The sequence below is a fragment of the Catellatospora chokoriensis genome (assembly GCF_011297315.1).
Taxonomy (GTDB): domain Bacteria; phylum Actinomycetota; class Actinomycetes; order Mycobacteriales; family Micromonosporaceae; genus Catellatospora; species Catellatospora citrea.
This window is the reverse complement of sequence record NZ_JAAOTI010000040.1, coordinates 1-57,418: the sequence shown is the minus strand read 5'-3', so window position 1 is coordinate 57,418 and position 57,418 is coordinate 1. Positions and strand designations below refer to the sequence as shown.

General features: G+C 68.4%; 52 protein-coding genes and 2 pseudogenes (1 of these 54 cut by a window edge). 11 read left to right on the top strand and 43 right to left on the bottom strand.

Features of this window, described 5'->3' with window-relative positions; genetic code table 11:
- Positions 1 to 76, bottom strand: partial view of a hydroxymethylbilane synthase gene (gene hemC / locus HAV39_RS38185; RefSeq protein WP_191844029.1) — the 5' end (the start) only. Its footprint begins 851 nt before the window's first position; the window shows 76 of its 927 coding nt (coding positions 1–76); the start codon lies at positions 74 to 76; its stop codon lies beyond the left edge, outside the window.
- Between the two features lie 483 nt (positions 77 to 559).
- Here hemC and HAV39_RS38180 point away from each other — a divergent pair, with 483 nt between their 5' ends.
- The 3 genes from HAV39_RS38180 to HAV39_RS38170 all read left to right on the top strand — a co-directional run bounded on the left by HAV39_RS38180 (position 560) and on the right by HAV39_RS38170 (position 3,159).
- On the top strand, positions 560 to 1,822 hold the full coding sequence (locus HAV39_RS38180) for an MFS transporter (RefSeq protein ID WP_342355597.1): 1,263 nt from the start codon (positions 560 to 562) through the stop codon (positions 1,820 to 1,822).
- Positions 1,823 to 2,027: 205 nt separating this feature from the next.
- On the top strand, positions 2,028 to 2,489 hold the full coding sequence (locus tag HAV39_RS38175; protein ID WP_191844027.1) for a hypothetical protein: 462 nt from the start codon (positions 2,028 to 2,030) through the stop codon (positions 2,487 to 2,489).
- 262 nt (positions 2,490 to 2,751) lie between these two features.
- Positions 2,752 to 3,159 (top strand): hypothetical protein, encoded by a 408-nt coding sequence (locus tag HAV39_RS38170; RefSeq protein WP_191844026.1) that lies wholly within the window; start codon positions 2,752 to 2,754, stop codon positions 3,157 to 3,159.
- Between the two features lie 208 nt (positions 3,160 to 3,367).
- Here the strand turns inward: HAV39_RS38170 and HAV39_RS38165 are convergent, their stop codons facing one another.
- Both HAV39_RS38165 and HAV39_RS43115 read right to left on the bottom strand, forming a co-directional pair.
- Positions 3,368 to 3,709 (bottom strand): histone-like nucleoid-structuring protein Lsr2, encoded by a 342-nt coding sequence (locus HAV39_RS38165; protein WP_191844025.1) that lies wholly within the window; start codon positions 3,707 to 3,709, stop codon positions 3,368 to 3,370.
- A gap of 800 nt (positions 3,710 to 4,509) precedes the next feature.
- A pseudogene (locus HAV39_RS43115) lies at positions 4,510 to 4,740 on the bottom strand (transposase); the annotation flags it as partial.
- Positions 4,741 to 5,200: 460 nt separating this feature from the next.
- On the opposite strand from HAV39_RS43115, the gene HAV39_RS38155 reads away from it, so the two are divergent.
- From HAV39_RS38155 to HAV39_RS38145, 3 genes and pseudogenes are all read left to right on the top strand, one after another.
- Positions 5,201 to 6,619, top strand: coding sequence for a lipase/acyltransferase domain-containing protein (locus HAV39_RS38155; RefSeq protein WP_191844024.1), 1,419 nt, complete (start codon positions 5,201 to 5,203; stop codon positions 6,617 to 6,619).
- Positions 6,616 to 12,390: a tetratricopeptide repeat protein gene (locus tag HAV39_RS38150; protein ID WP_191844023.1), complete on the top strand. Its 5,775-nt coding sequence runs from the start codon at positions 6,616 to 6,618 to the stop codon at positions 12,388 to 12,390. The genes HAV39_RS38155 and HAV39_RS38150 overlap by 4 nt, the downstream gene beginning before the upstream one ends.
- 225 nt (positions 12,391 to 12,615) lie before the next feature.
- Positions 12,616 to 12,903, top strand: a pseudogene (locus HAV39_RS38145) (transposase); the annotation flags it as partial.
- Between the two features lie 41 nt (positions 12,904 to 12,944).
- Here HAV39_RS38145 and HAV39_RS38140 read toward each other — a convergent pair.
- The 5 genes from HAV39_RS38140 to HAV39_RS38120 form a co-directional block, all read right to left on the bottom strand.
- Entirely contained in the window at positions 12,945 to 13,832 is an 888-nt protein-coding gene (locus HAV39_RS38140; protein WP_191844022.1) for a hypothetical protein, read from the bottom strand.
- A 217-nt stretch (positions 13,833 to 14,049) separates the two neighbouring features.
- The gene (locus HAV39_RS38135; RefSeq protein ID WP_191844021.1) at positions 14,050 to 14,454 is read right to left on the bottom strand and encodes a hypothetical protein; all 405 of its coding nucleotides are present in this window, start codon (positions 14,452 to 14,454) and stop codon (positions 14,050 to 14,052) included.
- Positions 14,451 to 15,008 carry a hypothetical protein gene (locus HAV39_RS38130; protein WP_191844020.1) on the bottom strand — a complete coding sequence of 186 codons (558 nt, stop codon included), beginning with the start codon at positions 15,006 to 15,008 and terminating at the stop codon, positions 14,451 to 14,453. The genes HAV39_RS38135 and HAV39_RS38130 overlap by 4 nt, the downstream gene beginning before the upstream one ends.
- Before the next feature lie 180 nt (positions 15,009 to 15,188).
- Entirely contained in the window at positions 15,189 to 15,620 is a 432-nt protein-coding gene (locus HAV39_RS42390) for a DUF6283 family protein (protein WP_203736792.1), read from the bottom strand.
- A gap of 93 nt (positions 15,621 to 15,713) precedes the next feature.
- The gene (locus tag HAV39_RS38120) at positions 15,714 to 15,986 is read right to left on the bottom strand and encodes a M23 family metallopeptidase (RefSeq protein ID WP_425321557.1); all 273 of its coding nucleotides are present in this window, start codon (positions 15,984 to 15,986) and stop codon (positions 15,714 to 15,716) included.
- A gap of 326 nt (positions 15,987 to 16,312) precedes the next feature.
- Between HAV39_RS38120 and HAV39_RS38115 the strand changes: the two genes are divergently transcribed.
- Entirely contained in the window at positions 16,313 to 16,966 is a 654-nt protein-coding gene (locus HAV39_RS38115; protein ID WP_191844019.1) for a DUF6518 family protein, read from the top strand.
- A 74-nt stretch (positions 16,967 to 17,040) separates the two neighbouring features.
- On the opposite strand, the gene HAV39_RS38110 is transcribed toward HAV39_RS38115, so the two are convergent.
- The gene (locus HAV39_RS38110) at positions 17,041 to 17,475 is read right to left on the bottom strand and encodes a M23 family metallopeptidase (protein ID WP_191844018.1); all 435 of its coding nucleotides are present in this window, start codon (positions 17,473 to 17,475) and stop codon (positions 17,041 to 17,043) included.
- Positions 17,476 to 17,787: 312 nt separating this feature from the next.
- Between HAV39_RS38110 and HAV39_RS38105 the strand changes: the two genes are divergently transcribed.
- From HAV39_RS38105 to HAV39_RS38095, 3 genes are all read left to right on the top strand, one after another.
- Entirely contained in the window at positions 17,788 to 18,258 is a 471-nt protein-coding gene (locus tag HAV39_RS38105; RefSeq protein WP_191844017.1) for an NUDIX hydrolase, read from the top strand.
- Between the two features lie 265 nt (positions 18,259 to 18,523).
- Positions 18,524 to 19,573, top strand: a complete 1,050-nt coding sequence (locus tag HAV39_RS38100; RefSeq protein ID WP_191844016.1) for a hypothetical protein — start codon at positions 18,524 to 18,526, stop codon at positions 19,571 to 19,573.
- 504 nt (positions 19,574 to 20,077) lie between these two features.
- Entirely contained in the window at positions 20,078 to 20,665 is a 588-nt protein-coding gene (locus HAV39_RS38095) for a hypothetical protein (RefSeq protein ID WP_191844015.1), read from the top strand.
- 181 nt (positions 20,666 to 20,846) lie between these two features.
- Here HAV39_RS38095 and HAV39_RS43110 read toward each other — a convergent pair whose 3' ends face one another.
- Positions 20,847 to 21,089, bottom strand: a complete 243-nt coding sequence (locus HAV39_RS43110; protein ID WP_239121091.1) for a M23 family metallopeptidase — start codon at positions 21,087 to 21,089, stop codon at positions 20,847 to 20,849.
- A 226-nt stretch (positions 21,090 to 21,315) separates the two neighbouring features.
- On the opposite strand from HAV39_RS43110, the gene uppS reads away from it, so the two are divergent.
- Entirely contained in the window at positions 21,316 to 22,098 is a 783-nt protein-coding gene (gene uppS, locus HAV39_RS38085) for a polyprenyl diphosphate synthase (protein ID WP_191844013.1), read from the top strand.
- 95 nt (positions 22,099 to 22,193) lie between these two features.
- Here the strand turns inward: uppS and HAV39_RS38080 are convergent, their stop codons facing one another.
- From HAV39_RS38080 to HAV39_RS37920, 33 genes are all read right to left on the bottom strand, one after another.
- Complete coding sequence (locus HAV39_RS38080; RefSeq protein WP_191844012.1) at positions 22,194 to 22,694, bottom strand: M23 family metallopeptidase; 501 nt, start codon at positions 22,692 to 22,694, stop codon at positions 22,194 to 22,196.
- A gap of 96 nt (positions 22,695 to 22,790) precedes the next feature.
- Entirely contained in the window at positions 22,791 to 25,376 is a 2,586-nt protein-coding gene (locus HAV39_RS38075; protein WP_191844011.1) for a TniQ family protein, read from the bottom strand.
- The gene (locus tag HAV39_RS38070; RefSeq protein WP_191844010.1) at positions 25,373 to 26,479 is read right to left on the bottom strand and encodes an ATP-binding protein; all 1,107 of its coding nucleotides are present in this window, start codon (positions 26,477 to 26,479) and stop codon (positions 25,373 to 25,375) included. Before HAV39_RS38070 ends, HAV39_RS38075 begins: the two co-directional genes overlap by 4 nt.
- Entirely contained in the window at positions 26,476 to 28,575 is a 2,100-nt protein-coding gene (locus HAV39_RS38065; protein ID WP_191844009.1) for a DDE-type integrase/transposase/recombinase, read from the bottom strand. Before HAV39_RS38065 ends, HAV39_RS38070 begins: the two co-directional genes overlap by 4 nt.
- A complete protein-coding gene (locus HAV39_RS38060; protein ID WP_203736696.1) occupies positions 28,572 to 29,384 on the bottom strand; it encodes a TnsA-like heteromeric transposase endonuclease subunit in 813 nt (270 codons plus the stop codon). Before HAV39_RS38060 ends, HAV39_RS38065 begins: the two co-directional genes overlap by 4 nt.
- 170 nt (positions 29,385 to 29,554) lie before the next feature.
- Positions 29,555 to 30,082, bottom strand: a complete 528-nt coding sequence (locus HAV39_RS38055) for a hypothetical protein (RefSeq protein ID WP_191844008.1) — start codon at positions 30,080 to 30,082, stop codon at positions 29,555 to 29,557.
- Between the two features lie 151 nt (positions 30,083 to 30,233).
- Positions 30,234 to 30,803 (bottom strand): hypothetical protein, encoded by a 570-nt coding sequence (locus tag HAV39_RS38050; RefSeq protein WP_191844007.1) that lies wholly within the window; start codon positions 30,801 to 30,803, stop codon positions 30,234 to 30,236.
- 1,304 nt (positions 30,804 to 32,107) lie between these two features.
- Positions 32,108 to 33,157: a M23 family metallopeptidase gene (locus HAV39_RS38045; RefSeq protein WP_191844006.1), complete on the bottom strand. Its 1,050-nt coding sequence runs from the start codon at positions 33,155 to 33,157 to the stop codon at positions 32,108 to 32,110.
- A gap of 159 nt (positions 33,158 to 33,316) precedes the next feature.
- Positions 33,317 to 33,832 (bottom strand): hypothetical protein, encoded by a 516-nt coding sequence (locus HAV39_RS38040; protein ID WP_191844005.1) that lies wholly within the window; start codon positions 33,830 to 33,832, stop codon positions 33,317 to 33,319.
- A 4-nt stretch (positions 33,833 to 33,836) separates the two neighbouring features.
- Positions 33,837 to 34,022 (bottom strand): hypothetical protein, encoded by a 186-nt coding sequence (locus HAV39_RS38035; protein ID WP_191844004.1) that lies wholly within the window; start codon positions 34,020 to 34,022, stop codon positions 33,837 to 33,839.
- The gene (locus HAV39_RS38030; RefSeq protein WP_191844003.1) at positions 34,022 to 34,858 is read right to left on the bottom strand and encodes a GGDEF domain-containing protein; all 837 of its coding nucleotides are present in this window, start codon (positions 34,856 to 34,858) and stop codon (positions 34,022 to 34,024) included. The genes HAV39_RS38035 and HAV39_RS38030 overlap by 1 nt, the downstream gene beginning before the upstream one ends.
- Before the next feature lie 319 nt (positions 34,859 to 35,177).
- The gene (locus tag HAV39_RS38025) at positions 35,178 to 35,885 is read right to left on the bottom strand and encodes a hypothetical protein (RefSeq protein ID WP_191844002.1); all 708 of its coding nucleotides are present in this window, start codon (positions 35,883 to 35,885) and stop codon (positions 35,178 to 35,180) included.
- Entirely contained in the window at positions 35,882 to 37,192 is a 1,311-nt protein-coding gene (locus HAV39_RS38020; protein ID WP_191844001.1) for a hypothetical protein, read from the bottom strand. The genes HAV39_RS38025 and HAV39_RS38020 overlap by 4 nt, the downstream gene beginning before the upstream one ends.
- An 84-nt stretch (positions 37,193 to 37,276) precedes the next feature.
- On the bottom strand, positions 37,277 to 37,615 hold the full coding sequence (locus HAV39_RS38015; RefSeq protein WP_191844000.1) for a hypothetical protein: 339 nt from the start codon (positions 37,613 to 37,615) through the stop codon (positions 37,277 to 37,279).
- Complete coding sequence (locus HAV39_RS38010; protein ID WP_191843999.1) at positions 37,612 to 38,250, bottom strand: hypothetical protein; 639 nt, start codon at positions 38,248 to 38,250, stop codon at positions 37,612 to 37,614. The genes HAV39_RS38015 and HAV39_RS38010 overlap by 4 nt, the downstream gene beginning before the upstream one ends.
- Positions 38,247 to 39,113 carry a hypothetical protein gene (locus tag HAV39_RS38005; RefSeq protein ID WP_191843998.1) on the bottom strand — a complete coding sequence of 289 codons (867 nt, stop codon included), beginning with the start codon at positions 39,111 to 39,113 and terminating at the stop codon, positions 38,247 to 38,249. The genes HAV39_RS38010 and HAV39_RS38005 overlap by 4 nt, the downstream gene beginning before the upstream one ends.
- A gap of 68 nt (positions 39,114 to 39,181) precedes the next feature.
- Entirely contained in the window at positions 39,182 to 40,189 is a 1,008-nt protein-coding gene (locus HAV39_RS38000) for an ATP-binding protein (protein ID WP_191843997.1), read from the bottom strand.
- Between the two features lie 108 nt (positions 40,190 to 40,297).
- Positions 40,298 to 41,104 carry a hypothetical protein gene (locus HAV39_RS37995; protein WP_191843996.1) on the bottom strand — a complete coding sequence of 269 codons (807 nt, stop codon included), beginning with the start codon at positions 41,102 to 41,104 and terminating at the stop codon, positions 40,298 to 40,300.
- Positions 41,105 to 41,253: 149 nt separating this feature from the next.
- Positions 41,254 to 41,700 (bottom strand): hypothetical protein, encoded by a 447-nt coding sequence (locus HAV39_RS37990; RefSeq protein ID WP_191843995.1) that lies wholly within the window; start codon positions 41,698 to 41,700, stop codon positions 41,254 to 41,256.
- A gap of 183 nt (positions 41,701 to 41,883) precedes the next feature.
- The gene (locus HAV39_RS37985) at positions 41,884 to 42,177 is read right to left on the bottom strand and encodes a hypothetical protein (RefSeq protein WP_191843994.1); all 294 of its coding nucleotides are present in this window, start codon (positions 42,175 to 42,177) and stop codon (positions 41,884 to 41,886) included.
- Positions 42,177 to 42,824 (bottom strand): hypothetical protein, encoded by a 648-nt coding sequence (locus HAV39_RS37980; protein ID WP_191843993.1) that lies wholly within the window; start codon positions 42,822 to 42,824, stop codon positions 42,177 to 42,179. Before HAV39_RS37980 ends, HAV39_RS37985 begins: the two co-directional genes overlap by 1 nt.
- A gap of 140 nt (positions 42,825 to 42,964) precedes the next feature.
- On the bottom strand, positions 42,965 to 44,182 hold the full coding sequence (locus tag HAV39_RS37975) for a DUF932 domain-containing protein (protein WP_191843992.1): 1,218 nt from the start codon (positions 44,180 to 44,182) through the stop codon (positions 42,965 to 42,967).
- A 178-nt stretch (positions 44,183 to 44,360) separates the two neighbouring features.
- Entirely contained in the window at positions 44,361 to 44,840 is a 480-nt protein-coding gene (locus HAV39_RS37970) for a hypothetical protein (protein ID WP_191843991.1), read from the bottom strand.
- Positions 44,837 to 45,289, bottom strand: a complete 453-nt coding sequence (locus HAV39_RS37965) for a hypothetical protein (protein WP_191843990.1) — start codon at positions 45,287 to 45,289, stop codon at positions 44,837 to 44,839. The genes HAV39_RS37970 and HAV39_RS37965 overlap by 4 nt, the downstream gene beginning before the upstream one ends.
- 182 nt (positions 45,290 to 45,471) lie before the next feature.
- A complete protein-coding gene (locus tag HAV39_RS37960) occupies positions 45,472 to 46,074 on the bottom strand; it encodes a hypothetical protein (protein ID WP_191843989.1) in 603 nt (200 codons plus the stop codon).
- 132 nt (positions 46,075 to 46,206) lie between these two features.
- Positions 46,207 to 46,902, bottom strand: a complete 696-nt coding sequence (locus tag HAV39_RS37955) for a hypothetical protein (protein WP_191843988.1) — start codon at positions 46,900 to 46,902, stop codon at positions 46,207 to 46,209.
- Positions 46,903 to 47,384: 482 nt separating this feature from the next.
- Positions 47,385 to 48,239 carry a replication-relaxation family protein gene (locus HAV39_RS37950; protein ID WP_191843987.1) on the bottom strand — a complete coding sequence of 285 codons (855 nt, stop codon included), beginning with the start codon at positions 48,237 to 48,239 and terminating at the stop codon, positions 47,385 to 47,387.
- A 502-nt stretch (positions 48,240 to 48,741) separates the two neighbouring features.
- A complete protein-coding gene (locus HAV39_RS37945; protein WP_191843986.1) occupies positions 48,742 to 51,234 on the bottom strand; it encodes a type IV secretion system DNA-binding domain-containing protein in 2,493 nt (830 codons plus the stop codon).
- The gene (locus HAV39_RS37940; RefSeq protein ID WP_191843985.1) at positions 51,231 to 53,033 is read right to left on the bottom strand and encodes a VirB4 family type IV secretion system protein; all 1,803 of its coding nucleotides are present in this window, start codon (positions 53,031 to 53,033) and stop codon (positions 51,231 to 51,233) included. The genes HAV39_RS37945 and HAV39_RS37940 overlap by 4 nt, the downstream gene beginning before the upstream one ends.
- Entirely contained in the window at positions 53,030 to 53,965 is a 936-nt protein-coding gene (locus tag HAV39_RS37935) for a PrgI family protein (protein ID WP_191843984.1), read from the bottom strand. The genes HAV39_RS37940 and HAV39_RS37935 overlap by 4 nt, the downstream gene beginning before the upstream one ends.
- 9 nt (positions 53,966 to 53,974) lie before the next feature.
- The gene (locus tag HAV39_RS37930) at positions 53,975 to 55,198 is read right to left on the bottom strand and encodes a conjugal transfer protein TrbL family protein (protein ID WP_191843983.1); all 1,224 of its coding nucleotides are present in this window, start codon (positions 55,196 to 55,198) and stop codon (positions 53,975 to 53,977) included.
- 23 nt (positions 55,199 to 55,221) lie between these two features.
- On the bottom strand, positions 55,222 to 55,560 hold the full coding sequence (locus HAV39_RS37925) for a pilin (RefSeq protein WP_191843982.1): 339 nt from the start codon (positions 55,558 to 55,560) through the stop codon (positions 55,222 to 55,224).
- Between the two features lie 257 nt (positions 55,561 to 55,817).
- Positions 55,818 to 56,597, bottom strand: coding sequence for a helix-turn-helix domain-containing protein (locus HAV39_RS37920; RefSeq protein ID WP_191843981.1), 780 nt, complete (start codon positions 56,595 to 56,597; stop codon positions 55,818 to 55,820).
- Positions 56,598 to 57,418 lie beyond the last annotated feature (821 nt).

Below are 57,418 nucleotides of genomic sequence, written 5' to 3'. Positions count from 1 at the left end.
GCAAGGCGTCGGCGACGTGGGTGGCCTGCGCCAGGGCGAGGATGGTGCCGCGGGTGCCGAGTCGGAGCGTGGTCACTTGCTCCACCCTAGATCGCGCTCCGGCCCTGGCTGTTTCTGTGGAATGCGTGTCGCCCGATCGGGTGGCAATTGTTAGCGGCAGGGACCCGCAAGCATTGCGCCGTCGGGTGTTCAGACGCCTCGCTGAGCGGTGCGGCCGCCGCGCTCGGGCGCTCTTTTGGTGCGGTTAAAGGGTGTGTCGCCGCCGCGGTTCGGCGATCTTGGTGAGGAAGCGGTGCATGTGCGGGTCGAGATCGTCGATCGGCATCTGGGACCATGTAGGAGACCAGGTGCATGGGCGGGTTGTCGGGCTTGCTCACCCGGTAGAGCGGGGCATCGCTGCTGATCCAGGCCAGGACCGTGTCGCGGTGCTCGGCTTCCACAGCGTCCACGGGACTGATCTCGGCGACCAGGGCGTGCACGGCCTCGCGCGTACTGACGGGGGAGCGCATCTGCTGATTCTCGCCTGCCGACCGGGACCCCGGGGAGTCGGCTGGCGACAATGTCGGCCATGACGTCGACTGCCGGGCTCGGTCGGGACTTTCGCCGGTTGTGGGCCGGCTACGCGATCAGTGAGTTCGGCAGCGCCGTCGGGGCCGGCACGTTGCCGCTGGTCGCGATCATCGTGCTCGACTCGCCTGCGTGGCAGGTGTCGATGCTCGCGGCGCTGTCAGCGGCCGTCGCCGCGGCCATCGCCGCGGCCATCGCCCTGCCGGTCGGCAGCCGCATCGATCTCAGCCGTAAACGCCCTTACATGATCGGCGCCGATCTGGTGCGGTTCGCGGCGTTGGCGAGCCTGCCCGCCGCCGCCGCGCTCGGAGCCCTGACGATCACTCAGCTGTGCCTGGTCGGCGTCGTCAACACCGCCGCGGCGATGACGTTCGCCGCCGCAAGCGGAGCCCATCTGAAGAACCTGGTTCCTGCGCAGCTGCGGACGCGGGCCAACAGCCGGATGGAGGCCACGTTCTGGACCGCGATCAGCGTCGGGCCGCCGCTGGGAGGGCTGATCGTGTCGGCGGTCGGGCCGCTGGCCACGGCCGCGGTCGACGCGGTCAGCTACCTCGGATCCGCCGCGTGGATCCGCCGCATCCGCACCCCTGAACCGCCACCGGCAGCGCGCCACGACGAGCCGTGGACTGCGCAGCTCACCGCCGGATGGCGCTACATCTACGCCCGCGCTGATCTAGGCGCTCTGTTCGTCAATTCGCAGATCTTCGGTGGGGCGATCATGCTTGCGTCGCCGATCCTGCCGGTGTTGATGCTGGGTGAGCTGGGCTTGGCACCTTGGCAGTACGGCCTGGCGGTCGGCGTACCGGCGTTAGGTGGAATCGTCGGGTCGCTGCTGACCGGCCCGCTGGTGCGCCGGTACGGGTCACGGCGGGTCCTGCTGGGCGCGGGCGCGGCCCGGACCGTGTGGATGGTGCTGGTGCCGTTCGCGCCGCCGGACACGGCTGGCCTGGTTCTGATCATCGTGGCGGACACGATGCTGCTCTTGTGCGCAGGGGTGTTCGGGCCCCTGTTCGTGACCTACCGGATGGATGCGGTCGGCGACGGCCATCTGGGCAGGGTGCTGACCACCTGGTCGGCGGGCACCAGGTGTGTGCAGCCGCTGTTCATCGCAGCCGGCGGTGTCTTGGCGTGGCTACTCGGCCCTGCTGCGGCGATCGGTGTCGCAGCGTTGTTGCTGCTGGCCAGCAGCGTTCTGCTGCCATGGAACGCGGTCGAGCCCGACCGTCCGGCGCGGGCACTACGCACCGCCGACTAGCCCGCAGGTGCCCGCCGGCCGCGCAGCCGCGAGGCAGTGGGCGCCGGACGGCGTCCGTCATGCCATACGCAGGCTGGCCCGCACGCCATTGACCAGATCGCGACAGCACGGCAGCCACCTCAGACAGAGGCGCACGGCAACACAGGGACGTTGTACGTGATGAGGCCGCGCCGAGGTGGCCGCTCGCTGCGAGTGGGGGATACACGTGAGCAGGCGCCGACTGGCCACGCTCATCAGCGCACCCGCGCTGCTGGTCGCAATCGTGGTGGCCGTTAGCGGTGCCGTAGGGGACCTGCCGGCCGGGTCCGGTGCGGTCGCGGAGGTTGGCGACAAGTTGCGACCCGACTCCGAGCTTCTGTCCTGCGATCCCGGCAACGGCGTGGTCTCAAGCACCCTCGACTACGCCGTCGGGGGCTCCGAGACTCCCGACTTGCGCACGCCCGAAGAGATTGTGTCGGATGTGCTGACCTTCGAGGGCCAGCCGGAGCTTGCCGCCCTGGAACTGGTGACGGTGTATGCCCGGCGCGACTACCGGCAGGTCACAGTGAACGGTCCGCAGGGCGTCTATGCAGCGTTCACCTTCGAGTCCGTACCTGGCGTACAGCAGGGCCGGCCCATTCTGACCCAGTTCAGCAGGTGCAACGGCCCCATGCCCAACCACCGCTGAGCGCATGATGCGTCGTCAAGATCCTTGCGCGTAGCAGCCTTGCGTGACTGCGGTGCCACGGTCATGTCCCGGCGCCCCCAGCGCACCGGGCCTGCGCTTTGGCGGGTTGTCCGTACCGATGATTCGAACTGATGTACGATCAAGCTGACCTTGATCGTTACGGCAGCTGGGCAGGTCATGAACCGTCAGGCGAGCACGCGCCGACACTGCGGCCCGGCGCGCGGGTATGGCTGAAATGCCGGGACAGTCCGCCTACGGTCCGATGCCCACCACCGCTCAGTTGGCAGACCTCGCACGGCCGGTCCCACCGCTGGTGACGGTGTCCGGCGTCGGCGAAGGCATCGTCCCGGCGGCGCTGCTGTTCTGGGGGCAAGGCGACGACGGATGGCACGCCGGCATCGCCTGGATCTATCGCATCTTCCGGGGCCAGCCGCTGCGCGCGCTGCTGACGACGTGGGTGCCGGCGGGGCAGGTCCGCGAGCGCGCCGGTGAGAGCTACGAGCGGGTGCCGCGGATCGTACTGCGCGGACCTGCTTCGACCTGGCCGGTGCTGCCACCCGCGTACCCGAAGATCGGGCCGGAGTGGGTCGAACGGCACCACCACACGGTGCGGGCGGACCCGACGGGGGAGTACGCCGACCTGCGCGACGACATCCGCGCCGGACCTTAGTGGAAGTGGACAACCCGTCGCAGGTCCCTGCCGTGGACAGGACTGGCTGTAACCGCGTCCGTCGCGACACGTCGAAGGGTGGCTGCGTGCGTGGTGGGAGCGCCATCAGACTGCCACTCCCACCACGCCGGGCTCGCACCCTGCTCAACTACATCGATTATGCCTGTGGGCGTGCGGAGATGGCAAGAGGTCGCCATGGATGGCTGGCTCAGCGCAGCCCGGCGGCGAGGTAGGCGTCGACCGTCTTCTGCGGAATGCGCCCGCGCTCGGCGACCGGCTCACCCCGGGTCGCCGACCAGTCACGAACCCGCCGATTGAATGCGGCCTGTCCGTCGGCCGTGGGCCGCGCGCCGCGGCCCTTGCCGTTCCCGTCGAGGCTTCTGCGGCCGGCGGCGATGAACGGCGCGAGCGCTGCGGCGAGCAAGGCACGGTTGGGGGCGCTGAGGTCGATCTCGTAGGCGACGCCCTCGTAGCTGAAGCGGGTGCTTTCGACGCTGGCATCGGAGCCGTCGAGGTCGTCGGTGGAGACGACGATGGTGCGACGTGCCACAAGGATCTCCTTCGTGTGTGCTCGCGCCGCTGCCGGCGACCAACGGGGATCAGCGGGCCAGGTCCACCGTCAGCACGCCAGAGCCTACGCAGAAACACTGGTACGCCTGGCGGACAGAATGGTGCCACAGATCCTCACTGCCGACTAATGAACGTGATCAATCGGGCAATGGCAGACTCACCTGAGATCCTGCCGGTATAGCCACTCTCGCGAACTTTGATCGACCCGCATTTGACGGACGTACGCTCCAGTTTGGCGGGTCTCGACCTGCCATGCCTGCAGCTATGCGGGCCGATCGCGACGCGGACTTATACGATCGGCTGGCATCGCGCCGAGTCCTCGCAAGTCGATCTGGGCGAGTCCGGCCGGCCCGATGGACCACACCGAAGCCGGCCGCCCACGCCAGCAGCGTGCGGTAACCAACAGCGGTAGCCGGGAACGACCCGGTCGCCAGCACCTCACCCAACACTGTGGTCACGGCTGCGACATGGACGTCCTTATGCGTATCGACTCCCAGAACGACTTCGTCCTGGCTTGCGGCGGCCGGCGCCGGAATGATGGGGGTGGTCATACGGCTCCTCGATTCGACGTCAGGGGCGATGGCCGACGCCGGACCGGGGGCCGCGGTCAGAACCGTGGTGGTGCCTGGTGCAAGGCTCCTATCGGGACACGCGGCACCGGGCCGACGTCGTCAAGCACCACTTCGACCGCCATGGACGACAGTTCGGGACCAGGGCATCTACGCCAGTTGCGGGACGGGTCAGTCCACGGAACCGCAGCGGCACACCCACATACTCACAGTTGCGGGAGTTGCCGCCGTTGTTGCCAACCGGATCGCCGCGCTCGTAGCCGAGATGGTCGGTGATCTCGCCTTCGAGCGCGGCTTCCAGAACGCGTTTGGTGAGCTGGGCCAGCAGGCCGCCCTCACCGGTCAGCTGCAGCCCGGCCGCACGGGCCTGCTCCACTAGTTGCCCGATCAGCTGGGCGTCGACTCCGTCGCTGTCCGGCCCGGTCGGCCTGCTCTTCGCCATGTCGTCATCAACGACGGCGGGGAGTGCATCGATCATTCGGTGCTCCCTTTGGAGGGGCTTACACCGTTTGTCTCGCCCTGCTGGAGATCCCAGGCATCGACTGGGTGGCCGCACCCTAGGACAAGAACCTCTGGCTGTCTCATGTGCCATTTGCGGCGACACCGGCTGTACCGATCGCTCTTCAAGAGATCCGACCGCGCCGCGCGCCACGGACGGGCGTCGGTGCCGGAGGCAGTGCGACCGTTGGTGCTTGACGCCTCCCTCCGCCGGGTACGGCCGCGTCAGCGCCGTGCTGTCCTCTGCCGCGTCTGCAGAAACCGCGCGAGTCGAGAGGTTCAAAAAGGCTGATATTTGCCGGCACTCCCGCCATCTACCTTTACTGTTAAAAGAGGCGGCTTGGTGTGGACTGGTGGATGCGGCCCAGGCGGGGGAGGCTGGGGAAATGGGACGCAGGCATCTGGTGTACGTGCTGCCCGGGATCGGTGGCAGCGTGCTGGAGCGGCGGCCCGAGGACGGCCTCAAACAGCCGGAGACTGTGTGGGACGCGGGCTTCTGCGACATCGCCGACCTGCTGTCGCGGCCGCGCCGACTGTCGATGGATGAGCCGCTGCGGGCGGTGGGTCTGATTGGCTCCAAGCGGCTGCTGCCGGGCTGGACTGTTGTCCGTGGCTACGAACGGCTTGTGGCGAACCTCCAGGCCCTGCCCGGTACGGTCATCGACGTTGGGCACCCAGACCGGCGGAACCCAGACGCGAACGTGGTGCTGTTCCCGTACGACTTCCGCCTCAGCGTCAGGCACGCCGCGAAGCTGCTCGCCGCCGACGTCCACGACCGGCTGCAGGATGTCGCCCCGTCCGAGCGGGCGGGGCGGGTCGTCGTGGTCGCCCATTCGATGGGCGGTCTGGTCGCCCGGTACTGGCTGGGCCCGTTGGAAGGCTGGTCGCTGTGCCGGGCTCTGATCACACTGGGCACGCCTCACCGGGGCGCCCCGAAGGCATTGCAGCTGCTGGCCAACGGTGTACGGGTGGCGGGGATCCGGCTTGATGGGGTGAGCGAGCTGCTGGGCCAGTGGCCGTCGATGGCCGAGTTGCTGCCCCGCTACCCGATGGTCTGGGACACCGCCGCCGCGGCTCCCCTCTACCCCCATGATGTGCCCCTGGACAGCCTGCGCTTGCTGGCGAAGCAGGGCTTCGCGCTGCATGAGGAGATCGAGCAGGCGTGGCAGGCGATGCCGCGCAGCGGCGCCGAGCCACAGGTGGTGCCCCGGCTGGGCTGGAGCCACCGCACTGCGGCCTCGGCGGTCTGGGATGGCCACGCGCTGAAGGTCAGCAAGTCGCTGCCGGGCTGGCTGGAGCTGGCGGGCTGGGAGGAAGATGATGGCGACGGCACCGTACCGGCGATCTCGGCCGTGCCGGTGGAGATGGACGGCCACGACACCTCCGGCTGGCGGGCCCGCGACCGCCACGGCCCCATTGTCGCCGCCGACTGGATCGCCGGCCTCGTCCAGGTCTACGAGGAACGGCAGAGGCTGACCGCGGCTCGCGGCGAGGAACGCGAGGCCGCCCTCGGCCTGGATGTGGACGAACTCCACGCCCAGGGCGCCACGATCCCGCTTCGGGTGTGGTTGTGCGGGGGCAGCCTGCCGCCGGAGGCCACCGGCGCGGCCGGGCTCGCGGTCTGGGCCACCGTGCGCCCGGTGCGCGGCCCACGGTCTGCGGTCGCGGAAGTTCGGCTCGAGTGGGACTGTGACGGAGGTAGCTACGTCACGGAACTGCCCGGCCAGGAGCCCGGTCTGTATGACGTGCGGGTGAGTGTTCGGGCCGTGCCCGGCGTCGGTGACCTGTCCACGTCCGACACCCTCGCGGTGGTGGTTCCATGAGTTCTGCCGGTTCGTGGCCCCGCTGGTCCCTCGATGGGGAACCGGCTGCGCTGGCCAAGTACGTGCTGCCCGACGAGGTGGCAGCCCTGCTCCACCTGCCCGGACCCCCGGCCGACAGCCGGCTTGGGCAGGCCCAGGCGGTGTACGAGGCACTGAGCGGTGCCGGTATCACCTACGCCCACGAGGAGCCCTCCGACGATCCCGACCGCCAGGTCATCCGTCAGCCCGGCGAGGTGCTGTGGTGCCCCAAGCACGCCACCTGTCTGGACCTCGCCCTGATCCTGGCTGGCGCCTGCCTCCACTCTGGCCTGCATCCCCTCGTCCTTATCCTCGACCCGCCCGAGCCCGGAGGCGCAGCCCACGCCCTGCTCGGCGTGTGGATCGACGACCTCGGCTCCGACGACTCCGACGGCATCCAGATCCCGGACATGGACGTATGGGCCAACCGCCCCGGAGGCTTCGACGAGCTGGTCCAGACCGACCCTACGGGGCCATGGAGGCCGCTGCTGCTGCTGGACCCGATCGGCGTTGCGCAGGCCCTGCCCTCCTCACCGATCCTCGGCACAAGCGCCGCCTTCACCGATGCTGCGCGTGCTGGGGCCCGCTACGCCCGAGAGTGGACCTGGCGTCTGGCTGTCGACATCGGCCGTGCCTGGCATGCCCGCGACACCCATGCTCCGGCTGACCGCCCTGACGACCAGCCGCTGCGCCCGCCGTATGTGGCGCTGGACCCGCTTGTGCACCGGCCCCTGCAGGTGCTGCAAGCCGAGCACGCGGTGGTGCCCTTCCAGGCCCGGGACGAGCTGACCATCCTCACCGACTGGTGCCGCACCGCCGCCGCCGGACCCTACACCGGCATCGCCGTTATCCATGGCGTCGGGGGCGCGGGCAAGTCCCGACTCGCTCTGGAACTCGCCCACCAACTAGCCACTCGCGACGGCTGGTACACCGGCTACTTGCGCGAAGGCGCCACCGGGCGGGACTGGTTGGGCACTGTCGTCTCCCCCACCCTCATCGTCCTTGACTACGCCGACGCCCGCACCGCCGACGCCGAACACCTATTGACCATCCTCAAACGCCGGGTCGACCGCGGCGCCGCGCCCGCTATCGTCATCATGACCGCCCGCGCCATCAACGGCCAATGGCTCACCACTCTACGCAGGACATGGAACCGCGACGGCCACCTCGTCCGCGAACGCGACCCCCTGCACCTCCCGCCTGAACACCCCGCCGGCGCCGCAATCTTCCGTCGCGCCGCCCGTATCTTCCACCAGAGGCCCGACACCGACCTTGATCTTGAGGCCGCCGACCAGGCCGCACCGGCCGATTGGACCACCCTGGATTACATCCTGCTGGCCCTCCTCGCCGCCCGCAGCCCCGACCAGCTCCCCACCACACGCGAGGAGCTTTACGAAGAAGTCCTTGCCCACGAACGCACCTACTGGACCCAGACCTACAACCGATTCGCCGGCCTGCCTAAAGACGCCGACGCTCCCCTCGACGTCCTCAACCGATCCGTCGCAAGCCTCACCTTGCGTGCGCCCACCACCCGCAAAGAAGTCCACGCCGCGCTACGCGCCGTGGAAGAGCTCCGCGACGACACACAATGGCGCGAGACAGTCCGCACCACACTGACCACCTGCCTGCAACCCGGGCCTGGCGAGCCCCTCGTCCTACGCCCGGACCCCATCGCTGACCACCTCACCCTCCACGAACTCCACGACGACGGAGCTCTGCTCACCAGCATTTTGGACGGTCTTGAGGGCTACCATCTTCTGTCCGCCCTGCGCCAGCTCAACCGCGCTGCCGCAGCTGCACCCGACAGCACCACAGACATGGTGACGGCGTGGGTCAGTGCCAGAACAGACCGCTGGAAGTCCCTCCTCCCTATCGCTATGGAGCAAGGCGGCACCGCACTATCCGCGCTCCACCGACTTATCGACGAAGACCCGGCGGTGCCCTGGCTCGGTGAACTCTCCAGCGCCATCCCGCTCACTTCGATCGGCCTGCCCGAACTCGGCCTGCATGCCGATCTGCGACGGCTCTCGATCCTGCGGGCCGATGACACCTCTCAACCCGCCAACATTGCTGCCCAGCTTCAACGCGTCGGCCTCCGCCAATACAACGTCGGCGATCGGCGGGCGGCTCTGGCCTCGATCACCGAGGCCATCGACTACTACCGCACCCTGGCGAAGACAGACCGGAACACCAACCTCCCCGACCTCGCCGACGGTCTCTGCAACCTCGCCGTCCAGCAGAGCGAGGCCGGCGATCGGCGGGCGGCTGTGGCCTCGATCACCGAGGCCATCAGCTACTACCGCACCCTGGCGAAGACAGACCCCACCACCCACCTTCCCGACCTCGCGATATCCCTGAACAACCTCGCCGTTCAGCAGGGGGAGGCTGGCGATCGGCGGGCGGCTGTGGCCTCGATCACCGAGGCCATCGAATATTGCCGCACCCTGGCAAAGACAGCCCCCACCACCCACCTCCCCATCCTCGCCTCGTCCCTGTACAACCTCGCTATCCAGCAGCGTGCGGATGGGGATCGGGAAGGGGCCCTGGCCTCGAACGCTGAGGCCGTCGGCTACTACCGCACCCTCGTGAAGACAGACCCGGCTACCCACCTTCCCAACCTCACCAAGAGCCTGTACAACCTCGCCAACCGGCAGGGTGATATCGGAGATCGGGAAGGGGCTCTGGCCTCGATCACCAAGGCCGTCAACTACTACCGCGCTTTGGCGAAGGCAAACCCGGCCGTCCATCTCCCCAACTTGGCGATGTCCCTGAATAACCTCGCCGTTCGGCAGAGCAAGGTCGGTGATCAGCGGGCGGCTGTTGCCTCGATCACCGAGGCCGTCGGCTACTACCGCACTCTGGTGAAGACAGACCCGGACACCCACCTTCCCAACCTCGCCAACAGCTTGTACGACCTCGCCGCTCGGCAGAGCAAGGTCGGTGATCAGCGGGCGGCTGTTGCCTCGATCACCGAGGCCGTCGAGTACTACCGCACCCTGGCGAAGACCGACCCGGACACCCACCTCCCCAACCTTGGCGACTACCTGAACAAGCTCGCCATCCTGCAGAGCAAGGTCGGTGATCAGCGGGCGGCTCTGGCCTCGATCACCGAGGCCGTCGACTACTACCGCACCCTGGCGAAGACCGACCCGGACACCCACCTCCCCGACCTCGCCGACAGCCTGAATAGGCTCGCCAGGCGGCAGACCAAGGTCGGCGACCATGAAGCGGCTCTGACCTCGAACGCCGAGGCCGTCGGCTATTACCGTGCTCTCGCCCAAGCAGACCGGGCCACCTATCTTCCCAACCTCGCCGACAGTCTGAACATACTCGCCGCTCGGCAGAGCGAGGTCGGTGATCAGCGGGCGGCTCTGGCCTCGATCACCGAGGCCGTCGGCTACTACCGCACCCTGGCGAAGACAGACCCGGACACCCACCTCCCCGACCTCGCCGACGGTCTGAACGACCTCGCCGTCCAGCAGAGCGAGGTCGGTGATCAGCGGGCGGCTCTGGCCTCGATCACCGAGGCCGTCGGCTACTACCGCACCCTGGCGAAGACAGACCCGGACACCCACCTCCCCGACCTCGCCGACGGTCTGAACAACCTCGCCATCCGTCAGAGCGAGGTCGGTGATCAGCGGGCGTCACTGGTCTCGCACACCGAGGCCGTCGGCTACTACCGCACCCTGGCGAAGACCGACCCGGACACCCACCTCCCCAAATTCGCGATGTGCCTGAAGAACCTCGCCAGGCGGCAGAGCAAGGCGGGTGATCAGCGGGCGGCTGTTGCCTCGATCACCGAGGCCGTCGGCTCCTACCGCACCCTGGCGAAGACCGACCCGGACACCCACCTCCCTGACCTTGCCGATAGCCTGAACGACCTCGCCATCCGGCAGAGCGAGGTCGGCGATCAGCGGGCGTCACTGGTCTCGCACACCGAGGCCGTCGCCTACCAGCGCACCCTCACCCAAACGAACCCGGCCGTCCATCTGCCCAACTTCGCGATGTACCTCAAGGGCCTCGCCATCCAGCAGAGCGAGGTCGGCGATCAGCGGGCGGCTCTGGCCTCGATCACCGAGGCCGTCGACTACTACCACGCCCTCGCCCAAGTGGACCTGGCCACCTATCTCCCCAAACTCGCCGACAGCCTGAACGACCTCGCCGTCCAGCAGGGCGAGGTCGGCGACCATGAAGCGGCTCTGGCCTCGCAAACCAAGGCCATCGACTACTACCACGCCCTCGCCCAAGTGGACCTGGCCACCTATCTCCCCAAACTCGCCGACAGCCTCAACAACCTCGCCGTCCAGCAGGGCGAGGTCGGCGACCATGAAGCGGCTCTGGCCTCGCAAACCAAGGCCGTCGACTACTGCCGCACCCTGGCGGACGCGGACCGGGCCACCCATCTCCCCAACCTCGCGATGTACCTGAATAACCTCGCCATCCGGCAGAGCGAGGTCGGTGATCAGCGGGCGGCTCTGGCCTCGATCACCGAGGCCGTCGACTACTACCGCACCCTGACGAAGGCAAATTCGGCTGTCTATTTTCCGAACCTCGCTGGCAGCCTGTACAACCTCGCCATCCGGCAGAGCGGGGTCGGCGATCAGGCGGCGGCTCTGACCTCGATCACCGAGGCCGTCGACTACTACTGCACCCTAGCGGAGACAGACTCGGATACCCACCTCCCCAACCTGGCGATATGCCTGAACAAGCTCGCCGACCTGCAGAACGGGGCCAAAGTCCCGTCTGCCGCCTGGGAGGAGGCCATCATTGACTTGGAACTCAGCCCGCTCGCCCAAGCGGAACTTCGTGTCCACTACTCCGACTATCTCGTTGCACATGCTGACGTCGCTCTTGCCGTAGAACAGCTCGTACGGGCGGCGCTGGCTTGCGCTGTCGGCGATCCATCATCCCTGAGCCGGGCACGGCAACAGGTACGGAGTACCGTAACGAGCCTCGGCATCCAAGATCCGCGGCTGCCCAACTGGGCTCGTGACCCCCTACCCGACGACGTTGTCGAACTTCTCAACCAATGGGCCAAGGTGGCCGGCTGGTCCGCCACCGAAGCATTCCTACGCGCGCACGCCGAGCGGCTCCTACAACCGGACTTCCGCCATCACTTGGAACTGGCTGCGGCTCTCTTCCCCCACAACCCGGCCATCGACAACCTCACTGTCTTCCTTGGCCAGGCCGATACGGAAGGCTTTGACATCGTCCTGGACCGTGGAAGGGCCCATTACGAAGTACCCCAGCTACTACGCGAGTGGGTCGCAACTCCCAGTTGGGCCGAGTCCAGAGACTTCCTCGAGGAACACGGCAGCAAACTACGCACGCGAGAAGTCCAGGCATTGCTCGCCGGGACAGACGCACCCAGCGCGCGTCTGCACCTCGCCATTCTCCAACTCACCGAAACTCTCACCTACGACGAGATCTACGAGATCGTCACCGACCGGGACGTCGCAATCGATCAGGCATTCACCGCCGTAGACCAGGCAGATGTCCCATTCATGCATCGCGTCCTAGACGCCCGCCCGGACGTACTTACTGGCATCACCGGAGCATTTTTCGCCACAGTATCCGCTGCGGCCCACAGCGATTCCGACCAGGCCCGCCAGCATGCCGAGGCCATCGCCGAGCACGGCACGGACATCCAACGCCGCGCCTACGCAATCCGGCTCCGTACCCTCGCCCGCCTCGCCCCCACGCTCAGCAACCTAGGAGAACTTGCAGAGTTAATCCAGCCTGACGAGCACTGACCAACTGCACGACAGGAGCCGGAACAACCAACGCAACGATTGAGGGCCAACGGAAGACGCGCCGCTGACAACCACGGAACCCCATCGTGGAACAGTAAATCTTTGAGACACGTGATCTCGTGTCACGACAGTGGGGACTGTTGAACGAACAGCTTTGGCTCACATTCGGTGGTATGAACCGCACCGGGTTTGGTAGCGGCCCGACCTCTTGTGGAGGATCGAGCCGTGTCACGTTCGAGTGTGTACCCGGCTGAGCTTCGTCAGCGCGCGGTGCGGATGGTCGCCGAGGTGCGGCCGAACTACGACTCCGACTACGCCGCGATCACCGCGGTAGCTCAGAAGCTGGGCATCGGCACTGCCGAGACGCTGCGCAAATGGGTGCGGCAAGCTCAAGTCGACACAGGCGCGAGGCCGGGTGTGACCAGCGAGGAGTCCGCGGAGATCAAGCGGTTGCGGCGAGAGGTCGCCGAGTTGCGCCGCGCCAACGAGATCTTGAAAGCGGCTTCGGTTTTCTTCGCGGCTGAGCTGACGGATATCGGGCCCGACTTGGCGGCTCATCGCGAGGTGCCCGCGGGCTGCGACTGGGCGCGACGTCCGGGTGCCGCAAGCAGGCGGTGAGCGCCTTCGGCCAGCAGCCGCGGCGTGGGCCGAGACCCTGCGGCCGCCAACGGCCGCGATTCCGGCACGGTAACCGCAGCTGCCGGGACTCCGCCGTCCTGCGTACGACGACGGCGGCGGCGAACGCCGCGCGGCCGGCCGGGTGTGGCGGCTGGCGCGTCGGCGAACATGGCGAAGATGGCGTCGACGTCTTCGGCCGCGGCGATGAGCGCGGTGTTGAGCCGGTTGAGGTGGCCGGCACCGTCGAGGACTGCCGGGACGGTGATCAGCCGCCGCAGCGTTCTGGCCTGCTTGGCGAGGCTGGCCGCGTCAGCGACGATTCGCGGTTGAGTCGTCAGCGAGGACTGCGGCTCAGGGTCCGTGGGCTTGGCCTGCTGGGCTGTGGCCGTCGGCGACCGTTGCGGGCTCGGTTCTTCGCTCCTGGCGGGCTCGCAGGCAGCGGCCGGGGTCTGCCGATCGCCGGTGTCCGGCGTGCAGGTATCGGGTTCGTCGCCGGCGGTCGGCTGTGCTGCGACGATGATGTCCTGCTCGACAGGTGTGCTTCGCAGCCGGTCTGCGGCGAACGCGATGTCGGCGATCGCGGTCTTCAGCATGAGCAGGACCTGCTCGAGTTCGGTTTCGCTGAGCTTGTCGGCGCCCTCGGCCAGGCTCTGGCGCAGCTGCGCAGCGATGCCCGCCAGCCGCTGCGCGGATACCACCGCGTCAGACAGATCAGCTGCGGGGACCGAAGGATTGGCGCGTAGGTACGCGGTGGTGCAGGAGTGGATCTTTCGCACTGTTGTTCTCCCTGTACTCGGACAGGGTGAGCGGCCTCGGCCGCTCACCCTGATGGGTGTCAGCGGCCGTGATGCGGCGGCTCAGACCGGCTTATGCCAGCTGGTATGGGAACAGGTTTTGCATGGCGGGCCGCGTTGTCAGGTGCGGCGCTTGCGTGCGGCGGGGGTCAGCGGGCGGGCAACGGTGATGAACGGCTTGAGCGCTTCGTTCAGCCGGCCGACGTTATCGGGGTGCAGGTCGATGCTGTAGGAGCGGTGAGGCGTTCTAGCCGATGGCGGTGCTGGTGGTGGCGGTGGATCCAGGGCAGCGGTTCGGGCAGCCCGGGTGCTGCCACGGCGGCGAACTCGCGTCGACCAGCGCCTGCGACCATGGGCATCGCTGCCCGTCGGGTCCGGCGTGCTCGTCGATCGTGAAGGTGGTTGCGGAGGTGAACAGATGCACGACGTCACCGGCGAGGTGTTCGGCGGCGGCGGCCATCGCCGACCACGCCGAGGCGGGCATCTCGCCGTCGGCCTCCTCCCGGGCGTAGGCGCTGGTGTGCTCGCTGTCGAACGCCGCCGCGGATGCGATGTAGGCCGTGGCCCGTTCGGCGGCGATGACGATGACCATCGGTGTGGCGGTGCCTGCTGCGGCCTGGGCCGGCAGCGGGGTTGGCGTGGGGCCGGTCACGGCTGCGGCAGGATCTGTGTTGACGCCAGTCGCGGGTCGACCCATCCCTGCAGGGTGATGGCCATGCCTTCGGTCGTGTCGACGAGCAGGTCCTGTGCGAGTTCGGCGCGGTCGGTGCCGAAGATCCGCCAGTTGAGCGTTCGGGCGGGGGCCCAGTCTTGATGCCAGGTGCCGTTGCTGCCGATCGCGCAGGCGTTGGGCATGAGCTGCCGCATCCGTAGAAGGGCTGCGGTGACCGCGAGGTCGTAGGGGAGCTGTTCGGTTTTGACGAAGCGCCATACGGCGCAGTCGTCGGGTGTCTGGCTGTGCACTCGCCCCGGCGGGTTGATCGTCAAGGTGTCCAGGTGCAGGTTGTTGGCGATGTCGCCGTTGAAGCAGATGCCCTTGGCCACGTCGATTCGCGGCGGTGCGGCCGCCGATGGGCCGGTGATGACGATGCCGTGGCTTTCGGTCACGGCGGAGATGATGCGAGCGGTGTCGCTGACCAGGTGCGGCCAGGCGTCGGCGTATTCGGGGCTGCCTGGCTGGATCCGGAAGGTGTGGGTGTAGCCCATGTTTTGTCCTTCGGAGGCGGACCGTTGGATGATCATCCCGGCGCCCAAGGTGATCCCGGCCACCGCGGCGGCCGGGTGCGCAGCATCGGCACCGGGGTTTGCACGTCGTAGCGACGGCGTGGAATCGGAGCGGGTTCGCTGCCCACTGGTGCGGTATCGCCGGCGGTGGGCCGGGTGAGGTCAGGCGTTCAGGTCGCTGCGCGTCCGGGTGATCTTCTGGATGGCGCGGCGGGCGCGTTCGTCTGGGGCGTCGATCGAGGCGCGGCCGTGGGCGGCGGCCTCGTGCCCAGACGCGAATAGGGGCACAGAGCAGACGTAGGCCCTGGCCGTGCGGACGTCGTGGGCGGTCATCTGGCCGACCAGCGGCGCCACGCGCAGGGCCAGCAGGTTGTCGGCGCCGTGGCAGCCGACCCACCCGGCGCAGACCTTCACCTGCGGGCTGTCGCGTTCGGTCTGGTGGCAGACGAACACCTGTTGTGGCTGGTGGGCGATGTCGTTGTCGTAGGGCTCGAGCTTGTCGTACTCGTGGCCGGCCCAGATCCCGGACGCGACGCCGCGTGCGTACGGGCACGACTCGCACGGCCGCGGAGCTGGCGGACCGATCGGGTTCACGGTGTCTCCTGCGAAGGTGAGGCGCCGCAGGGGCCGCTGACGGCATCCTCCGGGTTGGCGCGCCCGGGCGCCAACCCGTGAGGAACGCCCTGCTCAGCGCGTATCTTGGGTCAGGTCGACCCCACGGGCGGCGAAGTAGCCGACCGGATCGAGAGCGTTGGCCTCGATGGCGGGTTGTCCGGAATGTGCTTCCAGGTGCAGGTGTGGGCCGGAGGAGTGGCCGCTATTGCCGACCAGGCCGATGATCTGCCCGGTGATGACATCGTCGCCGACTTCGACAGATGGGCGGCGCAGCATGTGGCAGTACCGCGTGACGGTCCGGTCGAGGTGCAAGATCTCGGCATACCAACCTTCTCTGCACCTGATCTTGCCGCTTGTGATCCCTGATCCGGCCGTGTTGGTGAGGCTGGGGGCTAGGTGGGCTGACGCATGGCTGGGCTTCGCGGCTCGGCGGCGCTGCCGGTGACACGTTTTGACCGAGTTTGGTCAGCGGTCGGTCGTGTTCCTCGGCTGATGGGGAGGTCGCGCCCCCTGGTTGGCGGCTCGGGGTGGTAGAACGACAGGTTGTGGCGTTCATTCAGCGGCCTGGGTCGGAACCGAAGGCCGGAGCGGAGACGCCTGCCGCGCCCGCGCCGGGTGTTGTAATCGACGGACCACTTGACTGGTCACTTGTCTGGTCGGCGGGAGTGCCTTTGGGTGCTTTCGCGTTTCTCGGCGACGTACTGCCGGAAGCAGCAGGCCGTGTCGTGCTGACGTTGACTAGCAATGGATTCGCCTGGGGCGCAGCGGCGCTAGTGGCGGGATACTTTGTGCGCGCCGCTCGCCGGGCTCCAGTGGTGGCAACCGCGTTGCTGGCGGTCGCGACGGCCGTGTACTACGGCCTCGTCCTGGTCGTGTCGCAGCGGTGGAGTTGGGCGACCCTGAACGACGACTCGTCGGGAGACGTTGTTTGGCTGCTTTCAGTTGCCCGGGCAGCGGGTTTCTGGATGCTGATCGCCGTCGGAGCGGGACCCGTCCTCGGTCGCCTCGGCCACGCCATCAGGAACGGATCGCGTTATCGTTCCTCCTTCGCCGCAGGTCTGGCCTTCGGCCTGCTGGCCGCTGAAGGATTGTTCCAACTCGGCCGATTTCGCTGGCCGATCCTCGACGACTTCGTCCGTGTGATCGTGGTGTCCAGTGCGGCGACCGTGGCGCTATCTCTGATAGTCACCGTGATTCTCCTGATGCGTCGGCCAGCGTGCGCGTCCTGGTGGGCATACCTGGCCTCTGCGGTGGTCGCAGGTGGGCTCAGTTCGATGTTGTGGGGCCTGATCGACATATTCAGAAGCTCCGGATTCCGCTTGTAGGCGAGGGCGCCGATGTGAGTCGAGGCGCCATGCCGATCCCCCAGCCGCACGATCTTCGATGCTGAGGCTGTGTGTTAGGGCTTTGGCGCATCCAGGGAGACGCCTACTTCGTGAAGGAACGCCTCAGGATCTTGGGCGTTCTGGCTGGTCGCGGGGTTGCCGGTGTGGATCTCCCAGTGGAGGTGTGGGCCGCTGGAGTGTCCGGAGGTGCCGACGATGCCGATGGTCTGTCCGGCGGTGACGGTTTGCCCGACGTGGACGTAGGGCTGGACGAGCATGTGGCAGTAGCGGTGCACGAGTGTGCCGGTGAGGATTTCGGTGTACCAGCCGCAGCCTGCGTGGGACGGTGATCCGTCCTGGTCGCACGATGTTGGGCGACCGTCGAGGCTGGCGTTGCAGCGGACCTTGATGACGGTTCCCGCGGCGGCGGCGCGGATCGGGGTTCCCTTCGGTGCTGAGATGTCGATACCGTTGTGGGTGGGACGTTCGGCGGTGCGGAATCCGGACACGAGCGGGTGGCCGGGCAGTGGGTGGGTCCATCCGGCTGGGGAGATCGTCGAGCCGTCGCATGCGATGAGCGCACCGCCGAGGGCGGATGTAGGGTCCGCCGCCGAGTGAGCAATCCTGCGCGGTGGCGCTCAGCCGATCCGGGCGATCTGAGCAGTTACCGTTCTGCTGATCTTGAGCACTGTCGCGCGCTTGTCTAGCCGACAGAGGGCTTGGCGGCGTGGTGCAGAAATTCGCGCCAGCGATCGACCTCCGCCGACGGTTGCGATGCGCGGATCTTGGCATTGGCATAGGGTCCGGAGGGAGGTGCGGTGATGAGTTTCCGGCTGGCGGTGTATGCCGTGTGCATCGAGGACGGGCGGGTGCTGCTTGCCCGTTACGTGTCACCGAAGGGTGACACTCACTGGACTCTTCCGGGCGGCAAGGTCGAGCACGCGGAGGATCCGTTCGATGCGGTGATCCGGGAGGTCGCCGAGGAGACTGGCTGCGACGCGATGGTCGAATGCCTGCTGGGTGTGGACTCGCGGGTGACACCTGCGGCCGAACGCTTGCTCGGCGGCCCGGAGCACCAGAATGTCGGCATCTTCTATCGCGTCCGTATCACCGGCGGCCGGCTCCGGCCCGAGCCGAACGGCGACACCGCTGAGTCGGTCTGGACTCCGATACCCGACGTCAGTTGCCTGCGCCGGTCATCGCTGGTCGACATTGGCCTTACGCTGGCTCAGACCGCTCCGGCAACCGGCCACGTCGCTCCCGTCCCGGTCGGCGGCCTGATCCAGCACTGAGACCACCCCGCCCGGGTTCTCCTGGAAGTGGCGCAAGCGCCATCTCGGGCGCCATTTCCGCGAGAAGGTGCCATCCTCGATGAGTATCTACAAGTCATTTAGGTTCTCGTGGCGCTTCTCGCCTGACGCGCTCACTATCAGCAAGCGCACGTGGTTACGGAGCTTGAGGTCGCCGCGCCTTTCTCAAGATCATATCGTTTCACCGGCGAGGCGATCAGACGACCAGCCAATGGCTGAGATCCGCGCCAGCTGATCTAATCGTGGCATGCTGGCCAACCTCCTACCTGGCTTCCGCGAGGTTCGCACGCCGCTTGCCGCCGGATATTTATGGCTTTCTTGCGGGTGGATGGTTTTCGGTAACACGACATCCTTTGCCACGTCGACCGCCGGAAGGAGCTTGAGTGATTTTCTCGGCGCGATTGGACCGTGGGCGGCGGCTGGAGCAACAGCCCTCGCCGCGTACCTTATCGGCGTGCTGTCGGTCGCTGCGACGACTTCTGCAACCGACCTCGTAGCTCGATGGCGGAACCGGCGAATGCAGGGTTGGATTGGCGGCTCCCGGTCAGATCACTTCGGGCTTCTCGGTCGAGTGGCCGCATCACGATCTCACATCGTCGACGGCGAAGCTGTGCTCAGTCAAAGCTTTGACGATCGTGTGCTTCTGGATGTCCGCCGCGCCGACGGCAGCGGTTTTCATAGGACGATATTGCGAAATGAGGAGGCCGACCTCGCCTCACTTCTCGACAATGCGAACAACCGGCTGGACCGGTGGCTCGCGAACCAGCCAGATGCCATCGACCTGTCGGCTGTGCTCGCAAGTTCGGAGTACAGGGAATTCACGGAAGGGTACCGGCAGATTGCCCAGCAGCTTGACGAGGAAGTCGACGCCGAACAGGTTGAAAGGGACGCAAACCAGCTAGCGCGATTCAGCACGGCCTCCGAGATCTCGCACCGCCTCCGAGGCGATCTCCCGTTCGTTCTCACGCGTCTCATCGGTGCTGAGCCCGACCTTTACAGTGCCGTCGACAGGCGGAACACAGAAGGCGAATTCCGCGCTGCCGTCAGCCTGCCGCTCGCCACACTTGTTTGCATCGTTGCAGCCTTGTACCAGCCGCTGGTGCTGCTTGGCCTGGCTCTTCCATGCGTCCTGTTCTGGCTTGGGCTGCAGCGACGCCGGGACGCGCTGCTTACACTCGCCCAAGCGTTGTATTCCGGCCGCGTTTGGTCGCCTGTGCTGGGTGGCCCTTTCTCCGGCGTGAGCAAAGGCAAAGTCGACATGCCTCGGGCCGAACCTGTCGTTGATCACGAATTGTGATGACAGCTCCCGGGCCGCGACCTGTTGGCGAGATTGCAGCCTGGGAACGACTCGGGCCGCCATGCCGAGATGTTATCCATCCATGCCGCAAGCGGCATCGATGGTGACACGATCTTGAGAAGGTCACCGAGATTGAGAACCTACAAGTTATGCGGGTTTGCGCCGGAAATGTCGGATCTGACAGTGCTGACCAGGGGTTGTCCTCGGATTTCTCACCGATCTGTCCGCGGCTTTTCTCGCCGATCTGTCGGAATCTTCAGGATCTTGCTGGTGGCGGCGTGGTCTTCGGTGCCTTCTTGCCGCGTTTCGGGATGACGTTGGCGTTGCAGTAGCGCTCCATCAGCTCGCGGCCGGCCGGCTGTTGGAGGTGCTGGAGCAGGCGCTGGCCCCGAGAGGCCGAAGGGTCTAATGAGAACCTACGGACCGATCAAGTATGAGCTCTGGTTCGTCGGGTGGTCTTGACTCGGGTGCCTGAGAGTGAGTCGACGTCGATACGGTGGCTCCATGCGCAGTTCCGTCGATGAGCCTCAACTTGATGGTGGAATTGATCTAGGCGTCGTTTCTGATCAGCCAGCCAAGCCGGATTCGCTCGTCCGCAGCGCCTGGCGTGCTCGGCTTTCCATCCGGGTGCCTGTGTACATGTTGGTGGCCGCGGTTCTTGCTGGCTTCTTGGTCGGTGCCATCGGAATGCGTCAGTGGGATGCATGGCGGAACCAGACCCGGCAGGCTTCAGAGGTTACGCTGCTTGTCGCTGTTGCTGGGCTGGACTCTGGAGGGGGCGGAGCTGGCCACGTGACGATCGAAGGCAGTATCGCGGTGCTGAACGCTGGTCCTATGCAGGTCACTGTAGCCAGCGACGCGACCTCCGGAGTCGTGACGCTATCGGGGGAGCGGCTGATTCCACCAGGCGGGACCCGCCGAATCGAGGCGACTGCGGTACTTGAGTGTTCGGAGGGCGTCGCCCCCGTGGTGTTGCCGGTCGATCTTGCCGTGACAACTGTCGATGGTCAACGTAGGGTTGTGACAACGAACCTGCAGCTGATGGGCACCACTTGGTTTGACACCGCTATGCGTGCCTGCTCATTCGCATAGTGTTCCCCACGAGCGGATGCGGGAATGCTCAACCACTTGAGCCCGAATGAGGGCAATCTTCCGACCGAGGGCTTCTCGGCGGGAGTCGGCGGTGTGTCGATGCCTCTCAATGAAATGTCGGAACCGACATCTGCAGTGACAGAACCGTGAGAAACCGAAAGATCTAATGAGAACCTACAAGTCAGCGACCTGCAAGTTCAACACCTCTTTGCCGGAAGTAGATGACCGGGTCCAGAGCATTGGCCTCGACGGCGGGCTGTCCGGAGTGCGCCTCAAGGTGGAGGTGTGGCCCGGACGAATGGCCGCTGCTGCCGACAAGGCCGATCACCTGCCCCACCACGACCTGCTGCCCAATGTCGACGAACGGGCGGCGCAACATGTGACAGTAGCGGGTCACCGTCCGATCGACGTGCAGCAGGTCCATGTACCAACCTTCTCTGCACCTGATCTTGGCCGGTTCGGGACACCACTGCCTGCTGGGTATGGCAAGCGTTGCGGTCATGACTTGTCCAGGCATCAAGCGCGTTCGCCGTGATCGGTGTTGCTGATTCCACGTTCTGTGCCAGCACCGACTCCAAGTGTGTGGAGCTTTCGTGAACGTTGGCCCGAGGGGGCGGTGAGGACCTCGGTTGGATGCTTGGATTTGGATCATGCTGCAGTCCCTACGGCGCGCTGCCTACCGCGTCTACGCCCATCGCCTCCGTACCCAGCTCTCTGATGCCGGCCTGCCGCAGCACGTGGCGATGGTGATGGACGGCAACCGGCGGTGGGCACGGCAGATGGGCTTCGACGATCCCAAGATCGGTCACCGTTTCGGCGCCGAGCACCTCGATGAGGTCCTCGGCTGGTGCGCTGAAGTCGACATCCGCCATGTCACGGTGTTCGTCGCCTCGGTTGACAACATGCGCAAACGGGACTCCGACGAGGTCGACAACCTGATGCAGATGATCGAGAACGTCGTCGCGGAGCGCTTGTCACGCCCAGCCAACCATTGGCAGCTGCATCTCGCCGGACGCCTGGAAGTGTTGCCCGACTCGACGAGAAATGCCTTAAAGCTTGCGGAGGAGGTGACACGGGAGCGGGCCTGCAAGTTTCATCTCAACGTGGCCATCGGCTATGACGGCCGCGAGGAGATCGTCAACGCGGTCCGTTCGCTGCTGGAGGACGAGGCGCGCGCGGGCGCGACGCTCGATGACGTCGGCCAGCGCCTGAACGCCGACCACATCGCCGCGCGTCTGTATACCGGCGGGCAGCCGGATCCGGATTTGGTGATCCGAACCAGTGGTGAACGGCGTATGTCGGGGTTCCTACTGTGGCAGGCGGCGTACTCGGAGTTGTACTTCTGCGACGTGTACTGGCCGGGGTTCCGGAAGATCGATTTCCTTCGAGCCTTGCGTTCGTACTCTGCCCGCCACCGGAGATTCGGCGCATGATCAACATCCCCGGGCGAGCGAAGGCTACCCGGGCGATCGGGGCCCACGCCGATCATCGGTACGCGACCTTGATCATGTCGTCGAAGCAAACCGCATCACAAGTCGGGGTTCTCGAGAGCGACACCGACACTGCGAAGGAAGATCTCCGGATCTTGGGCGTTGTCACTGGTGGCTGGGTTGCCCGTGTGGATTTCCCAGTGGAGGTGCGGGCCGCTGGAGTGTCCGGAGGTGCCGACGATGCCGATGGTCTGTCCGGCGGTGACGGTTTGCCCGACGTGGACGTAGGGCTGGACGAGCATGTGGCAGTAGCGGTGCACGAGTGTGCCGGTGAGGATTTCGGTGTACCAGCCGCAGCCTGCGTGGGACGGTGATCCGTCCTGGTCGCACGATGTTGGGCGACCGTCGAGGCTGGCGTTGCAGCGGACCTTGATGACGGTTCCCGCGGCGGCGGCACGGATCGGGGTTCCCTTCGGTGCCGAAATGTCGATACCGTTGTGGCTTGGCCGTTCGGCGGTGCGGAACCTGGACACGAGCGGGTGGCCGGGCAGCGGGTGGGTCCATCCGGCTGCGGAGATCGTCGAGCCGTCGCATGCCATGAGCACCCCGCCGAGGGCGGTTGTAGGGTCCGGTGCCGAGTGAGCAATCCTGCGCAGTGGGGTGCAGCCGATCCGGGTGATATGAGCTGACGCTGTTCAGCTGATCTTGAGCACTGTTGCGCGCTTGTCCAGCCGGCGGAGGGCTTTGGCGGCGTGGTGCAGAAACTCGCGGCCTTCTGGTGTGGGTGTCATCCGCAGCCAAGGGTGGAAGATCTGGATTCCGGCGGTGCGTTCGATGTATTGGCGGTGCCGGCCGAGTAGTTGCTCGGTGATGCCGAGCGTGGCCGCTGCGGCGCGTTGGGTGGGGTGTTCGGCCATGGCGAGGATCTGGCGGATCCGGGTGGTGCCGTGTGGGCCGGCGAACGCGGCGGCGACGTGGGGTGGCGGCTTGTGGTAGTCGGACCAGTCTGCGAAGGGGTCGTGGGGTGGGGCTGTGACGCCGAAGGGGATGTCGAAGCGGCGGGCGTAGAGCCGCAGCGTGGTGATGGAGCATCCGGCTTCTCGCGCCGTGGCCCGGACGGTTTTGCCGGTGTTGATGTAGTTCTGTTCGAACCATTCGCGGGTGAGGTTCACGCGTCGTGGCCGGGTGCGTGGGAGTGTGGTGCCCTGGGCGGTCAGTTCCTGACGGACCTGGTGCGGGGTGCGCAGGGATCGGTGGGCTATCTGCTGGATCGGCAGGCGCTGGTCGTGGTAGAGCTGGTGAAGGATCTGCTGGTCGCTGTTGCTGGGCGGGGTGTCGGCGATGCTTCGCCAGTGTGGTTCGGGCATGTCGATGGGCTGGTGCTGGGCGTAGAGCTGCAGGTGGGTGTGGTGCAGGCCGGTGGCTTCGGCCAGGCGCGCGATCGGGCGGCGTGACATGGCGTGCTGGGCGAACGCGTGCGCGAACTGGTCCGGGTCGATCTGTGAGAGGTCCAGTCCGGGCCATGGCACCGCGGCTGACGGGGGTGGCAGTGGCTGCCAGGTGACGGGCTCGTCGATGGCGTGAGTCTGCAGAAGCTTTCGGGCTTGGTCGTGGACGAAGTCGCGGACGGCGGTGGGCAGGCTCAGCAGCAGCGGGTTCCAGGCGCTGGCCACGTGGCGGTCAAGCCGTCGGGAAGGTGCGCCGGTGAGCAGGACGGATAGGTGGTGGTCGAGGATCTGCAGGTGCAGCGGGTGCGGGTGGCCGCCGCGGGTGATGCGGCACCAGTCGTTTGCTCTGGCCAGCGTTGCGTAGGCGCGTCGACTGATAGTCGTGGCGGCGGGTGTGAAGATCTTGCGCCGTCGGGTGTAGTCGATGGGGCCTGGGTCGGTGTCGAGGATGTCGGCCAGTTGGTGCAGGAGCAGGATCGTCGGTTCGAGGTGCTCGGGTGGCGTCAGGGTGAGCAGGGACCGTGCCGAGCCGGTGGTGGTGTAGTCGCCGAGGAGGGCGACGGCTTTGCGGTAGCTGAGCCGGGTGCCTGGGATCAGTGTCATCACGGCGAGGGCGGCGCGCATGGCGGCGAGCCGGTTGGTGCCGGTGGTGGTGGCGGGGATGAGCCGCATGGCCCAGGCGGGCCACATCAGTGAGGGTAGTGCTGCCGCGCGGCGGGCGGCGTGTTCGGCTGTCCGGGTCGGGCGTGCCGGTGCGGCGGTGGTGGTGCCGTAGATGAGACGGCTGTGTATGCGAAGTTGCGTGTCCAGCGTTGCCAGTACCCGGCTGAGCAGCTCCGGGTGGCATTCACGCCACCGGTCGATGAGCATGAAGGTTGTGATCTCGTTTACGGCGTGGCCGTGCTGCACGATCCATGCCAGTACGGTGTCGCCGGTGTCGCCGGGAGTGTGCGCCGCGACGGCCAGGGCGGTGGCGACCGCCACGGCGTGGGCGTGGGTCTGCCCGAGGGGGACGAACACCGGTGGTAGCCGTCCGCCACCCTCGTCGATAATCTGCCGCACGACTGCGGGCGCGTGGTCGAGTCCGCGGTGCAGCCCGACGAGAGCGCGGTGTGACAGCAGGAACAGTTCGTCGAGGGTTCGGCGGATGCTGGCGCGCTGGTCGGGGTTGGCGGCGGCGGTGTCGATGAGGTGGTGCAGGTGTCGGCCGGCGGCCAGGACGCGGCCGCCGACGGGTAGCGTGTCTGTCTCGGTGAGCGGGTGGCCGCAGGACGGCTTGTGTTTCCCGCCGCCGAGGCGTTCGCCGATGACGGGCAGCGGGCAGGCGCCGGGTTTGGTCGCGCCGCCGCGGTCACCGGCGCGGTGGGCGCTGGTGCGCCGGCGGCAGCGTGGGCAGGTGTCGGCCAGCAGCCGGTGGTGGCGCTGGCAGACCGAGGTCCAGGACAGTCGCCAATGCAGCTGCCATCGTCCGGGTTCGTCGCGCAGGCAGTCGGGGCAGAAGCGGCTGCCTGTCTGCCTGCGCCAGGCCGGTGGGTGTTCGGCGACGCGCCGCTGGTGGTCGATGGTGAGCGCGATGGTGTCGAATCGGCGCAGGGTCATGGCGTCCAGCTCTGCGGCGCTCAGGCCGGTTGCGGTGGTGAGGATTTCGGTCTCGTCGGGGTGGAGGGTGAGGACCATCCGGGCGAGGGCGGATTGGTGCAGGCCGAGGTGGTTGAGCAGGTCGCGGGAGACGGTGTGCAGCCGGCGGGCGTAGCCCTCTACCCAGCTGTCGATCGCCTCGCCCGCGGCCGGGGCGAAGGCGATCGGGATGCGCTGCGCAGTCCAGTCGCTCACGCCGTAGTTGCCCGCGGACGCGTGGTGAACAGGCCCGCGTCGATGGCAGCGGAAAGTTCGAGGCGGGCGTTCTCGGCCGCGGCGTCGTTGCGGACGCGGTCCATGAGTTCGGCGGTGAGGCGTTCGGCACCGCTGCGTACCGCGCGCAGGCAGCCGCGGCTGATCAGGGTCATCAGGGACGCGAAGTGGCCGGTGCTGCGCGCGAACAGGTAGTCGGACAGCTCATCGGCCAGCATCCCGAGGTGCTTGTCGGCCAGGACGAGTTTCTGTTCGATGGTCAGCAGCAGGCGCCGCCACTGGTGGCGGGCCTGGTCGGTGTCGGCCAGGAACGGTGCCAGGCCCAACACGGTGGTGCGACGGCTGATCTGCGCGAAGTGGGCCTCGGCCGGGGACAGGCCCTCGTGCAGGATGCCGCGGGCGGCGACGCCGACCCCGATGTAGATCAGCGTGACCGGGAAGACGTTGGACAGGAACTTCAGGTGGTTGGTCATGGCCCGGGCGTCGCTGCGCCGAACGTCCAGGAAGTGCACATCATCGATGATCATGGCGGTGGTGTGCATGCTGAGCACGGCGTCGACGGCGCGGGCCGCCAGCTGGTCGGCGGTGCCATTGGCGGGCAAGCCGTAGAAGCGGCAGATCGTCTCGTTGAGGCCCTTGATCTGGGTGTTGCCCGACAACGCCACGTAGATGATCGGGACACGCCGGTGACCGTGGGCGGTGGTCTGGCCCAGAGCGGTGATCTGCTGGCGGTGGAACAATTTGGCGTAGTCCAGGACCGCGGTGGTCTTGCCCAACCCCGGATAGGCGTCGATCAGTGCCGCGGGTCTGGTCAGGTCGCCGTCCTGCTGGTTGGCCTCGACGATCTCGGCCAGGTTCTCGTGCAGGGCCAGCAGTTGCGGGGTGCGGATCGGTCCGAGGTTGGCGTGCCAGACGGCGCGGGCGTTGTTGTAGGCGCTGCGCTGCGCCGCGGTCAACGCGGCCAACTGCGTCCGGTCGCGCGGCTCGGGCTGGCGCCGGACCGGTGAATCGACCATGGTCAGCCAGCCCAGCAGCCGGGTCAGGGAGTAGTGCCGCGCCGCGATGCCGTCGACGTCGAGGCTCATGCGCTGTCCATGACGTCGGCGTAGAAGTCGGCTCCCGCGTCGGCGGCGCTGCGCGGCGGTGTCGTCGCCGCGGCAGGCCCGTCCGCGTCGACGGCGGTGACTGCTTTGCCGTCGCGCTGGCGGGGCGCTTGCGGCGCCGGATCGGCCTCAGGCTCCTCGGGCGGTGCGGTGGCGTCCTGCCCGGCGACCAGTTGCAGCCGCTGCGCCGACAGCCTCAGCGACATGCGCCGTTCGGAGGCGTTGGCCGTCAGTCCGACGCCCCAGCGTTCCAGCAGGTCGGCGACGGCGCGTTTGGTGTCAGGGAACCGGTGCGTGGCCGCGGCGAGCCTGCGGGCGTAGGCCAAGGCCTCGGACGACATTGGTCGGCCGAGGTCGGCGGCGTGTTCCCACCACAGCGTGTGCCAGCTGTTGTCGGCCGGGTCCTGGAAGAAGATTCGGGTGACGTCGCCGGGATCGACGGCGAACGGCCACCTGCCGGCGTGGACTCCGGTGAACGGGCTGGTGGCGTTGCGGTACTTGACCAGCACACGCGCGTCGTAGCGCAGGGTGTCGATCTCCACGCCGTAGTGCTGGATGCGCGTCCACCGCACCTTGAGGAAGTCGTAGGCCAGGTCCGGGCGGTCCAGGATCGTCAGGTGCCCGGCGCGGTTGACACCGTGTTCGAACATCTCCAGCGGGCTCAGCTCCAGCCCGGGGATCTCCGCGACGGACAGGCCCTCGTGCGGGCGTTGGTGGTAAACGTTGATCCACTCCCGGATCACCGCTTCGAGTTCGTCGAGGAAGAAGAACGCCTGTTCCTCCACGTCCAGGCCGCGGCTGTGCACGTCGGAGCCCTTGTAGCCGGGCAGCGCGACCAGCAGCCCCTCGGCCAGGGTCTTGAACCAGCGCTCCAAAGGCGACTTGTCCGTAGGCCTCCGGGGCCGGGCCGGCTGCAGCGATATGCCGAAGCGGGCGCAGACGCTGTGCATGTGCTCGGACAGGTAGATCGCGCCGCGGTCGAACACAACGGTCTCGGCGGCCACTGACGGCAGCAGCGGCTGCCCGTGGGCGTCGACCAGCCGGCGCGCGTCCACCACGACCGTACCCGGGACCCCGCACGCCAGCTGCGCGTGCCCGTCGCGCGGCGCGGGACGCAGCGTCTCGTAGAGGACCCCGGCGACGTCGGCGGCCTTGGTCGACACCGGGGTGACCCGCAGCCCGCATATCGTCCTGGAGTACAAGTCCATCGCGGCGGTGAGCTCCACCTGCACCCATCGGCACGTCATCGGCTCCATCGCGTAGACGTCCAGCCTGGTGGTGTCCAGCAGCACGTACTCGCCCGGCCGGGTCGCACGCAGGCGGCCGTAGACGCCCGGCGGGCGGCCGGCGATGGAACGCTTGCCCTTGGCACTGCCGGTGAACGCATTCGTCCCCCGGGTCAGCTCCCGTAGCAGCTCATAGCCCGTCGTCCGCGACGGGACCGGCACGACACCGGGTCCGTGCTGTTCCTCCAGCAGCGCCTGTACCTGCGCCAGAACCAGCGCCCTCGTCGGACGGCTGGCGTTGACGTGCCCGGCCAGGACCGTCTGACAGGCCTCGACCCAGCGTGGGTCGGTGCGGCCCCACGGTCCCTCGCCGCGGCCGGTGCCGGCGGGCACCAGCCCCTGCGGGCCGAAGTCCGTGAACGCCTGCACCCACCGGCGTACCGTGCTCACCCCGACACCCAGCTCCGCGGCCTTGGCTTGGTAGCGGCCCATCTTCGCCGTGCCCGGCGCGTACTCGGCACGAGGCTCGTCGGGGCCGGCCAGCTCCTTGGCACCCAGCCGGTAGCCGGTCAGCACCTCCTGCACGTGGCCGACCTGCTCCCGCAGCTGTCGAGTCTGGCCGTCGTCGAGACTGTCGAGCACCACCGCCGCCGACACCGGCGTCACGCCCTCCGGCGCCGACACGCTCGTGGTGGGATGCGCCAGCAGCCACGCCACGTCCACCTGCCGCAACTGCCCGCTGCCATTGGCGCGCATCAGCAGACGGCGGCCGGCGAACTCCACGACCGTGAACCGGCCACCGTCGTGGTGGATTAGCGACCCGACCCGCAGCACCGCCGTGACCGCGCTCATCGCTCACCCCGTCGCAGGACCGACTTCCCGGACAGCGGCCGCGTCAGATCGGTGACCAGCAGCCCGTCCCACAACGCCGCCAGCAGACCCGGCCGGGCCGTATACGCTGGCTCACCCACCGCCAGTCGACGCTCGACCGCGGCCAACTGCACACCGTCGTGTACCGCATCGGCAGCGACCCGCACCTGCTGCGGGCTGACCACGCTGCGCCGCCGGTAACCGGCCAGGAACCGCACGTTGTCCAGCACCGCCGGGTCCGCCCCGGACCAGACCTCGTAGGCCCAACCCCGCGTTCGCGCCAGCACAGCGGGCCATGCAAGCTGATCGGCAATCTTCGGGTCGGCGACCCGACGAGCCGGTTTCACGTTGACCAGGGTCACCTGTGCGGTCGGCGACACGAGCAGGAAGTCCGGAACATGGGAGCGGGTCCGGCCGGCCACCTTGGCGGTTAGCCGTAGCGGCTGCGCCCAGATCCCGCATACGTCGGGGTCGAAGTCGGCCAGCAGCAGGCGCGCCAGCTCCAACTGGCTTTCGTAGACGACGTGCGAGCCGGTGGTGGCCGACCAGTAGCTGCCGGGCAGATGCCGCTGATCCCGCCGGGACCGAAACCGCCGCCACGGCACCGAGCCGGCAAGGTGAGTGGCGCTGAGCTGGGCCAACGGCACCGTCGCCAACGATCCGTCCGGCTGCCGCATGGATATCGTCGCCGCTGATACGTCAACGACCGGCGCGAAACTGCCGACGGCCCCCACGCGGACTGCCTCGGCCGGCGCGCTGTCGGCGGCCGTAGCCCGTGCCGAGACGACCATGGCAACATTCGACCAGCACCGATACTGCCAGGCCAGCCCGGCAGGCCGGATATTACACCGAATTAACATATGGCGGTCGATGTGTCGTGCGGGCAACCCTGGGCGGCGTCATGCCGCACCTTGACCCGCCCATCGTGAAGTCACGTGGACGCGAACCTATGTGGCAGCAACTACTTGGACATTCTGGCCTGCTCCTTCGAGGGCCACATCCTCACGGCAACATCGGCCATGCCTGCCGGGCCGCACACGGCGACCAGCGACCCGCCGATCCGGGCGCCACACGCACTGACGAGCTCTCCCGTGGCCATGTCCGGGCAGACGATCCGGCGCCACTCCGTCCTGACGCCGTCGGCGGCTACTGCACAACTGTCGAGCGTTTCCGGCGGGTTATTGGCGTCAATCAGGTGCTCGAAAGCGGGCGGAGGCGGACCGCTTCCCCACGGAACCCCGCCGTTGCGACCCGCCGACGACAGCTGGTAGTTGATCAGCGACGACCACATGTGATGCAGCACCGAACCCTCACCGGTCAGGTCCCGGGCTGTGGCCACATCGACAATCGCACCGCCAACGTCGTGCCTGATACAAAGCTCGACTGCGACACTCGGTCCCATGACCTGGCCAGATTCGGCGTCGATCGTGCTCCTCGCCTCGGACTGGCGCCCAGCCGACAGGACGCGGCAGCCGGGAGTCTCCAACATCGCGAAACGTGTACCGAACCATCGGTGCAGCTCGTCCAGATCGGGTGTAGGTGGACGCGGTGGACCACTGTGCCCATCAGGTGTACCCGGAACGTGAAACATGTCGAAGACTCCCAACTGCCGCTCTTATGCCGCTAACGGCACTGACTTGTTACAGGTACGCCTCGGCCTGGGGGCCGTACGACCAGCAGATCGTGCCGTCCCACAGCGTGACGATGCTGGTGTTCAGAACCTTGGCGTACGCCCAGCCCGGACCGCTGGAGGTGAAAGGCTTGGTCTTCCTCCAGTCATGCACCGAGGCCTCGGGCTGGTCCCATGTCTTGACGCTGGCGCCGTAGTTGTCGATCATGGACACGTTCCAGTCGACCCAGACGGCACCTGCGCGGCCTGCCGCGAGAGTGAACCCCGTGTAGATCGAGGTGTAGTGCTTCTTGGTGTCCACCGCGGTGAGGTAGACGAAGGAACTGCCGCACTCGCCCCAGACCTCGTTGAAGGGCGTGATCGCGCCCTTCTTGACCGAGTACTCGACGCCGTTACTGTCCACGCGCACCACGTAGCCGTTGGCCTCGGCGATCTTGTGGTCGACGCCGATGCGCACCATCGGCGCCTCCATGCGCACCTCGCCGCCCACGGGCTCGGCCAGCGCCGGCGAAGCCGGCACCAGCACGCCGCCCAACACCGCGACGAGTAAGGGCACGAGTACGCTTGTTCTGATCCGCACGGGATCCTCCTTTTGACTGGGCTGGAACCGACGTGGACAAGGCGGCTGTGGTGTGCGACCACCGCAGCCGCCAACTGCATCCACATCGAAGTTCGTACCAGAACACGCTGACAGGCAGGATCTGCTTTCCATATAGGATGTTGATGCGGGCAGATGTTGCACGCACACACAGCCCACAGAGTGTGATCAGATTCCGGACAAGGGTTACGTCTGGCCGCCGGTCGCACACGCAACGTAGCGGCATTGAGCTGGGTCGCTGAATGTGTGATCTAGCGCACAGCCTTGATGGCAACGTGCGCCCGTACGGGCTTTGGCGTCACCCGCAGCCAGCGCCGCAGATCTGCAGGTTCCCGTTGGAGAATTCGGCGTCGACAACGCTGAGCTGGGATTCTCTCCGCGCTTCTCGCCGGTTCGTCGGTGGCGATTCTCCCGATCAGTCGTAATCTTCGGGATCTTTCTGGTGGCGGCTGGCAGCGGCATGGTCGGGTGGTCTTGACAAGGGTGCCTGAGACTGAGCCGACGTCGATACGGTGGCTCCATGCGCACTCCCGTGGATGAGCCCCAACTTGATGGCGCAATTGATCTGGGCGTCGTTTCTGATCGGCCGACTAAGCCGGCCTTGCTCGTCCGCAGCTCGTGGCGTGCTTGGCTTTCCAACCGGGTGCCTGTGTACGTGTTGGTGGCGACGGTTCTTGCTGGCTTCTTGGTCGGCGCCATCGGTATGCGCCAGTGGGATGCATGGCGCCACCAGGCTCGGCAGGCTTCCGAGGTTACGCTGCTTGTCGCTGTCGCTGGGCTGGACTCCGGAGGGGGCGGAGCTGGCCGCGTGACGATCGAGGGCAGTGTCGCAGTGGTGAACGCTGGGCCTATGCGGGTCACCGTAGCCGGCGACGCGGCCTCTGGCGTCTTTTCGCTATCGGGGGAGCGGCCGATTCCGTCAGGCGGGACTCGCCGATTCAAGGCGACTGCGGTACTTGATTGTTCGGAGGGCGTCGCCCCAGCGGTGTTGCCGGTCGATCTTTCCGTGACAACTGCCGATGGCCAACGCAGGGTTGTGACAACGAAGCTACAACTGGTGGGCAGCACTTGGTTTGACACTGCTATGCGCGCCTGCTCATTCGCATAGGGTGTCCACGAGCGGATGCGGGAATGCTCAACCGCTCGAGCTCGAACGTGGGCAATCTTCCAGCCGAGGACTTCTCAGCGGGAGTCGACGTGTCGGCGCCTCTCAAAAAAGTGTCGGAACCGACATCTGCACCGACAGAATCTTGAGAAACCGAGAAACCCAATGAGAATCTACAAGATCAAGGAACCTCAAGATTAACGCCTCTCTGCCGGAAGTAGATGACCGGGTCCAGGGCATTGGCCTCGACTACGGGCTGTCCGGCGTGCGCCTCCAGGTGGAGGTGTGGTCCGGACGAATGGCCGCTACTGCCGACAAGGCCGATCACCTGGCCCGCCACGACCTGCTGGCCAACCTCGACGTAGGGGCGGCGCAGCATGTGACAGTAGCGGGTCACCGTCCGATCGACGTGCAGGAGTTCCATGTACCAGCCACAACCGGGCGTGCTGAGGTTTCCATCGAGGTCACACGAGTAAGGCCGTCCGTCAGCGGTGCTGGCATTGCACCTCACCCGGATCACCCTGCCAGCCGCCGCGGCGCGGATCGGCGTGCCCTTTGGTGCGGCGAGATCAACCCCGTCATGTCCGGGCCGCGATTCGGTGCGGAAGCCGGACGTCAGCCGGGCATCCACGGGCTTCACCCAGCCGCCAGTGCTCACGCACTGCTCAAGGGCATCTGGAATTGCTAATCCCATTTCGGAACCTACAGCGGCGACCAGCGCGGTCGCATCCGGCTCCCATTTCGCGTAGGCATCCGGATAGGCGCTGATCTGCACTGCCTGCGCCGCCTGCGTGAGCGGCATCTGCTCCCAGCCAGGCACGCGCAGCAGCTTGTCGAAGAACTTCCCCGCGGCGTATACGGGGTCCATGACTTGCTCCGCGGTGCCCCAGCCCTGGCTCGGCCGCTGCTGGAACAGGCCCAGCGAGTCGTGGTCGTTGTTGTCGCCCTGGTGTCCGAGGTTGCGAAGTCCCGACTCCTGGATCGCGGTCGCGACCGCGATCACCATCCCGCGGACCGGTACTTTCTTGGCCGCGCCGACCCTGACGATCGTGGCCACGTGTCCGGTCTGTTCGCTGTCGTAGCCGCCGGTGCCGGGCGAGCCTGAGACGGTGGCGGTGGTGATCGGGACGCAGGCCGATGCGGCGCCGGTCAGGCCGAGTAGCCCGCCGACGCAGCAGACGGTGACGCCGATGATCACGGTGATGATGGCGCTGACGGCGCGGGCGGTCATATCGCCACAGCCAGGTGTCGGGGGTGCATGGGTTCCTCCTCAATGTCTGCCGCGTCGCCGGCGGCGTGGTCCTCCAACAGGGGTGTGGTGCGCACCCGTCGCAGCGGGTGCGCACGGGCGGACCCGTGCCTGCCCGCCGGACGGGGCAGGCACGGGAGATCAGGTGTAGGTGCGGGTCGCGGTGGCCGCGGCGCGCATCTCGGCCGTGACCGGGCGGTTGTGGACCAGCCGGTCGGCGTAGGCGGCGTCGACGTAGTCCAGGACGCGGCGTGCCTTGCCTGCTGCCTGCCAGCGCAGGTGATCTGTCAGCGCCTCGGCAACCACGACCCGGCGGCGGGCCAGATCCAGGTGGGCATAGACAGAGGCCATCCGGCTGCCGATGGTGTCGTCGTGGCAGTGCATTAGCAGCTGCACCTGGTCGAACCCGGCGGGACTGGCAAGCACGTAGTGCACATGCCAGGCCGAATATGCGACGTCCGGCGACAGCCGCACGGCGGCGGGTCTGCCGTTGCGGTAGAACGGCCACCGTCCCGGTCCGTAGACGATCCCGTCGCCCTCGAGGCCGGTGTCGATCTGGTAGCCCCACTGCCCGCCCAGTTCCATGGCGATCATGAACGGGTGCCTGATCAGCGGCATGTACGGCATCGGCGTGGCATGGCCGTGTGGTGTCTGCATCGGTTCAGCCACCGTGCACCCGCCGGAGGCGTGCGATCAGGTCATCGACCAACGGGCCGGTGGCGACGTCGACCTGCTGCAGGCACCCACCGATGTAGCCGAACGGCTCGGCGTGCCCATACGGGACCGGCAGTCCGCGGCGGGCGTCGACCGGCCGTGCGGCCAGCCGCCGCGGGACGTCGGGGCGCATCACGCGGCCCTGCGGCGGCCAGGGGAGCCGGACCCGACCTGCCGCGGTGGCCGTGCCACCTGCACGGGGCGGGGCAGTGGTCGGCGGTCGGCGTCGTGGACGTCGTCGGCGGCCACCGACAGGTAGGAGCCCGACGCCCGGGCAAGGGTGCGGCGAAGCCACCAACCGGTGTCGGCGCCGCCGGCTGGTTTGGGATCCTGGCCGATCACCACGGCTAAGGTGCTGCGGCCGTGAGGGCCGGGCTGGCCGTCGGTGGTGTCGGTGACGACCTGAGCGGCGAGTTCATCGACGGCTCGGGGGCTGCGGCCGCTGACCAGCGTCGGACGCATACCCGGGTCGGGCCAGCAGATCAGGGCGTAGCTGCGCTCGTCGTCTCGCGCCCGGGACCGGGGCGGCAGGCCGGTCGTCCACTGCTTGACGGTGCCGGGTCCGAGGTCTTTAGCGTGCTGCAGCGCGGTGTTGGCCCGGCGAAGCATTGTGGCTGACTCGACCAGCTCCCCGGGCGTGCACAGCCCGGCACAGGCGCTCACCTCGACCGTCACGGTCCGGCCGAGCAGGTGCAGTTCGGCTGGCCGGCTCAGGCGGCGCAGCAGCGCGGCGACATCGTCCATCAGGCTGTCTCGGGCACCAGGCCACAGCACCGCGAACTCGTCACGGCCCAGCAGGTAGACGGCCGCGCCGCGGCGTGCTGCGGCTGCCTGCAGCCTGCCGCCGAGCAGTACCAGCAGCTGGTCACCCGCGCGGTGGCCGAGGTCGGTGTTGATCGCGGCGAACCGGTCGAGGTTGACGATCGCCAGCGTCGAGCCGGTGCGGCCGACGGCTGTCAGCGTGGCCATCAGCGCAGCCCGGCCGGGCAGCCCGACCTGGGGGCCAGGGGCGGCTACGCCAAAGGGAGGTGGTGTGCGGCGGCGGCCGCAGACGGTGAACAGGCACAGTATGAAACCGGTCAGGTTACCGGCCGCGAACCCAAGGGCCACCAGCAGAACAACCAGACCGGGAGTGGAAGATGGCATCCACATCTCCTTCCAAAGGGGGCAGATGTGCGAGGGCAGCCGGCAGCCACCGGCTGCCCTCACCTGCTGATACGGGGATGGCAGCAGTCGTGCCGATCGCGGAGGACTGCTGAAGACCTGCGGTCGCCGCAGGTCAGCGGTGTCAGAAAGCGGCGACGGGACGGTCGGGCAGGTCGACGTGGACCGCGCACACGACAGCGTCGCCAAGGCCAGCCAGGTACTGCTCGGCGGCGTGGGCGTAGGTGATGCGCTGCCCGAGGGTGTCGCGCCAAGGCCGCCCGGGACCGCTGCGCAGCATGACGCCGTCGACGGTGATCAGGCCGTGGCCGAACAGCAAGGTGACGGTCACGTACCTGCGGAAGGTGCCGGAGCCGGTCTGCAGCGCCACCAACCCGATCCCGAACAGTTCTGTTGCTGCTTCGGCCAGGTCAGGTTCGGCGGCCAGCAGCTGCCGGATCCGTGGGTGGTTGCTCAGCTGCGCGCTCGGCCCGCCGTACAGCAGCACCTGCGGGATCGGCCCGGTGCCTTTGGCGCTTCTCCGGAATCTGTGCAGGGCCTGTTCGGCTATGACCGTGCACTGGTCTCGGCCGCTGCGAAGGTCGAGTTCGCGCAGGTGCACGGCGGCGCTGGCGGCCGGGCCGTGGTCGCTGAGGCGCATCATGTGCTGCGAGCACATCGCGTCGGTGACCACGGTCGTGACCCCCGTGGCCGCAAGCTGCGTCTCGACGGCGTTGAGCAGCAACGGCCCGAACCGGTACCGGTCGGGCACACACACCAGCACGGTGTGCGCACCGCGCGGATTCCGGTGCGCGACGTCGAACCGGCTGCCCGATCTGGTGGTGTTGTTCATGCGGCCCGCACCGCCTGCCTTGCGTCCGCCTGGCCCGACGGCCTGCCTGCGGGTGCCGGAGGTGGTGCGGTGACGGCGCCGAGGGTCGGTCGTGGCTGGCCGGCGAGCGCAGCCCAGTCAGGGTCGGTGGCGGATTTGGCTACGTGCAGCAGTCGTGCGACGGGCGGCAGGTGGGAGTCCAGCAGGCGCAGGCCGCCGACCTTGCGGATCCAGTACGCCTGCCGGGGTGAGAGGTTGTGCTCGCGGGCGAAGTCCTCGACCTTGACGGCAGGGTCGGTTTTCATCTTGGCCCACAGCCACCGCCATTGGTCGTAGTCCTCGGCCTGGCTCGGGATCCGCCGCAGCAGGTCCCCGGGTGCCGAGGCCAGCAGCGCCGACAGGTCGGCGTCGTCATCGCCGGTGTGCTCGGGGCTGTCGCTGTCTGCGGGCGGGCGCATCTGCGTGCCGATGTAGGCCGCCCATCCGCCCAGGTCGAACTGGGCCATGACCTGGTCAGCGAGCAGGTCGAAGCGGGTCGCGCCGACGACGATCCCGGCCAGGGCGCCGTCGCCTGCGTGCATGCGCGTCAGTTCGCTCTTGAGGTATGCGGCCAGCGCGTCGCGGTGCGCGACCGTCTTGACCCGCTCCCTGGCCAGGTCCAGGGCCGGCCACTGGTCGTAGCCTTCCTCGACGACCAGGTGCTCTGCCAGCCGGACGACGTCGGGTTCCTTCTTGCGGACGTCGTCGTCATAGCGGGGCTTGGGGCGGGGCAGCAGCCCTTTGGCCTTCAGGGCGTCGCGGCGGCGTGCTTCGGTGTGTCCGAGAGCCATGGCGAACGCCAGAACTCCGAAGATGCCGAACAAGACGCTCAGCAGCAGTTGGTGTCTATGACCCAGCACGTTGACGCCGACGGCGAGCGTGACCCAGATGGCCGACAGTGTCCGCCAGTACCAGGCTGTCTCGCCTTCTGAGCGCCGCCAGTCGGCGATGGCCATCGTCGCGACGCCGCCGAGGTCGAGTACGGCGGCGGGCAGCGCGACGATGATGATCTGTGCCCAGATCGGGATGAAGTAGGGCCAGGGCACCTGGTCGACGCCGACCCAGATCTGGCCGATCCAGGATGCGGCTGCGGCGACGAGGTACAGCCCGAACGCGAGCCGTTGAGCGTTGTCGCCGCTGCGCAGCAGCGGGGCAGGTGCCGCCGGCGGAGGTACGGGCGCAGATGCGGGCGGGGTCGGATCGGTCGCTGAGCCCTCGGCCCGCGGTAGCGTGACCGCGGCCGCAGGATGACCAGGTGGTATGTAGGGCGCCGGTGGTGCAGATGTCATCAGAGTTGCTCCCGTGGTCGTGGCCGCGCCATCGAGGGAACGGCAGGGATTGGGTGGATTTAGTTGGCCGCCGACGGCGGCGGACTATGCAGCCGATGCCGCGACAACCGGATGGGTGTTCACAGGCGCGCTGGTGCGCTCGGTGCGGTCGAGGACCAGCAGCGGCTCAGGTCCAGCGCAGACGGGGCGGATCACGGTCCGCTGCCCGTACCTGGCGACGTGTTCGACCAGCGCGGCGGCGGGGAAGAACCGCTGGCCGATGTGCTGTCCGCCCAGGCGCTCGCAGCAGGCGATCCCTGCCGGGACGGGGCCGTCGACGACGGCGGTGACGATGTGTCCGCAGGTCAGGGACAGTTGAAGGACTGCCACCGGCCGCGCAGACATCAGGCGTGGGCCGACGGTGTGGCTCGCTGTGGTGTTCATGAGCGGCTCCCGTTGGTGCCGGCCAGCCCCTGGTAGAAGGCGTCGCACTCCCGGTTGACGGCTGAGGCGATCGCAGCCACTGCTTGGACTGCGGCGCTGATCCCGGCGTTGTCGGCGGTGATCAGGTCGTCGGGGTCCAGCCGCAGCGGGCATATCCGGGCCGCGGCGTCGCCGATGCGGACATCGACAGCCAGCAGCACTCCGCCGTCGGCGCCGTCGTTGTCGGCGGTGCGCCAGATCCGTACGTGCCGCAGTCCGCCTTGCGGCCGCCACAGGTGCGGGGCCTCGCCGTCGTTGAGCGCGGCCAGCAGATCCTCCAGCAGCCCGGCGGTGCCGGTGAGGCTGTCGCGGCGCAGGCCGTCGTCGATGCCGTAGCGGGCGGCTGCCCCGTGGTCCAGCCAAGCCCGGCAGGCGTCGGCGTCGAAGTACAGCTGCGGGGCCTGCAGGACCGGCACCGCAGACAGGCGGGCGGCCAGCGCGGCCGCGGTGGCACGGCCGCCCGACAGCGGCCGCTCGGCCGCCCGCTGCAGCACGTACAGCAACCGCTGCCGTTCTTGCGGGCTCAGCGACCACAGCACGACGTCGCCGGATAGCGGCGGCCGCGTCTGGGCCGGTGGTGGAGGCATCGGATTCATCCGCGCACCTCCTGCAAGCGGGAGGCGCACAAGCGACACGCCCAGCCCTGCGGCCGCAGCACCGACTGCGCGACGACGGTCCGCTGAGCGCACAGCGTGCACACCACCGAGCCGTCGATGATCTCGTAACGCTGCCGGACGTCGACGGCGGCCGTGTCGAGCTGCTGCGCGACCGGGCCGCGCAGCTGCCAGGGCTGCATCGTGACGGCGTGCAGCAGCGCGTAGGCGATCTCGCTTTCGCCGATGGCGCACAGGTGCCGGGCGGTGCGGGCCAGGACCAGGCCGACGGCGTCGATGACACCGCGGGCGGCCAGGTGCGGCCGGATCTCGGCCAGGACTTCGGCGAGGACCTCTCCGACGGCTGCCAGCGCCTGCCCGGCCAGCGGGTCGACACCGGAGCTCGGGTTGGGATGGCGCTGCGCGGTGCTTACCGCCAGCCGGCCGTAGGCACGTTCGAGGACCCTCAGCCCGGTGAACGCGTCGTCGGCGAACGCCCACGTCACCGCGTCGAGGTCGACCGGGTACAGGCCGCGTTCGTCGGCGTCGACCTGCACGACCCGCTCGGCGGCAGTCCCGGCTCGGTTCACGATGACCAGGTGGGTGTTGTCGTCGGCCCACTGCAGGCAGGCGATGTCGGAGTGCCGGTTTCCGGCACTGTGCCCGGTGCCGGCGAGCCGGGCGATCAGGTCGTCGACGTGCTCACGGGACAGCTGCGGCACGATACGCCCGTCAACGTCGCCGTCGACGAGCTCGACGAGGGCGAAGATCTCCAGCCGGCGGCCGGACGCCGGGCCGGCCTCATGGAGGTTCACCCACGCCTGGCCCTGGTACGGCCGCTGGCAGGGTGCGAACAGGTGGTCCATGGAACTCCTCTCACGAAAACGGGCGCCGCGCACGCACGAGGCGTGGGCGGCGCCCGCGGGCGGCGATGTCACAGGTGAAGGCCGTGCAGCAGCGCGGCGGTATGCACGTCGGTGTGGTCGGGGCCGGGCCGGCCGGCCAGGTCGGCCAGCGTCAACGCGACCCTGGCGACGGCGGTGTGCTGACCGGCGCTCAGCCGCCTGTGTGCGTGGCGGCGCAGCCGCACCAGTGCGGGGGTGTCCCACCGGGGATGGGCCAGCAGCTCGGGGGTCAGGTCCGCGGTGCGGCGCACGAGCAGGTCCCGCATCCGGGCCCGCGCCCGCCGGGCGGCGGTGTCGGCCAGGCGTGCCAGACCCTGGAGGTCTTTGCCTGCCAGGTCGTAATGCGGGCACGCAATGTTGGTGTCGAGGTCGATGTGCAGGTCGGCGTGGCGGGTCAGTGTCGCCAGCCGCTCGGTGTAGGCGGGGTCGTCGCTGCCGGCCGGGCAGTTGAACAGCACGCCGTGCTGGTGCTGCTGAGGCAGGCAGTGGCAGCGGGTGCTGGTGAACACGGCCTGAAACCCGGCCCGGTATGTGCGGGTGCCGACTTCGTCGGTGCAGGTGGCGCGTTTGTGGGCCAGCGCGTCGTCGAGGCCTGCGACGGTGCGGGATGGCAGTGCGCCGGCCTGGTCGAGGATCAGGACCCCGCGGTGGGCCAGCGACACCGCTCCGGGCTGCAGGTGCGGGCCGCCGCCGAGCAGGTCGAGGTCGCTGCTGAGGTGGCCTCGCCACAGCGACGGCGGCCGGCGGCGCAGCCCGAGCCGCAGCGCGTCGGGGCGCAGGCGCCATATCGCCTCGACGATTCCGGTGTCGCGGCGGGCCAGGTCCGGCATGAGCCTGCTGACGGCCTTGGCCAGGTGGGCGCGTGGGGTGCCGACCGGGCCGGTCAGGCTCAGGTGGTGCCCGCCGGCTGCGGCGACCACCACGGACAGCCATGCGTGAGCCGGGGCGGTGATCTGCGTCGAGGCGGGGGGGGTGGGGCGGCCGGATACGGTGACCGTCAGCTGGTCGGTCGAATCGGCTGGTGCGGTGACAAGCACGAAGGTTCTCCTTAATTGGCAAGGCAGAACAGGGGTACGGCCGATGTCGGCCGTACCCCCTGGCGGAATTGATGTCGAACAGCCGGTGCGCTTGCAGCGTCGGCGTGCTCAGGCGGGCAGCGCCCAGCTGAGGGCAGGGCGGGTTCGCCACACGCCGGGCTTGACCGCGGTACGCGGGAACGCCGGAACGTGGGTGTGTCCGGCGATCAGCTGCCAGGGATTGGCGATGTAGCCGTCGTCGCCGAAGACCGCCTGGCAGTCGTCACCGGCCACACAGGCTCGCGGCAGCGGCTGAAACTCCACGTAGTAGGCCACCCCGCCGCCCGCGGCGGCCACGCGCAGTCCGAGCTCGCCGAGGGGCTGGACGGTGGTCTGCGGTCCGAGATGCAGACACATGAGGGCCGAGAACGCCTCGACCCACGAGGACTGGGCGTCGATGTGGAACCTGTGGCCGGCGCCGTAGCAGGCAGCCAACGCCTTCAGGTGCGCGTCGGCGGCCAGGAACACGTCGGCTGCCTTGCGGTCGACGGTCATCTGCAGATGCGCGGGCCGGTAGTCCAGCGGCAGCGCCGCGGGCACCGGCTCGTTGTCGGGGAAGCCGCTGGGAAGCTTGTCGACCAGGTCCAGGCAGATGCCGGCGGCGGCACCCCAGGCCATGGCGCGGTTGCAGGCGGCCTCGATGATGACGTCGACCTGTGGTGCAGGTAGCAGCCACATCTGCGGCCTGATGCGGTCGCTGGGACTGAGGTTGCTCAGGGACCGGCCCTGCGCAGCCAGCAGCGGTGCGTACACGCCGGCGAGCACGATGTTGAGCAGGTCCTGGGGGCCAGTCGCGTCGTGCATCTGCGCCATCAGCGTGGTGACGTCGTGTGGATGGAGCCGGGCACGTATCGGCGCGGCGGGAAGGGCGTGCACAGTGTGTCTCCGTTCGGTTCGTGCGGCGCCGGACGACGTGTAGCGGACCGGCGTGCACGCCGGTCCGCTACGGAGTCGACGCCACACTTGCTGTGGACAAGGTTGTGGAAAACCGCGCCGGGTTCGGCGGCGGGGGGTGATGGTGCAGGTCAGGCCATGGCCGCCGTGGGAGCGTGTACCGGCACAGGTTGTGGATCTTCGTGGGTGGTGTCGGGTTCGTTGTTGCCGTCGACGCCGGATCTGCGCAGGATGTCGCGCATGAACTCGCTGTTGACGTCGCACCACGACGAGACGTGCTCGTCGTAGCCGTCCAACAGCAGCGCGACCCGCTCCCATTCGTCGTCGGACAGCGTGCGGCCGACGCGGTCTTCGATGACGGCCCGGTCGATGTAGGCCACGCCGATGTCGGCGGCGTAAGACAGGAACAGCAGCGCCTGTATCGCGTCGGGGAAACACGCGACGTATGCCTCGTACAGCCGCCAGTTGCGGTCGGGGGCTTGCCACAACGTGGTCAGCTGCCCTTGCAGTGCCCCTGCAGTGACCTGCCGTAACGCGTCAGGATCCGGGGGGCCGGTGCAGCCGGCCAGGTAGTTCATGACGCTGGTGGTGATCGCGTCGCACACTCGCTTCCCGACGTACCCGAACGTAGCCGGGTAGGGCCCTGTCGGCGACGACCTGCCCTGGTACGGGACTAGTTCTTCTTCTGTCATGTCGGCTCCGGGACCCGAGGAACCGGCGGCTTGCCGGCAGCCGGATGCCACGCAAGCCAGGCCGTTGAGTCATCCGTCGTCATCGTCAGTGACGTCGACGCCGGCGATCGCCGCTGCGATCTGGTTGGCCAGCTCGCCGTAGACGGCGGCGCTGTGTTCGTGGTTCTCGGCGATCATCCGAGCACCGGCAGGCAGCACGAACCCGGTCGTGAACGCGCCGGCGTCCAGCTGCTGACGCATGTGCTCGGCCATGGCAGTCGCGTCACGGGCCGCGGCCAGCAGGCCGCGCTGAGCCGCTTCGACGCGGTCCGGTGTGCCGAACACCTTCAGCAGGTGCTGCATCTTCGTGACCTTGGTATTCATCACGGTCCCTGCTGTGGTGCGTCTTCGTCGACGCGGGTGGACTCGGTGATCCGCACATTCCACCGGGGGCTGCCGGCCACCAGCCGACTGACCCGCGACAGGCCGACGTCGATGTCGTCGGCGACCCGCGGCCCGTCTTCGGGGTCATCGGTGGCGATGTCGAAGGTGCCCGTGATGGTGACCGCGACCTCCACGGTGGGCCGGTACACGGCCATGCCCAGCAGCCGGAAGTACTCGTTAACCTGCTGTTCGGTCAGCACGCCGTCGCCCAGCCACCGGACCGTCTGCGTCCGCACCGTACGGCGCAGTTCCTTCGACGCCTGGTGGACCTCCTGGCTCTTCTGTCGAACGCTGCCAGCCGTCTGCTCGGCCTGACGTGCGGCGTGCACCACGCCTTTCAACGCCATGGCCAGCAGGGCCTCGCGTGCGCTTGGGTCGGTGACAGCTCCAGCGCGGGTGTCGGGCTCTAGCAGGTGCTCGGCACCGTCGGCGTGCAGCCGGATCTGGCCCAGGGGATTGGCGCCGACCAGCACGCCGCGGCGGTGGGTGCCGTCATACAGCAAGACGGTCGGCAGACTTGCGGCCTCAGCCGCCCAGATCTCGCCGACGACAGTGACATCACGGTCGGATATGGCAGGGACAGTCATGGAGCTCCTCACACGCAATGGCCCTGAGCAGGGCCGGCTTTTTGCCCGGCGGCCGGCCGGGGAGGGTGGGCCACGGGCGGGTGCGCGTACGCACCCGCCCGTGGCCCGGCTACGGCTTCACCTGGTTATGGCGGTGAAGGTCAGCGACGCACGAGGGTCAGCAGCCGCTTGTGGGCTGTGGTCTTCTTGCCGTCCTGGTCGCCTTCCAGGGCCTGGGTGGCACGCCACGCCTGCTCGGTCATCGTCTTCGGCGCCCGGACACCGCGGCCCCAGTCGAGGAACTCCGTGATCGCCCGCTCCGCGGCGTACGCGTTGCGGCCGACGTCCTCGCAGTTGCGCTCGAACCGGCCGACCATGCCGTCGGCGAACTGCTGGTACTTCGCCTTGGCCTTGTCGGACTCGTCCTCGCCCGGCGGGGTCCACAGGTCGGCGACGACCTGCAGGTACTCGTCGATCGCCACCTGGGTCTGCAGCAGCAGCTCCTGCTCCTTGGCGAACGACTCGTAGTACTTGCGCGACAGCCGCAGCGTCTCCTCGGCTTGGCGGATCCGCAGCAGCGGGTCACCGACATGCGGGGTGCTCCACCGCGCGACCGCGTCTCGCAACGCGAACCGCTCGGTGTTGCCGCACGCCACCCGCCACGGCGTGACGACGGCTTCGAAGCCGGTCATCCCGTCGTGGCTGTTGAACGCGGCCAGGAACGGCGCGACGACGTCGGCCAGTCCGGCGGGGTCGATGACGATCGTGTCCGGAAGCCGCATCGTGACGAACACGCGGCGGCCGCCGCGCAGCGCGCCGGCGCTCTCCCAGATCACGTCGTTGCTGCCTACGAGGGCCTGCAGGAACTCGAAGATGTCGCGATTCTGCACGACCTCGTACCGGCTGCCGACCACGCCCAGGCCGACGTTGGTGTCGCGGCGGACCGTGACGTTCTGGTCCTCCAGGAAGCGCAGCACCCCGTCGGGCGTGCGGAACTGCACCGGGAACTTCTCCACCGTGAAGTCGATCGCCCCGGCCTTCAGGACGGTATCGATGTCGGTGGTGCCGCCGTCGATGACGGTCCCGAGCTGGTGCCACGCCGGCACGGCGGTGTACAGCGCCGCCCGGCCGGTGGACAGGTCCAGGCCGTGCTGCGGCACGACCAGACCGCCGGCCTGCTGCATCCAGATCTCGCCGTGGTCCCAGTTGCCCGGCTCGTTGACCCGGTACCGGCCGTTGCCCAGCGGGACCAGCGTCCCAGCGTCAAGCCGGGACTGAAGGTCTGCTCGCCTGCGGTCGATAGCGTTCAGCTGCCTGGCCCGCTCGCCGGCGAACGCTTCGTTGACGTCGACCCTGCGGTCGACTGCTACAGTTGTCATCGGTCGATGCCCTTTCCAAGCAAGACCACTGCTTCGCCGGCCTCAGGCGCTCCAACGCCTGGGGCCGTTTTCGTCCGCAGGTTCGCGGACTGGTGACCCGGCTGAGCCGGGCACGCACAGGAAGAAGCCCGTACAGCGGCGTCACTGCCGCATCGTGCAAACATGCGCCGGCAGACGCTCACAGCGGCGAGCACGCCGGCACACCACCGAACAGGTCGTCGACCAGCTGCCGGGCGCCGGGAAAACCGACCCGCGGACCCTGGTTCCACTCGACGTCCCAGCGGCCGTCGCTGAGCACGGCGAAGTCGTCGCCGATCAGCAACCGGGCCCGCAGCAGAACCGCGGTGACCGCCAGGTCGTAGCGTTCGCTGCGGGTACGGCACGTCCCCGAGCTGGCCGGAACCGCCAGGCCGTCGCCCAGCGGCGGCGGCAGCTGCAGAGGGGTTCCGTGCCGGCCGGTCGCGGCGTCGCCGTTGAAACCGATCCCGGTGTGGGAGTCCAGCAGCGGGGCACCGAACCCGTCCGGGCCGCACAACCCGATCCCGAGTTCACCGACAGCGATCAGGATTCGGCGGGTGTCGGCCAGCAGTACCGGCCACTGCCGCCGGTAGCGGTTGCCGGTGACGATCGCGGCGAAGCTGTGGCTGTACATGGTCACCGGGCCACCTGCCCGGCGTTCAGCGCCGGCAGCGCCTGGACCAGAGGGATACCGTCGACGGTCACCGCGGCGCGGTCGTCGACGACCCGGACCTTCGTATGCGGGTTGACCACTGACGACTGGCCGTTGGTGAACGGCACCACCCACTGTCCGCGCCGCATCCACGGCGCGGCGGCGACGGTGTGGACCGCGTCAGCGAACGCGACTTCCGTACCCGACGCGAGCGTGCCGACGGCACGCAGGTCGTAGCCGTCTGCCGGGCGGATCAGCCACGGCGACACCGCGGCCGTCATCGGAACGACACCGATCAGGTAGGAGACGACGACTTTGCCGCCGGTGAGGACCTGCACGACGGTGGCCGGCTCCCACGTCGAGCCGACGTTGAGGTGGACCTGCTGCTGCGCCGCGAACGGCGGCTGGGCAGCCAAGGGTATGGCTATGCCTGTCATGGAAGGGGACTCCTTCGAACGTAGGAAACGGAGTCCGGGCACGGCCGATCGGCCGTGCCCGGGGTACGCGAACTGCGCGTCGGCCGAGCTCGGCCGAGAAGTAGAAGGGCCGGCGGCGCCGGCGATGACCGTCAACGGTCTGGGTGGCCCGCGGGCTCCAAACCCGCGCACTGCCAGGCGGGTCACCGCACCGGCTGGCAGCCGATGGCCAGCTCAGCGGGCGGCCCGGCAGCGGCGGGTGCGTCCGCTGCAGCGGGTTCGGGCGCAGCTCGAACGATCCAGGCGATCAGGGCCTGCATCAGCTCGATCGGTGCGTGAGCCGCCAAGTAGTCGAGGACTGAGCCCTCCCACTGCGTCAACGTGACCTGATGCCAGGTGAGCGCCATGTCGAGCGACAACTTCGCAATCTGCCTCGTCGCCGGCTCGGCCGGCAGGCGAAGCGACTCGACCCGGGCGTTGAACACCGCCATGGCGTCTTCGGCGCTGCGGTACGGCCCGCTGGACCCCCAGGGCTGGGGGCCGACCCAGTTGTTGACGCCGACGCGGCTGAACCAGCCGACAACCGTCTGCGCCTGTGCCTCATCGCAGAGCGCACCCAGTGCCTTGATCTGGCGGTTCTCCCACGTGGTCAGCTTGACGCTGCGGCTGACCAGCAGCCCGCCGAGACGCATCCAGACGAGGGTCTGACGGACTTCGGCTATGCTCAGCGGCCCCGCGGCGGCGTTGAACGCCTGCTGTGCCTGCTCGCGGGACTCGTACGGACCGATGACGTCGGTCATGTTCATGTGCTGGCTCCCTTGGCTTTCTGGTGTTGGTCAGCCAGGTCCGGTGGCTGCAGTCAGCGGCCGCGAACCCGCAGAAACGGGTGAGGGCTGGTACCGCATCGGCGGCACCGGCCCTCACCCCGCCACTTCAGGTCAGTCGACCGCTAAGGCGACCAGGCGGTCACCGAACGACAGCTGGCTCAGCGCCGACCGGGCTGCGGAGATGAACTCCCACACCTGTGAGAGGGGCTCGCTGGGTCGGCATTCGCGCAACACGCCATCGAGGCTGACGATCGCGTTGGCGGGCACCGCGGTGTTGAAGCCGAGTTCGGCGTAGGCGTCCCGGCCCACCTGGAACGCCTCCAGGTGGTGCAGCGGCAGCTGCATCACCGCCCGACCGGACCGGTTGTAGATCTCCATCGCGGCCACGCGTGGCTGCGCCCGGTAGTCGCGGTGTGCCTGGTCGAGGCTGTAGCCCTTCTTCGGTGTGCTGCGGTGACGGTCGACGAACCGCCACAGCGGCTGCGCGACCGGAGTTCCGTGCACCACCTGGTTCCACACCTGCCAGCGGCGGAGATTGCCGTGGAAGCCCAGGTGCGCCATCCAGTCGAGGTTCAGCAACTGCACCGGCCCGCCCGCGGCCATGTGCTCGCGTGGGGCGATCAGCTCGCCCCTGCTGCGGCGGTGTGCGTTGTGAACGAAGTGGGTGACTATCTGGCTGGAGTCGGGGGAGTGGACGACGGCTGCCTTGGCGACGAGGGCGATGCCGGCTATGTAAGCGGCTTTGGCGGCGTGGACGGTTTTTTCGAGGGGGACATCCTGGCGGATGCAGACGGTGATGACGTGCATGGTGGGCTCCATCTGCGTGCAGGCACGCGGAAATGCACCGTCGAGGCGACGGTGCGAAAGGCAGGGTGAGATGGCGCGGGCGATATCACCGCGCTGGCGCCGGTCAGGGACCGGATGGAGGTGTTCGCCGACGGTGGGGTGGCAGGCCGACCGGCTTGTGGCAGGTGGGCGGTTGCGACCGCAGGTCGTGGGCGGACAAGCCGGGGTGGTGCAGTTTGGGTTTCTCTAGGAGATAGATCGACCATACGGCCGCCACCCAACATGCTTATCGGACGGCGAAACAGTCGCCCCCTGCGACCTGCGGTGATACGCAGATCCCACCGTGAGCCCACACGTCGGTCCGCGGCGTCCTACCTGCCGTGACCTGCTGTTGGTTTCTCGGATCAAGATTTTCCGCGCCATCTCTTGCCGGACGGCCCCAGACTGCCCGCCCGGCCCACCGTCAGCACTGCCGCGAGCATGAAGCCGTCACCTTGGCCGGCTCACCGGTGCTGCAGCAGCCGCAGTGGATCGTCGGCGGCAGTGGGCGGCCCCGGATTGATCGGCCCTTTCTGCCCATGCGTGCCCGGCAGCTCCAGCAGCGAACGCCGCGGCCCACCACCGACCAGCCGCCACACGGCCCCAGCGGGATCGCCGCCGGCATGGGGGCCGGTCGTGGCGATCGTGACCGACGTACCGGGCCCGGCGGCGAGCCGCTGATGCAGGTGCTGTTCGCGGACAGGGCTCTGCACGATGAACAGCACCGGGTAGTCGGGTCCGCCGTCGTCGCGCAGCCGCTGGTAGGCGGGCACCTTGTCGACCAGCCGGCCGATCGTCTCGGAGCCGGTGTCGTACTCGACGAAGAATCCGACGGACGACTTGCCGTCGGTCCACAGCCCGTGCCCGTCGGGGTGGATGCGGCGCCCGAACGCCGCGGCGCTGCTGCGCTCGGACCACCACCGCGCGAGCCGGGTCTGCTCGTCGGTGCGGGCGTGGGCCAGCAGGGCGATGAAGAAGTCGTTGACACCCAGCAGGTGGTCCAGTTTCGCGCTGGCCATGATCCGTTCGGCGCGCTGGTGGACGGATTTGGTGGTGGGCGGGTTCTCGTCGCGGGCCAGGGCAACGTAGCGGGCCGACAGGGGCCCGGCGACCCAGCACATCGGGCGGGGGTGGGTCGGTTGGTTGCGGATGAACCTGTTGACGAACTGCAGCTTGCGCAGGGTGTTGAGCCGGTGTTGGCAGGTGATGGGGCTGCCGAACAACGCGGCCGCGAGCTGGGGGGTGGTCAGTGCGGTGTGCTCGTCGAGCAGGTGGGCGATGGTGTAGTCGCGGGCGTTGAGCCGTGCGGACAGGTCCATGAGTGTCGGCAGGCGCGCTGGCGGGGTGCGTCTGCGTGCAGGCTTCTTGTTGGTTCTCCCCGGTAGGGAAGAGTCCCCTGTGAGGGACAGTCGCGTTCCTGGGTCGTCTGCCATGTGCGCTCCTAGCTGGCGTTTCGGCTGGTCGGGGGTGGCATCGGGGCGGCAGTACGTAGACCGGAGCCAGGTGTGAGGTGGGACCGGAGTGTGGACCGGGGTCAGGACCGCCGCCGCGGCATGGTGGGCCACCGCCGGGTGCGGCGGTTGCGGTGCCACCGGCTGACAGCCGCCCTCGTCGGCAGCGCTGCCGCGAGCGGGGCGACGGGGCTCTGCGTCCGGGTGCGGGCGATCAAGGTCCACTGCACCGGATCCGGGGTCCGACGGTGCGGTGCGCCGAGGGGATGCGGCTGCCGATCGCGGCAGCCGCCGAGCGGGTCGGAAACACTGTTGGGTAGGGGCACTGGGGCCTCCTCGATGAGTGTTGGCGGGTGTTGGCGCCCGGCGGTCAGGCGTCGGCCACGTCGTCGGTGACGTCGGCGTCGGATCTGCCGATTCCGGCCAGGCGGGCGATCGCCGCGGTCCGACGCCCCCGGGAGGCTGCGGTGATCTCCTGACGTACCGCGGTGGACTCGCCGACCGGCGGGGGAGCGGGGTTGGTTCGCAGCACGAACGCCGCCGTCTCCCGGTTGCCGACCAGCAGCCGTGCCGCGGCCCGGAAGGCGTCCAGGTGGCTCAGGTCGTGCTCGTCGAGTTCCGGCATGGTGTGTTTGGCCAGCTGGACGGCGTCTTCCGGCGAGCTGGAGAAGAAGACCTTGCTGCGGGCGTTGGCGGACAGGGCCAGCTGCGTCTCCCGGGGCAGCTGGGTGAGGTTCTGGTGTGCCAGGACCAGGCCGAAGCGGTAGCCGCGGGCTTCGGCGAGCATGTCGCCGACCGCTCCGGGCAGGTTGAGAAAGTTGTGACATTCATCGACGTATGCGACGCTGTCGCGTCGGGCGTGTTCGTCGAGACGGATGCGGGCGGTGGCGGCCTGCCACGCCGAGGCCAGCACGAACGAGCCCATCAGCCGGGACGTGTCCTCGCCGATGACGCCCTTCGGCAGCCGGGCCAGCAGCACGCCGCCGTCGAGGATCTCGCCCATGTCGAACGAGTTGAACGGCGTACCGAGGGTCCGGCGGACGAACGGGCGCAGCAGCACCGACCGCAGCCTTGCCTGCACCGGCCCGATCACCTGCGTACGGACCGCCGGCGGGGTGGCCTCGAACCATTCCCAGAACCCGCGCAGCCCTTCGGGGTCGGTGAGTTCCTGAGTGAACCGCAGCCGGAACGCCCTGTCGTTGAGCAGCGGCGGCACCAGCGTCAAGGTGGCGTTGGCGTGCCGCATCAGGGTCAGGCACGACACCCGCAGCACGTCGTCGATCCGCGGCCCCCAATGCTTCTGGAAGATCCGGGAGAAGATGCTGACGACGTTGTCGACGACCAGGTCCGGGTCGTCGCCCAGCAGCGGGTTGAGTGTCGTGCCGGTGTTGGTGTCCGGGTCGATCAGGACGACCTTCTTGGCCTTCTTCGCCGGCAGCCGGTCCAGGACGTCGCGGACGAGGTCGCCTTTCGGGTCGATGACGACCGCACCGCGGCCCGCGTTGATGTCGTCGAGGATCATGTTCAGCATCAAGGTCGACTTGCCGGACCCGGTGCTGCCCAGGATGTGTACGTGCTGGCGGGCGTCGACGACCGGCAACGCGACCGGATGCCCGCCCCACTCGGCTTTGCCGAGGACCTTCATGTCCCGACCGCCGGTGGGGACGTCGACCGGTGCGGGCATCGTCTTGGCCCGGGCCCGTAGCAGCCCCGGCACCGCCAGGTCGTGCGGCACCGCGGCGAGGCTGCCGAGCTCGACGGCGTTGAGGACGAACCCGTGCCGCAGCGACCGGGCCAGCACCACCTCAGCCGGGTGCCGTATCCGCATTCGCCGTAGCCGGTTGCGGCCCGCCCACGGCCCAGCCGCACCTACCAGCGACTCGACGGTCGTCACCAGCCGCCTCCGGGCGGTGTTGCCCGGCGGCCGGTCAGGTGAACCGTGGTGCGCTACCGCGATCCGGATCGCGGTCTCCCACTGCGACCCGGCCAGCTTGTCGACGCCGGCGCGGGCGTCGCGGTCTCGCTGCGGGTCGACAGCCAGCAGCGCCTGCTGCGACACACCGGCGCCAGAATGCGGGTGCCGGGACGGGCTGATCAGCCCGTCGACGCCGTCGAGCACCCAGCCCAGCCACCGGCCGGGATCCAGCGGACCGGTCGGGCTGCGGCCGGTGCGCAGCGCCGCGACCCCGCGCCGCAGCTGCCGCACCTGGCGCAACGATGCCGGCCGCGCCAGGACCTGCACGCACGCTGTCTCGGAGTCCTTCAACCCGGCCGCCGCGGCCACGACAGCCCGCAGCGGATCGGTGTCGTGGTCGGTCAGCAGCGGATACCACGCCGGCATCACCGGCACCAGCGCGGTTCCCGCCGCCGCGACGACCGGCTTGCCCTCCCGCTGCGACAGCGGCCGGCCGGCGTCGGCAACCGTCGCGGTCACACCCGGCCAGGCGCCGCGGACCGCAGCGAGCACCGGTGGGATCCGGACGGTGCCCGGCACCCACAGCACAATCGTCAGCTCACGTCCGGCCCACCGGTACTCCCACGCCACGTGCGGCCGCGGCCGCCACAGCCGCCACCGGCGGCGGCCCAGCAGCGGCGCGAGCGCCGCCCAGAACGCCGTGATGCCGGCGGGGTCGACCTGCGGCGGCGGCACGATCGTGATCTGCCGGGCGTTGGCTTGCAGCAGCCCGTCGGCGTGGCGCAGCCACCCAACACGGCCGGCAGCGGCACCCAGCACGACCACGGCCGCGACCAGCAGCAGCCACGGCCGGGCAGCACACCAGTCCACCGCAGAGGTGACAGCGTCGGAAAGCTTGCGTGCCGGATCCGGCGCCTGCACGTACGATGTGCGCACAAGGCCGCTCATCGGGGCTGCTCCTCGTCGTCGAGACGGTCGAGGTCTCCGACACACAACCGGTGCTCAGCCGGGCTGGCCAGAGCCTGAAACGACACCCGATGCGCGCCGGCCAGCAGGACGCCTTCGCCACGCCGTGCGGCCAACAGGGCACGAGCTTCTCCGCTGGTCAGCCCGAACGCCTCCGACACCTCGTCGATGGCCTGCGGTGCCTGCCGCATCAACACCTGAGTGGCGGCGTTGGCGATGACCGCCTGCCCGAGTTGAGAGCCGAGCAGGTCAGCGGCGTCCTGTGTCACGACCGACACCCCTGCCCGCCGTTTGCGGGCCTGCTTGGACAGCCGGAACAAAAACCTGGCGCCCTCGCCGTCGTGTAGCAGCCGCCACGCCTCGTCGACGATCACCAGCCGCCGCGGCGTAGACCCGCCCCGCGCAGGCGGGTTGTCGACGTCCTGCCAGATCGCATCCAGCGCCAGCAGCATTCCAGGTGCGCGCAGCTCGTCGGCCAGCTGCCGCGTCGACCACACCACCAGCTGCCCCGCCGGCACGGTCGTGGTCGGGCCGTCGAACAGGTCCTTGAACGACCCGTTCACCCACGGCTGCAGACGCGCGGCCAGACTCACCCCCGCATCGCCCTCGCTGGCCAGCTCGGCCGCGACGTCGCGCAACAGGGGCGCCTGCCGCGTCCACGTCGCCGGATCGTGGGAGATCCCCGCCCCGGCGTACGCCGCGGCGATCGCGGTATCGAGGGCGGCCTGCTCGGCCGCGGTGGGCTGCTCAGTCAGCAGCACCGCGACCAACGAATGCACGAACAGCGCCCGCCTGACCAGGGCATCGCTACGCCGGTCCGCCGGAGGGATGTCCAGAGGGTTGACCCGCACCCCGGGTTTGCCGAGCTGTATGACGGTCCCGTCGACGGCCCGGGCCAGACGCACGTACTCGTCCTCGGGATCGACGACAGCGACGTGAACGCCATCGGCGAGGCTGCGCAGCACCTCCAACTTGATGAAGTACGACTTGCCGGCACCGGAACGGGCGAGCACGACGCTGTTGTGGTTGTGCTGCGACCAGCGGTCCCACCACACCACCCCGGCCGAACCCGGGTTGATCCCGTACAGCACGCCACCAGCCGGAGCAGGCTCGCCCGGCAGCGGCGCCGGCAGGTCCGCACTCGCCAGGGGGAACGCGGCCGCCAGGGCTTCGGTGTCCATGACCCGACGCATCCGCAGACTGTCGACACCCAGCGGCAGCGTCGACGTCCAGCCCTGCAGCTGCCGGAACGTCACCGGCTGCGTGTCCAGCATCGTGCTGGCAGCACTCGCCCGAACATGCGCGACCGCCTCCTCGAGCTCTTCGAGGTCGGCGGCGTGGACGGTGACGTACGTCGCGACGTCGTGCAGCTTCGACTGGCCACGAGCAACCCGGTCAGCCAGGTCCGCGGCGTCCTCCGCCGCGGCCTCGGTCGCCGGATCGGTGAGCTTGCCGTGCTCGTAGTCGATGCGGCGGCTGGACTCCAACCGGCCGCGCTGCCGGCGCAGCATCTGCGCCGACTGCGGCCCGGTGAACGGCGAGATGTGCTGGGTGATGTCGATGCGGCCCGGCCACGACGTCAGCGGCGTCAGCCACGCCGGCCCGACCAGCGTCGGCAGGCCGGTCACGGCCAAGGTCGCGGCGTAGCCGTCGCCGACCCGCAGCCAGCCCGGGGCCACCTCGACCGAAGACGGGCCAATAACAGCAGCGAGCCCGGCCGCATCGGCCGGGCTCGCAGGATCGGCAGGCTGGAATCTACGCAAGATTCGTGGCAGTTTCACGACTGGCCTCCAGAGATCACCTCACCTGGCCGCGAACGCGGCCAGGTCGCATCGGTCGGGATGTAAGGGTCGACCGCGGTCGTCAGGACCGCCGCAGCACGGGCACCGTCCAGGACCGCCGCGCTCGCGCCCAGCGCCGTCAGCGCTGACGCGGTCTGCTCGGCCCGCCGGAACACCTCCGTGTCACGGCCCTTGTCACCGCTGGCAGTGACCACGACCGTGACCGTCCGCCACAGCGGATCGTGGTTTTCGGCCAAGTCGGTCAGGAAGTCGGCGTACGAGCGCGCCAGCTCGGCCAGCGCCGGGCTGGCGATCACCTCGGCCCGTTCGGCGATCCGCTGGGCGTGGCTGGACAGGTCGACGCGCTGCGTCGACACCACGACCTGCACCGGCCCCGTCAGGCTGTTGAGCCACCGCCCGTACCCGGCCAGCAGCGCCGCCTGCTCATCACCGGTCCGCAGCCCGATGTTCAACGTCGTACACGCCACCAGCGCGGTAGCCGCACCGCCGGTGTCGATGGCACCCTGCTCGCCGATGCTGCTGGCGGGCAGCCGCAGCACCGCAGGCAGCCGCAGCCCTTCGACCGCGGGCGCCCACGCCGGTGGCGGCAGGTGCCCGCCCGCGGCCGACGGGGCCAACTGCTTGGGTGAGCGCAGGTGCCGCACCGCGGCGACCAGCCACGACTCCATCGGCAGACCGTCACGGCTGCCCATCGCAACGGTCACCGCCAGCCCCGCCAGGGGCATGACGATCGCCAGCAGTGTCGACGAGCTCACCCGGCCTTCCAACAGCCGGTAGATGCCGTAGACGGCCACTGCGGCGACCGTCAAGACCGCCAACTGACGGGCGGTCAACCCGTAGGCGACCTTGTCGGGGGTGTTGACGTCGGCCGGGACACGGGTCACCGGGACGACATCGGGATCATGACGCATCAGAACTCCTTAGAGTGGGGGCTTCTTCACCCGGCGGGTGTAGAGATCGACGCCGTCGGCCAACTCCTGCGCCGTGTACGGCCGTAGCGGAGTCGCTGGGCGCGGAGCGCGCGCCGGCGGCCGGTACCCGCTACGTCCCGGCCCCACGGCACGGGAACCGGCCGGATCCGGCGAAGTGCTGGCCCGTCCACGCCACGGCGGCCGACCCGGTCGTGTCGGCTCCGACGGCGGCTGCTGCGGGACCCGGGGCCACCCACCTGCGGTATCAGGGCCGACACGGCGGCCTGCGCCCGCCGCCACGGTTCTGCGGCCCAAGCCCGGAAGCCGGCCGGTGACCACGCGCGTGGCCTGCTGAAGGATCAGGAACCCGATGACTCGGCCGCTACCGGAACCTGAACGCAAGACGTACCGCTTCATCAGAGCCGGGATCTTCACTACGCCGAGCAGGATGCAGACCACGATCAGCAGGTTCATGGTCGCGCCCGGATCGCCAGGCAAGCCGAGCACTGGCAGGTTCGCGCTCGGTGTCAGCAGGATCCGCATCGCCACATGCAGCATGACCGCCTGGGCGAAGACGGTGCCGACGGTGCCGAGCATCGCCCGCCACCACAGCTTCGCGCCGGCTTCGGTCCACGGCAGGCCGTGCAGAGCCAGCGCCACCGGAGCTACGCCGGCCAGGAACACCAGCGTGCCCAGCCGGACGATCAGCTGGCACAGCAGGAGCCCGAGCAGCACCGCGATGATCAACCCGATGAGGATCAGCAGGAACGCGTTCGGAGACGCAGTGCCCGCCCCGGGAATCGTCCCGACCGGTGTCTCGAGCAGCGCCGACTTCACCAACTGCCGCAAGTAGCCCAGGGACTCCGGTGACTGGATCGGCTGCTTGGTCATCGCCTCGGTCAGCGAGTTCGCGAACCTGATGATCAGCGAGCACACCGGCAGCGCGAAGTTCGCACCGACCCACCCGATGATCAGCCGCGGGATCAGCTCACCCGCGCCATAGGGGGACTGGGAACTGATGGTGCCGCGACCCATCACCATGAACCCGACCACCAGCACAGCCAGGACGTAAGCGGCGTTGACGATGGTCAGCGACGTGCCAGCGAACTCCTCGACCTGCGGCAAGGCCGTCACGTCCGGGCTGCGCAGCAGCGAGCTGGACAGCAGGTCCCACAACAGGTTCAAGGCGTTGTCGACGTTGGTCGCCAGCCACCCGACGATGTAGCCGACCAAGGCCGCTGCGATCGAGCTCACGGCTACTCGACCAGACCCTTGACCAGGCCCAGCAGCGGCTCGGACAGCAACGCCAGCGCATAGCCGATCAGGGCGTTGCGCAGCGCGGTCTTGCCCTTCTCGGTGGCCATCGGGTCACCGTTGGCCATCATGTACCGGACACAGCCCAGCGTCAGGAACAACGTCGCGATACCGATCAGCAGCCCACGCACCAGACCGGTGACATTGCCGATGAGCGTGCCGAGATCAAGCTCCGGGTCATCAGGCCGAGGCTCGGCGTAGGCCGCCGAAGCGGCGAGCACGACAGCAGCGAAGGCTGCCGCACCCACCACGCACAGACGGCGGATCAGTTGACGGATCATGGCGAGCACCTCCAGCCCCGCGTATGGCGGGGCATAGAAACGGGATGAGGTGCGCCAGCACGAACGGCGGCTGCGAGACGATCGGGGCTTCAGGGGCAGAAACGCCGATGCTGACGCGACGGGCGCCGACCACTCGCGTGACTTGCCCGTCGCTCTCTAAAGGCTGCTGTTGGGTGCCGAATTGACCCAACGGCCCGCCCAACAGCGGCCAACAACTGCCCAACACCGCCCAACGGCAGTGCGCAGGCGTCGCCGGGCTATTCGGGTGCCGCCCCGCCTGACAAGGCGGGGTGCTTGCGACGCGGACGCGAGCGAAGCGGAACGAACGACAGCTCACCAGCGCGGATCGCGTCCCGCAGTCGCAACTCCGCCTGGCGGCGCCACCGGCGGGTGGTCGACACCGTCAACCCGTGTTCGGCAGCGGCTTGTGCCAAGCTCATCCCGCCCAGCCGCGTCGCGCCGATCAGCATCGCCTCCTCTCGGCCCAGAACAGCGGCGGCGACCGCGCGCGCGAGGACCCAGTCCGGGTGGTCCCAGGGCGGGCCCGGCACCGCGGAACCCACCGACAACGCGTGCGGTAGCAGGCCGACGGTCTCGGCAGAGCCGGCGCGCCGTACCGCGCGCACCGCGGCGTCGATGAGTCGGCCGCAGATCCGCGGCGCCTGCACATCGACGGTCTGCAGGCGGTTGAGGAAGCCAGCCAGCAGTTCGCCTTCGAGGTCCTCGACATCGCCGCGCCAGCCGGCTCGCGCCAGCCGCGCTGCCCGGCGCAGTCCCGGCAGCGCCATCCCCAGTGCTGCCGTCGCCCACGGGCCGCTGGCCTCACGCGCCCGGATCACCAGGACGTGCCACACCGCGTCAGCGAGCCCATCGGACACTGTCCCGCCCAACAACAGGTCACGTAATCGCGACAGCGGGACTCTCGGCTCGGGCAAGTCCGCGATCTCGGCACGAGTGACCCACAACGTGTCACGACTGACCAGATTCGTGAACTCGTCCTGCACGGCGTCAAGACCGGACCGGGAAAGCGTAGACATAGGGACCTCTCACACCAGTGACCCTGGATTGGGACGCGTGTTCCATCCCCTCACGCGCACCCAACACCGGCCCCATCGCAACCCAACACCCGACGGCGTGAGCCGCCTGCCGGGCTCACTTCGTAGCGGTCCACCTGAGCGGACGCCTGCGTCAGCAGCCACGAGACGAACCTGCTGCATGTTGGGCAGCGTTGGGTCAATGCGGAACGGTGCGGGTCATCACAGCACAGCGGCGCTAACCGCCACGGACCGTTTCGCGGTGCCGCAAGCGCGTTCCGGCGCTCGGCTGGCGCTGCCGCAACTGCCGACTCGTCGAACTTGGGCAAAGTTGCCCGGCACGTGTGTTGGGCGTTGTTGGGTCCAGCGATGGCAGACAACACGGCAATGCCGCCCTGACGAACACCTTAAGGAGGTGAACCGTTTGAGGAGCGACCTGAGAGGCCCAGCCCATGCTCACCGAAACGACCGCGGCAACCCGCGTCAAAGTGACCAGCCACGTGCTACTGGCCATCTGGTCGCTGAATTCCGACCCTGCCACCCCTACCGCGTCGGGCCTATCAGAGCGCCTCGCTCGCAGGCTCGTGCTGACCTACACCCGACGCGACGACACCGTCGTTTCGCTCAGTGGCAGAACATCGAACGCGGCAAGCGCTGTGCCCGTGGGACGTAACCACGTCGCCGTCAACGCCCCGGCCGTGAGGTTCCCCCGATAATCCGGAGAGGTGGCTAGCAGGCTACGGCCTGCTCAAGGGTGGTGTTCACGGGGTCGGGTGTATCGATGTTCTTTGCGTACCAGGCGGCTTCGTACTCGTCCGGGGACA

Bases quoted from the DNA above. Each gene is read 5' to 3' on its own strand.
- HAV39_RS37955 (WP_191843988.1), bottom strand. From the start codon at position 46,902: ATGCACGTCATCACCGTCTGCATCCGCCAGGATGTCCCCCTCGAAAAA.
- HAV39_RS37950 (WP_191843987.1), bottom strand. From the start codon at position 48,239: ATGGACCTGTCCGCACGGCTCAACGCCCGCGACTACACCATCGCCCAC.
- HAV39_RS38060 (WP_203736696.1), bottom strand. From the start codon at position 29,384: ATGGTCGTCTCGGCACGGGCTACGGCCGCCGACAGCGCGCCGGCCGAG.
- HAV39_RS38055 (WP_191844008.1), bottom strand. From the start codon at position 30,082: ATGTTGGAGACTCCCGGCTGCCGCGTCCTGTCGGCTGGGCGCCAGTCC.
- HAV39_RS38095 (WP_191844015.1), top strand. From the start codon at position 20,078: ATGCGCAGTTCCGTCGATGAGCCTCAACTTGATGGTGGAATTGATCTA.
- HAV39_RS38040 (WP_191844005.1), bottom strand. From the start codon at position 33,832: ATGCAGACACCACACGGCCATGCCACGCCGATGCCGTACATGCCGCTG.
- HAV39_RS38180 (WP_342355597.1), top strand. From the start codon at position 560: ATGTCGGCCATGACGTCGACTGCCGGGCTCGGTCGGGACTTTCGCCGG.
- HAV39_RS37975 (WP_191843992.1), bottom strand. From the start codon at position 44,182: ATGACAACTGTAGCAGTCGACCGCAGGGTCGACGTCAACGAAGCGTTC.
- HAV39_RS38010 (WP_191843999.1), bottom strand. From the start codon at position 38,250: ATGAATCCGATGCCTCCACCACCGGCCCAGACGCGGCCGCCGCTATCC.
- HAV39_RS37935 (WP_191843984.1), bottom strand. From the start codon at position 53,965: ATGCGTCATGATCCCGATGTCGTCCCGGTGACCCGTGTCCCGGCCGAC.
- HAV39_RS37990 (WP_191843995.1), bottom strand. From the start codon at position 41,700: ATGAACTACCTGGCCGGCTGCACCGGCCCCCCGGATCCTGACGCGTTA.
- HAV39_RS38070 (WP_191844010.1), bottom strand. From the start codon at position 26,479: ATGAGCCTCGACGTCGACGGCATCGCGGCGCGGCACTACTCCCTGACC.
- HAV39_RS37965 (WP_191843990.1), bottom strand. From the start codon at position 45,289: ATGACAGGCATAGCCATACCCTTGGCTGCCCAGCCGCCGTTCGCGGCG.
- HAV39_RS38080 (WP_191844012.1), bottom strand. From the start codon at position 22,694: ATGGCATGCGACGGCTCGACGATCTCCGCAGCCGGATGGACCCACCCG.
- HAV39_RS38100 (WP_191844016.1), top strand. From the start codon at position 18,524: ATGCTGGCCAACCTCCTACCTGGCTTCCGCGAGGTTCGCACGCCGCTT.
- HAV39_RS38005 (WP_191843998.1), bottom strand. From the start codon at position 39,113: ATGGACCACCTGTTCGCACCCTGCCAGCGGCCGTACCAGGGCCAGGCG.
- HAV39_RS37980 (WP_191843993.1), bottom strand. From the start codon at position 42,824: ATGACTGTCCCTGCCATATCCGACCGTGATGTCACTGTCGTCGGCGAG.
- HAV39_RS37920 (WP_191843981.1), bottom strand. From the start codon at position 56,597: ATGTCTACGCTTTCCCGGTCCGGTCTTGACGCCGTGCAGGACGAGTTC.
- HAV39_RS38015 (WP_191844000.1), bottom strand. From the start codon at position 37,615: ATGAACACCACAGCGAGCCACACCGTCGGCCCACGCCTGATGTCTGCG.
- HAV39_RS37960 (WP_191843989.1), bottom strand. From the start codon at position 46,074: ATGAACATGACCGACGTCATCGGTCCGTACGAGTCCCGCGAGCAGGCA.
- HAV39_RS37945 (WP_191843986.1), bottom strand. From the start codon at position 51,234: ATGAGCGGCCTTGTGCGCACATCGTACGTGCAGGCGCCGGATCCGGCA.
- HAV39_RS38035 (WP_191844004.1), bottom strand. From the start codon at position 34,022: ATGCGCCCCGACGTCCCGCGGCGGCTGGCCGCACGGCCGGTCGACGCC.
- HAV39_RS38030 (WP_191844003.1), bottom strand. From the start codon at position 34,858: ATGGCCACGCTGACAGCCGTCGGCCGCACCGGCTCGACGCTGGCGATC.
- HAV39_RS38065 (WP_191844009.1), bottom strand. From the start codon at position 28,575: ATGAGCGCGGTCACGGCGGTGCTGCGGGTCGGGTCGCTAATCCACCAC.
- HAV39_RS38025 (WP_191844002.1), bottom strand. From the start codon at position 35,885: ATGAACAACACCACCAGATCGGGCAGCCGGTTCGACGTCGCGCACCGG.
- HAV39_RS38170 (WP_191844026.1), top strand. From the start codon at position 2,752: ATGCCCACCACCGCTCAGTTGGCAGACCTCGCACGGCCGGTCCCACCG.
- HAV39_RS38105 (WP_191844017.1), top strand. From the start codon at position 17,788: ATGAGTTTCCGGCTGGCGGTGTATGCCGTGTGCATCGAGGACGGGCGG.
- HAV39_RS38020 (WP_191844001.1), bottom strand. From the start codon at position 37,192: ATGACATCTGCACCACCGGCGCCCTACATACCACCTGGTCATCCTGCG.
- HAV39_RS38130 (WP_191844020.1), bottom strand. From the start codon at position 15,008: ATGGGCTACACCCACACCTTCCGGATCCAGCCAGGCAGCCCCGAATAC.
- HAV39_RS43110 (WP_239121091.1), bottom strand. From the start codon at position 21,089: ATGGACCTGCTGCACGTCGATCGGACGGTGACCCGCTACTGTCACATG.
- HAV39_RS37985 (WP_191843994.1), bottom strand. From the start codon at position 42,177: ATGAATACCAAGGTCACGAAGATGCAGCACCTGCTGAAGGTGTTCGGC.
- HAV39_RS38150 (WP_191844023.1), top strand. From the start codon at position 6,616: ATGAGTTCTGCCGGTTCGTGGCCCCGCTGGTCCCTCGATGGGGAACCG.
- HAV39_RS38045 (WP_191844006.1), bottom strand. From the start codon at position 33,157: ATGACCGCCCGCGCCGTCAGCGCCATCATCACCGTGATCATCGGCGTC.
- uppS (WP_191844013.1), top strand. From the start codon at position 21,316: ATGCTGCAGTCCCTACGGCGCGCTGCCTACCGCGTCTACGCCCATCGC.
- HAV39_RS37925 (WP_191843982.1), bottom strand. From the start codon at position 55,560: ATGATCCGTCAACTGATCCGCCGTCTGTGCGTGGTGGGTGCGGCAGCC.